Below are 57,671 nucleotides of genomic sequence, written 5' to 3'. Positions count from 1 at the left end.
ACTTGAGAAAAGACGGCTTGAAATTATTGCAGCGATTGAGAAACAAGACAAAATGACGCCAGCACTGCTCGAAGCCATCACCCATGCGCAAGATAAGGCACATCTGGAAGACTTGTACCTGCCGTATCGCAAAAAACGCCGCACCAAAGCGCAAATTGCCCATGAAGCAGGCTTGCAGTCACTGGCGGATTCATTGCTGAATAACCCAGCACTTAATCCTCAAAGCGAGGCCGCCAAATATCTTAAAGCGCCTTTCACCACCGAGGAAGGGGATAATCCCGGTATCGCTGATGCCGGGCAAGCGCTGGAAGGCGCTCAGCATATCTTGATCGAACGCTTTGCCGAACATGCGCCATTGCTGCAATCCTTGCGTGAATACTTGCGCAGCCACGCCATGCTGACGGCCAAAGCCACCAAGGACAAAAAAGACAGCGACACCAAATTCACCGATTATCATGATTATGCCGAGGCGATCAGCAAAATCCCATCGCATCGTGCATTGGCACTTTTGCGCGGTGAACGCGAGGCAGTTTTAAAGCTGAAACTGTACCTGAACTCCGAATTGGAAGAAAAAAAACGCAGCACCGCACTCAATCCCTGCGAATCACTGATTGCGCGGCAATTCAATATTCACAATCAAAAACGCCCGGCGGATGCCTGGCTGATGGATACCGTGCACGCAAGTTGGCGTACGAAAATCTTTTCGCATCTGGAAACTGAATTGATGAACAACCTGCGAGAACGCGCTGAAGCAGAAGCCATTCAGGTTTTCGCGCAAAACCTTAAAGCCCTGCTGCTCGCCGCACCCGCCGGTCCGCGCGTAACCATCGGCCTGGATCCAGGATTAAGAACGGGCGTAAAAGTGGCAGTGGTTGATGCCACCGGGAAGGTATTGACGACTACCACCATCTATCCGCATCCGCCAAAAAATGACTGGGATAGCGCTATCCAGACTTTACAGCAACTGGCTGAACAGCATCAGGTATCATTGATCGCCATCGGCAATGGTACGGCATCCAGAGAAACCGACCATCTGATCAGGGATCTGATCAAAAAACATCCGCAACTCAAACTCACCTCGATCATGGTGTCTGAAGCCGGCGCCTCGGTGTATTCAGCGTCTGAGCTAGCCTCGCAGGAATTACCCGAGATGGATGTATCGCTGCGCGGCGCGGTCTCGATTGCCCGCCGCTTGCAAGACCCCCTGGCTGAGCTGGTCAAGATTGATCCCAAATCAATTGGTGTTGGCCAATATCAGCATGACGTGGATCAAGGTAAATTGGCGCACACGCTCGACGCTGTAGTGGAAGACAGTGTCAACGCCGTTGGGGTCAATGTCAACACGGCTTCTCCGGCTTTGTTGCGGTATGTGGCCGGCCTCAACAGCAAAATCGCGCACAATATCTTCGCCTACCGCAATGCCAAAGGCCTGTTCACCCAGCGCACCGATCTGCTGCAAGTCCCCAGCCTTGGCGAAAAAACCTTTGAGCAGGCCGCCGGATTTCTGCGCATTCCCAACGGCACAAATCCGCTTGATGCCTCCGCTGTGCATCCGGAATCTTACCCGCTGGTCGAACAAATATTACATGATGTCAAATTGAACGTCGCTGAACTGATCGGCAATCAATTAGTGCTGAAATCCATTCGCCCGGAAAAATATGCCAATGCGCAATTCGGCCTGCTGACTGTCAAGGACATCCTGCACGAACTCGAAAAGCCCGGCCGCGACCCTCGCTCCACTTTTAAAACCGCCACCTTCAAGGAAGGCATCGAGTCCATCCAGGATCTGCATGCCGGCATGGTGCTCGAAGGTGTGGTCACCAACGTTGCCGCCTTCGGCGCATTTATCGATATCGGCGTGCATCAGGATGGCTTGGTGCATATCTCCGCGCTGGCTGATAAGTTTGTCAAAGATCCGCATACCATCGTCAAAGTCGGGCAAGTAGTTAAAGTGAAAGTGCTGGAAGTCGATGAGAAGCGCAGAAGGATTATGTTGACGATGCGGATGAGTGATGGCGCAGCTATAAAACACTAAGCTTGTTCAATCAAAAACAATTTTTTACTAATAATGTATTGCTTCGCCAAACAACAGCACCCTGTTTTGATTAAGAGGGATAATTGTGGAAGAAAAGCATTGGTTAGATTACTTGGCTGCGTTTGGAGCAGTTGCAACACCGATATTTGTCTTAATTTTGCTATTTCACGGTAAATTCCACTTCAGCAATCAGTTTAACCCAAAATAAAGGACTCCAACCGGTATCGGCGAATATCCCCGCTGCCAACGTCGCAGCAGCTGTGATCAGGGGAGGCATCAGCAGGAGCCTATGAGTCTCCCAACGGCCCCGAACATGAATACGTTCATGTAGCCACATTTGTGGCTGATTCTCAAACCAAAGCCGATACAAGATTGGCAAAAAATAAGCTGCATTGAGCAGACTCGAAGCAGTCAACACCCAATTCGCCCATGCCATCCCCACCATTTCCGCGCCCTGACTGAGATATAACTTGCTGATATAACCCGCTGTCAACGGTGCGCCAATCATGCCAAATGCTGCCACACTAAAAGCTATTGAGGTCCATGGCATACGCCGACCGGCTCCATTCATCTCGATTATTTTATGTACATCCAGCGTTTCGGCATAATTACCGGCACAGAAAAACAGCGTAATCTTCATAATGCCCTGATGAACTAAGTGTACAACACCGCCAATAGTACCTGTGGGACCAAATAAGGCCACTCCCAGGATAATATATGACACTTGACTGACAGTGGAATAAGCCAAACACCGTTTGAGGTCGTCCTGCCAAAGAGCACGTAACGACCCCCAGATGATGGTAATCGCAGCAACCACGGCCAGTGGCATGAGCAAATTTAGAGTTTGGACGAATTCTATTCCGTAAACTTCGTACACGACTCGTATGATGCCAAAGGCGCCTGCTTTCACGACTGCCACCGCATGGAGTAGAGCGGATACCGGTGCCGGTGCTATCATCGCTTGCGGCAACCAGCCATGCAGAGGTACCAGTGCAGCCTTTACCCCCAATCCGGCAATAAGCAGCAGAAAAATTACCTGCAATTGCGCCGTATGCTCCGATCCCAAGATGGCCGCTACACCGCCATGGGTAAATTCCACTTGTCCCAGCAAACCATACAGCCAGACGATACCTGTCAGTAACACCGCACCACCAGTAAATGTATAAGCCAAATAAACATTCCCGGCACGTATAGCTGCTTCTGTACCGCGATGTACAATCAGGGGGTAAGTGGATAACGTCAACAACTCATAGAAAATGAAAAAAGTAAATAAATTACTCGCCATCGCCACACCTACGGTAGCGGTAACGCAGAAACTGAAAAAGCCAAAGAAGCGGCTACGATGTGGTGAGCCTTCCAGATAACCGACCGCATATAGGGTTGTCAAAAACCACAGTGCCGCAGATAGCGTCACAAATAGCAAAGCCAATGCATCTGCCTTGAATATCAACTCCAGGCCGGGCAACACATCGTAACGAAAAACATAGCTTTGATCGTGTTGAACGCCCCATAACATATAACCAATCAACAGCAGCTTCAGTACTGCTCCTGCCAAATTCAACGTTGTGCGCAGGCGGATGCGTGACTCTGGCAAAAAGAAAATAATCATCCCTGGAACGAGGGAACTGGCCAGCACCAGCAAGGGCAAGCTTCCGTTAAAATTCACCCGCCCCCCAATAAACTCAAAATTTCACCGGACCGGAAACCCAACAACAGACTGATTAGCGCGAGTAGAAAAGCCGGCCATTCCAACACCCGTCTTACCGGTTTAAATTTTACCCCCGCCACTGGCGGCAAAAAAGCTTGACACAACACCTTGAACACATACGCTGCACTCAGTAGCCCGCCCAGGATCATCACCGCTACCCAGCCCCACTGGCCACCGTTCACAGCGCTGCTAATTAGCAACCACTTGGCGATAAAACCTCCCGAAGGAGGAAGCCCCATCAGCGTTACGCCGGCCAGAGCAAAAGCAAATAAAGTTAGCGGCAGATGACTGGACATCCCGCTTAACAAAGCAATGTCGTCCTTGCCTGCAGATAGTACCATCACCCCCGCGGCGGCAAACATGGCCGCCTTGGCTAAAGCATGCGCCACAAGCTGCATCATGCCACCTTGCAAGGCACTTTCGGCCGCTTCCGGAATAGGCAGCATCATCAAGGGAAATAATAAGAAGAGATAGCCAATCTGGGCTACAGTGGAGTAAGCCACTAACATCTTTAATCTCACTTGCATAAACGCCAAGACCGAACCCCACAGTATAGCAGCGGCGCCCAACCCCCCCAGCAATTGGGCTACCGGTATTGTCACTAGCGGTGCAAACAGATCGAACCACAGGCGCAGGATGAGATAGAATGAAGCTTTAATGACTAACGCTGACAGCAGTGCCGATACCGGTGCCGGTGCACTGCCATGAGCTGGTGGCAGCCAGAAGTGAAATGGAAACAGAGCCGTTTTGAGTAATAATCCTGTCAGCATCAGCATTGCTGCTAAAAATACCGCAGCAGAAATTTCAGTGGCTGCCAGTAGCGGCCCCAATACGGTCAGCGACACGCTGCCATAGGTTCCGTAAAGCAGCGCAACGCCCATCAGATAAGCACCCGAGCCCAGTAGGGTAACTAGCAGATAGCGTACGGCAGCTGCAATCGGCCCTGCGCTACCTGCGGCTGCCACCAATCCTACAGCCGCCAGACTTAATAATTCCAGAGTAACGTAGATATTGAAAATATCGGCAGACATGAACAGTGCATTCATAGCCGCCAATAAAAAGAGAGTCAGCGGCCAAAAATAACCGACCCCCTCGGCCTGGCAGGAAAAATAAGCACGCGCGTAAACAACCAACGGTAACGTCACCACATGAATGAGCAATAGCATGACGCCAGTCAGGCCATCTACATAAAGGTCAATACCCAAAGGAGCGCCCCAACCGCCCACCGCATAATGCCTGGCTCCTTCCATGGCAATTTGCCTTGCCAGTACTATTGTCAAAGCCAGCTGAATTATCAGGCCTGCGAATGCTAAACGGCCGCCCCGCCCCACTCCGGCCAGAAAGGCCAGACAACCCCAAGCCAAGGGCAACAGAATCAACCAAGGAATGGGATCAAACACCCGACTCTCCCCCGGTATTTCTTTTTCGTTACTTGCTTTTCCAGCATCTGTCCGAAGCTTACGGTTCTTCCGGGAGCCGTATCTCGCCGGTGAAATGCAATAAACGCCGTACCAAAGCCAGTGCCAAGCCTGTAGCCGCAACAGCCACAACAATGCCGGTAAGAACCATGGCCTGGGGTATCGGGTCTGGCGTACCGCTACGCTGGCCTAAACCCACCAGCACCAGAAAAATACCACTACCCATGATATTGAAGGCCAAGATTTTACGTAGCAAATGGGACAGCAGAATCAATCCGGTTACACCAAAAACAAACAGTGCGGCACCTGTACAGGCATAGATAAGCGCGCTGCTCATTTTTCCGCCTCATCTTCAATCGCATCACCGGACAGAAACAGAAATAAACCCGCCAGAATGAGACCAAGCGATAGAGTAAGCCCCATCTCAATAAGCAATATCAACATTCCTGCCGAAGCGGGCGGATATTGCAGTAGCAGACCCGGCGATGCAACCACCATTACCGCTGCGGCCACTAACAGAAAAACCAGTAAACCGAATACCAGTCCTGTGCGCAGATTCCACGCCGGTTCTGCCCAGGAAGGCAGTACACCGGACAGGTTCAGCAATACTCCGGCTGCCGCCAAAACGGCACCAGCCTGAAATGCGCCTCCCGGCTGATGTCCTCCTACCCATAATAAATATCCTGCCACCAGAACCATCAATGGAACAATCATCCGCACCAACCACAGCAAAACCTGCAAGTAAGGCTGGGAGAGGCGAAACCAGGCAGACAAGTTTCTCTGCTCTCGTTTTCCTATCTGAGCCAGCACACCCAATAAAGCTAGCAACAATACCATCACTTCCAGCAATGTATCGTAACCACGAAAATTAAGTAGCACCGCCGTCACCGGATGCGTCACACCGCTGGCATCAAGCTGTGTTAACACCTGTTTGGACAAATGAACATGAGTTGGAGGCTGCAATTCCAGAATAACCCAGATCAGCGTCAAGCCAAGAACAGCGAATAGAACGATAACCAGGGCATTGAACAGATTTTTCATGAAAGCGATTCCCGCTGTTTCTTGTGCAAATACCCCACTGTATCTAGCAGCAGTGCCCCACTAAGACCAGCACCGATAGCCGCTTCAGCCAAAGCGATATCCGGAGCATGGAGCCGCACCCAAACTATCGCCATGAGCAGACCAAAAACGATAAATAGTACTACTGCATGAAATAAATTCGGAGTCATCAGTGATCGCAAAGCACTCCACAACAAGGCAATCACCAGTAACAGATCCAGAACCAAATTGCTCATATTTTGTGCCCCTTCGTTCTCCAAGGTGCAATTCCCCTACTAAACGCTCGCCTGGCAATCAGGAAACTTACTGCGGAACTCGCCGCCAAGACCAGTAACCAGATCAGAATAATCTTCAAGGCAGCCATCAGTCCGGATGCTTGGAACAACAAACCGACAATGGTAAAACCCAATCCCAGGTTATCCACTTTGGTCAAGGCGTGCAATCGGGTATAGACATCGGGAAAGCGCAACAACCCTATTGTACCCGTCATAAAAAAAGCAGCTCCAGTCGTTAAAAAAACGATGCTGAGCAACTCAGGAATATTCATCTTTTCTTTCTTCTAACTGCCAGGTGCGCTGGGCAAATACTGCACCAGTGATAGCAGCAAGCAGAGCAAATACCAGAGCGACATCTATTAATGCCAATGTATCTTCCGAGAATGCTAGCAACAATAAAATCGCGACGCCAATGGTGCCGAACAGCAAGGCCACCAGTAGCTGGTCAGCATCGGTGGAGCCTCGCGCTACCCGCAGCAGGGCAACCAATAAATTGACAAGCAGAAACATGGCCAATAATAAATTGAAATCGTTCATAATTCCTCCAGTTCCATGCACAGCATGTGCGCAATCTGTTCCTCAATATCCCGCACTTGTGCCTCAACAGGCTGCCGTTCATCCAATACATGTAAATACAAATTGCTTGTAGTCAGATTCACGCTCAATGTACCTGGCAGCAAATTCAGCGTATTGACCAGAATCACTCGCCCTAAACCTTCTGGCAAGCGTAGAGAAATTATAAGTATATTGGGGTGGAGATCGAGATCAAGGCGAATAGCCATCAAGGCCACTTGGATACCGCTTTTCAGCGACTGACCTAGGAAGCGGATCAAAAAAATAAATAGACCTATGAAGGAAAACCGAGAAAAACCTGGTGGCAGCAAAATCAGGCTGACAACCAGCGCTAACGGAATACTGATCAGGCCAACGCCCCAGCTACTCGTGCTACCCTGTGTCAGTATCCACCAGACCGCGATTAATAACACAATTCGCCAAAGGATAGTTTGAAAAATCATATTCTTGTCTCAAAAGTATTGAACAGTTTAGACAAATTAACAAAATAAAGCACAGTCCAATCAACATGAAAATATCACTAGATATTTTAAAAAACGATCACTTCATGACTCCACCTGATCATAAATCCACCTCCATGGATAGTACAGGTAGATTTAAGAACCAACCGCAACCGCAACCGTTTATATATTTAGTAGCGGTTTATACATCAAAAAAACCAGCGATTGACAATGAAAGATCAATTTCCAGATGATTACTGGGCCAAATCCTTATCACAATTCGTTATTCTGGAAATTTGAAACACTAAATAGCTTTATATTCAGGGTTCCATTGATGTCAGCGATATACTTCTTTGAAAATACAGGATTACCAGTATTTATGTATGGCAAGTTACCGACCTCGCACGACCATCGTATCGCACTCGAGAAGATGCAATAGATTCTCGGCCGTACTTCCGATCAGTGTTTTGAGTAATCCACCTCGACCGTGTGTACCTAATACTACTAAATCGACCTCCTCGTGATGCACATAATCACACAACAGCGCTCCTGGCTGACCTTTCTCAATCACTCGATGAAGGCGATGCATCACTGATGGTTCGATCACTGTTCCAGCAAGGAAACTTTCGCACTGACTATGAGCGGTGCGACTCCATGCATTGTTCGCCGATGCGTCTCTCTCTAACCCAGCTCCCTCATAGGCATGAAACAGGGTCAGCCGCGCGTCACTAAACCAACGAACTGCCGTCTCTAGAGCTGGTCGTGATGCTGGTGATAAGTCTGTTGCTATTACTACATGCTGATAAGGTCCTCGTACCCGGCGACGTACAATCATTAATGGAATCGGTAGCTCTCTCAATAGCTCGTCTACAGTGCTGCCAAGCTGAATGCGAACAAGAGGCTCATCGTGCCCTAAGCCAGTAATTACTAAGCCACTATTTTCCTGATGAGCAGCCTTAAGCACGACTTCGCAAGGTACGCCTTCAGCCACATACACCTTAGCTTTAACTTCATCGGCCTCTAGATCCAAGCTTAATCGACGTTCCACAACGGTCTGATAATTCTCCGGACGCCGCCATGAAGGCAGTTCTTGTGTCAGCTTCGTATAGCGGGTCGCATGGACAGGATCTATTGCATGCACTACTAGTAATTCAGCCTTCCAGTCCCGAGTCAATTGCACTGCGCGGTCTAATGCTCGATCGCATCGGCTGCTGAGATCGTAGGCAAGTAGCAGGTGATGATAATCAGAATTGTGGGTCATAGAAGCTGTCTCCTTTAAGAAAAAGTGATCAGTGCGTAATTTAATTTTACCAAATATCTTGCTAAGGAAACGCTGATTAATTGACTGCACGGGCGAATCGCTTCGTTGCGCGGTACTCGCTTCCTCGTCTATCTGATTGATATGTCTCGGTTGCTGCGTTCCGTGCGCCTCGCGCTTCATCACGTTCGCCGAATTAATCAGCGTTTCCCTAAGAATCTGTTTGCAAAACTCAAGTAATTATAGAAGATGGATATTTTATTATTTCACATAGAAACCAGATTGCAACCCTGATGATTCTTATCTTCTCTACAATATCGCTTGACACCGATTTATCCTGAGCGCACCATCTAATCGAAATGGATTATTAAAGTCACTGAAATTTCTATCCTTCAGGAAGTTTCACTTGTTCCATTACATTCTTCTTTCACCAACAGGAGAATTCCAGATGAAAATCGTTACCATCGAAACCCCTTTCGTTTCCGAATGCAGTGCGCCGGAGCGCACCTACAATCTCAACAGCAACTGTCATGCTCAGGCCATCACTATCGGCGACGGGATGCACCCAGCTGCAACACATTTTTGGGCAGCAGGACCATGCCAAAGCTGCCACACGCACAGCAGGGATTGGTGCCTGCAAGATTGAAGTATGCCAATTCAACGATGATTTTGAATGCATGACCGAAAGTATCCATGTTGGACCTAGCAAGAGCGAGATTAGCTACCTCACAGTCGCACCACGCAATCAGGTTACTGTCACAATCTTTTAACGGGCAGGAAGTAAGATGCGTCTGCAATCTCAGTTAAAACATGAAACTCAGCATGGAATAAGCTTTTCGCTTTCTTCACGTCAGCTCTAGGAATCACGCGACATGCAAACGCCACCTCACCCGGACTCCCCAAGCAATGCGGAGCTGCTGCTTGGCATCGTGCGCAGTCTTGCCCACGAGCTGCGGCCGAACGCGCCTGCTACAGAACATCTTGGTTTGGATCATTCGCTGGAGCGTGACTACGGTCTGGATAGCTTGGCGCGTGTGGAGTTACTGATGCGTATTGAACGCGAACTGGGTGTAAAACTCAGTGAAAAAGCATTCGTCGATGCCGAGACACCGCGTGATCTGCTCAAGCAAATAGCAGGCATCATCGTAACTGTTGAGACGCCCGCACCAGCGGAAACAGCAGCGTCTGCAGAAGCACCACTCTATCATCCGCCAGAAGCTGCATCCACGCTAATCGAGATACTGGACTGGCATGTCGCGAAGCATGGCGAGCAGGTGCACCTCACGCTTTATGACGAAGAGGAGCACACTGAGGATATCACATATCGCATGCTGCAGGAGCATGCCAAGGCATTAGTGGCCGGCCTGCACCAGCAGGGATTAAGCTCTGGAGACAGGGTGGCAATCATGCTGCCTACCGGACGCGAATTTTTCGCCGCCTTCTATGGCACACTCTATGCCGGCTGCATCCCGGTACCGTTGTACCCGCCAACGCGTCCTTCGCAAATCGAAGATCACATGCGGCGCATCGCGGGCATCATCGCCAATGCCCAAGCCAGCATTCTTATCACGGTTAACCAGGCCAAACCCTTGGGTCACCTACTGCGTGCCCAGTGCGAATCGCTTCGCGCGGTCACCACTGTCAAGGATCTATCTGTCTTTGGCGCACATTCCCCCTCGCCGAAGCTGGGACCGCAGGATATCGCCTTTCTGCAATACACTTCTGGCAGCACCGGTAATCCCAAAGGAGTCATACTGACCCACGCAAACCTGCTCGCCAATCTGCGGGCAATGGAGCGTGCTTCTGGTATTACCTCAGCAGATACCTTCGTGTCATGGCTGCCGCTCTACCACGATATGGGACTGATCGGCGCCTGCATGGGCAGCCTGTATGTCGGGTTCCGGCTGGTACTGATGTCACCGCTCACCTTTCTCACCCGGCCGGGGTTCTGGTTATGGACGATTGACCGGCATCGCGCTACCGTCTCGGCGGCTCCCAATTTTGCCTATGAGCTGTGCGCCAACAAGCTCGATGATCGCGACCTTGAGGGTCTGGATCTAAGCTGTTGGCGGTTGGCCTATAACGGAGCCGAGCCGGTCAGTTCCGAAACGATAGATCATTTCGTAGCGCGCTTCGCTCGTTATGGTTTCAGGCATACTGCCATGACGCCGGTGTATGGTCTGGCGGAATCTTCCGTGGGGTTGGCCTTCCCCCCGCTGCAGCGCGGACCGCTGGTTGATTGTGTGGATCGCGGCGCACTCACGCGTTCGGGTATTGCTCGTAGCGCCCAAGCAGATGATCGCTATGCACTGCGCATCGTTTCCTGCGGTCTACCCTTACCTGGCCACATGATCCGCATTGTCGACGCTGGTGGGCGGGTACTGCCCGAACGTACTCAGGGACGCGTGCAGTTCTGCGGCCCATCTGCAACCAGCGGTTATTTCCGCAATCCTGAAGCAACGGCGCGTCTGTTCGACGGACAGTGGCTTAACACCGGGGATATCGGTTATATCGCGGCCGGAGAGCTGTATCTCACCGGGCGCGAGAAGGATATCATCATTCACGGCGGACACAACATTTACCCGCAAGAACTGGAGGAGGCAGTAGGCAAAGTGCGCGGCGTGCGCAAAGGCGGGGTAGCGGTATTCCCGGCCAGCAATGCGCACACCGGCACGGAGCGGCTGGTGATACTTGCTGAAACACGCGAAAGCAGTGCCATGGAGCGCGACCGGATAGTCACTGAAATCAACAACCTTGCCGTTGACCTGGCCGGTATGCCAGCCGATGATATCGTGCTGGCGCCAACGCGGACGGTGCTAAAGACCTCCAGCGGCAAGCTCCGCCGTACTGCCTGCCGTGACCTATACGAGCGCGGCGCGATCGGCAGCACCCAGCGTGCGCCGTGGCAGCAGATGCTACGCCTCAGCAGTGCTGCTGTCATGGCGCAGATCACTCATCTGCTGCGGCGCGGTGCCAAGTGGCTATGGAGCGCGTGGGCGTGGACGGTTTTTGTGGCCATTGTACCTTTTGCCTGGCTGCTGATCGTACTGGCGCCTGGCCTCTCGCTGCGCCGTCGCATCGCCCGAGCAAGTGCACGCTTAGCATTTGCGCTAACTGGACTGACACTGCACGTGGAAGGTATGCAGCACCTCGACGACGCCATGCCCATGATTTTAGTGGCCAATCACGCCAGCTACTTGGACGCCCTCCTGCTTACCGCGGTGCTGCCGGCTCGATTCGCCTATGTGGCCAAACAAGAGCTGCTGCGCAATCCGGCCGCCGCCATCCCATTGCGCCGACTTGGCAGCGCATTCGTTGAACGTTTCGACGACGCTCGCAGTGTGGAAGACATGCGCAAGCTGGAGGAGCTGGCGCGCGCCGGCGAATCCATGGTTTTTTTCCCTGAAGGCACATTCCGGCGCGAAGCCGGACTGATGCCGTTCAGATTGGGAGCGTTTCTGACGGCTGCACGATCCGGCACTCCTCTGCTATCAGTCACCCTGATCGGCACTCGCTCCTTGCTATGCGCCGAACGGTGGTGGCCACAGCGCAGTGAACTGAAGGTGCTGATTGGTAAACCCTTGCATGCGGCAGGGGACGACTGGCAAGCGGCATTGCAACTACAAGATGCAGCACGCCGCGAGATACTGGCGCAGCTTAATGAACCTGACGCGGCTGCCTGATCTGACTGGATCAATAGTAAACGAAAACTTTTTCTAATTTTAATTATGCAAGGGTATGTTTAAAATGAATAAAAGTATTATTTTAATTTTCGGAATTCTGATGTCAACCAGCATAATGGCTAAAGGAATTGATTGCGCCACCTTGTCGGAGTGGAGTGAGACGATCGATGGCTACCAGTTGAATCAGCGCCATGTATTTTGCGGTGAAGTAGGTAAAAAAAATAAGGCCAAAGGATTTCACGCCATGCCGGATGGTAATGCACCTTCCAATTACATCAATTCCAGCCCGGCCGATCCCGCTAATGGCGCCGGTGTTTATACCTTGAAACAAATTCAATTGAGGTTTGCGGGCAAGCAATATGAAAAATCTTTTAGTTCGATATTTCCGCAGCACTGCAGTCAGACACAGGTAAGTAAATCCATTGTTTATTCCTTAATCAATAGAACAGGTGCCTGCGCCAGTCCGGGCTGGGCATCCTGCGGTCCGAATGCCCCTAAGGACGGTGGTAACGAATATTGCTTGGCAGCCAATGGAGCCCATTTTGACATTGCCACAGCCGTACTACCTGGTAACAAGACCAGAATTAATACTGGTTTTCCAATCTATAAGCCATAACAGTATGATTCAGGAAGTTTTTACTTGGCGTGGTTATGACGAGAATCTGCCTGCTCACCGTACCTTACAGGGTTTTCTGATAATGGATGTGCAGTACTCATCCCGTCATGCCAACGAACTGCACGCAGGGATTCAAGAATATCTGCAAGGCACGCGTGAACAGTTCGACGGCAGCGGTAACGGCTATGAATTTGAATGCCGCCCCGAAGGATTGTTTATCGATTGTCTATACGAAGGGGATCCTGATACGCCGGTGACTGTTGAATACAACACCGTATTACAAGCACTCACTGAATGGTCAGAGATGTGCAGAGAACTCGAGGCTAAGGCATTGAGATAAGCGATCAGTAGAAGAATTAATGACTTAGGGATTTTCCTGGCAAGCCGAAGCTATGCGCATTCTACAAAAAGCGTAAAAGACTACGAGGATGCCGCCATTTCAAAGAACGGTAAATGCGGCAAATCGGATACAGAATAATCAGCACCAGCAGAGTAATCCAGTAGGTCTGTTCCAGGCTGCCGCGTTCCAGTACCAGACGCAATATTGCCAAAACACAAAAGTGCGTAAGATAAAAGAATAAGGCAGTTTGTCCAAATACGAGGATCGGTCCGTTACGGTTAATCGTACCGATGAATGACTCCCAGCGTATCAACAGTACCAAAATAATCACCATCAAACCCAGCTCCAGCAAAGCGTAGGCTAAACTGGGTGGATATTTGCTGACATGCAGCCATTGCACCAAGGTATTGCCTTCCAAATACATGAACATGTTGCCATAGCCGTCAAGACTGCGGATAACCCAGAACAAAGCCAGTGCTGTCAGACCGCTGACCATCAACAAACGTTCCACTGGCCACAGTCCTGATTGCTTTGACATTAGCCGCTCGCCGAATACCCAGCCCAACATCATGATCGCCAGCCAAGGTAACGCAGGATATAACACGGAATAAGCCTCGCCGAATACCGGCGCAAAGGTGACTGCCAGCCCTAGCGGTACTTCACTGCCCGGTTCCCACATCACCATGAGCAGCAGCTCAGTGCCTGCAAGAATTAGTATCGACAAGAAAAGAACCATACGGCTACCCAGACGCTGCAGCGGAACCATCAGCATCATGCCGACTCCGATGGCATACAGCACTTGCAGTACAACCTTACCCCCAATCAATGAAAATGCACAAAGATCAAGCAACAAAATCAAAGCGCCGCGGAAAAGCAATTCACGATCAATCACAGCGTCGCTGATGCCCTGTTCGCGCCGCTGCCTGTTGCTGACTGCAATGGATGTGCCCGCCAGGAAAATAAAAGTCGGGGCGCAGAGATGGGTGATCCAGCGCGTGAAAAACTGATCGGTGGCAAACAGGTTCCCGGTTTCATGCAGTAATACCGAATCGGCGAAGATCCGGCTGGTATTGAAGAACCATGAAGTATGGTCCAGCGCCATCAGGATCATGACCAATCCGCGCAGCCAGTCGATGGCTGCAATACGTTGCGTACTTTTATCAAATTGAATAGTCATCATCTTGCAGACAAAGCATGAGACTCATGGAACGCCCCGCACTAAAGCAAGACCAAATTATTTCGATGAATCAACTCCGGTTCATCCACATATCCCAGTATTGCTTCGATTTCACTGCTGGCTCGTTTAAGAATTTTTTGTGTTTCAACCGCGCTGTAATTAATCAGGCCACGTGCGATTTCCCTGCCTTCTTGATTCAGACAAGATACGGCTTCTCCGCGTTCGAATTCGCCGTCCACATTCATGACACCAATCGGTAACAGGCTTTTCCCATCTAAAGTAAGCGCTTTCACAGCACCTTCATCGAGCGTGACATATCCACGTACTTGCAGATAATCAGCCAGCCATTGCTTGCGTGCTGCCAATACCGGTATTCTGGCCAAAAAACGGGTGCCGATAGTTTCATCCTGACTCAGACGGATCAGCACATTGTCTTCATGGCCGGAAACAACGATGGTGTCTGCGCCACTGCGTGCTGCACGTTTTGCTGCAATTACTTTAGTTTGCATTCCTCCGCGGCTGATGCTGCTACCAACGCCACCGGCCATTTTCTCAAGCGCCGGATCACCTGCGTTGACTTCACTGAGTAGTTTGGCATCCTGATTTTTGCGTGGATCGCTGGTAAATAAGCCGGGCTGGTCGGTTAAAATTACCAACACATCCGCTTCGATCAAGTTAGTAACAAGTGCCGCCAGCGTGTCGTTATCACCAAAACGGATCTCATCAGTTGCAACCGTATCATTCTCATTGATGATCGGAATGATATTGAGTTTCAGCAAAGTTGTCAGAGTTGAACGTGCGTTGAGGTAGCGCTTTCGATTGGACAAATCTTCATGAGTCAGAAGCACTTGCGCGGTTTTCACGTCATACTGACAAAAACTTGATGCATAGGCTTGCGCCAGACCCATTTGCCCAACCGCAGCCGCAGCTTGCAATTCATACAATGCGGTGGGCCGACTGTCCCAGTTTAGACGCTGCATTCCCTCCGCAATTGCGCCTGAGGAAACCAGGATAATTTCTTTGCCCATTTGTTTGAGGTTTGCAATTTGCGCTGCCCAACAGGCCAGCGCCGCGTGATCAAGGCCCTTACCTTGATTAGTCACCAGGCTGCTGCCTACTTTAATAACGATGCGTCGTGCTTGCTTTAACATGGATTCGCTACTGCGGAGTTTAGCTGTCAGCCTGCGGTGGTAAATTTTGTTCCAGATAATCCATGATTGCGTAGATTAAAAACTGACAGCCTTCACCTGTCAGTGCAGAAATAATAAAGTATTTGTCTTTCCACTCTAATTTGTCGACAAATTGACGACATAACTCGGCCCGCTCTTCCTCTGGCATCATATCGGTCTTATTCAATACCAGCCAGCGCGGCTTTTGATAAAGCAATTCATCATATTTCTGTAGTTCTTTTACCAAGGCGCGCGCTTCATGCACAAGATTGGTATCTTCATTCAGTGGCATCATATCGATGACATGAAGTAACAGCCGAGTGCGTGTTAGGTGCTTCAAAAACCGATGCCCTAACCCAACCCCTTCAGCCGCACCTTCAATCAAGCCAGGAATATCAGCCATCACAAAGCTTTTATTCTGATCAACTCGTACCACGCCCAGATTGGGTTGTAACGTCGTGAATGGATAATCGGCCACTTTAGGGCGTGCGGCAGACACTGCACGAATGAGCGTAGATTTTCCAGCATTTGGCATACCTAATAAACCCACATCTGCCAGAACCTTGAGTTCCAGTTTCAGTTCAAATTCCTGTCCTGGCTCACCATAGGTAAACTGCCGCGGAGCGCGGTTAGTGCTGGATTTAAAATGCAGATTACCAAGTCCCCCCGCACCACCTTTAGCCAAAAGAATCTTTTGCTGATCATGAACCAGATCTGCAATCGTTTCACCAGTATTGTTATCTTTAATCAGCGTACCTACAGGCATGCGTAATATAATATCCTCAGCGCTTTTGCCATACCGGTCAGAGCCTTGCCCATTCTGACCATTTCGAGCCCGATAAAGACGTGCAAAACGATAATCAATCAGGGTATTGATATTGCGATCTGCGATTGCAAATATACTCCCGCCACGCCCGCCATCGCCGCCGTCAGGTCCGCCTTTCGGAATATATTTTTCACGCCGGAAACTTGCAGCACCATCACCACCCTTGCCGGCAAATACTTGAATAACCGCTTCATCAATAAACTTCATAAGCCCTGATGCCACATCCCTGTAAACAAAAAAGCCCCATCACTTTAGACAGGGCTTTTGAATACAATTCAATACTCTTACTTCTCAATACTTTTTCTTTTTATTTATGCCGCTATTACACTGACCACTTTACGTTTTAACGCACCCTTGATACTAAAATTCACTTTTCCGGAAGTTTTGGCAAACAGGGTATGATCCTTACCTATGCCAACATTTTCTCCAGGATGCACTTGTGTGCCGCGCTGTCTGATAATAATCGATCCGGCTGAAATTAACTCACCGCCATATCGTTTTACTCCAAGGCGTTTAGAATTTGAATCACGTCCATTGCGAGAGCTTCCGCCTGCTTTCTTATGTGCCATTTAATACTCCTTAAGCTGAAATATCAGTAATCTGTATTTCAGTATAATTCTGCCGATGCCCTTGATGCTTCTGATAGTGCTTGCGGCGGCGCATCTTAAAAATACGAATCTTATCGTGGCGGCCTTGACCCAGCACGGTTGCGCTCACTTTAGCGCCATTGACGAGCGGTGTTCCCATCGATATTTTATCCCCATCCGCAACCATCAGTACTTGATCAATGATAAATTCACTGCCGTTTTCGACTTTAAGCTGCTCTACCTTCAGTTTCTCACCCACTTGAATCCGATATTGTTTACCACCGGTTTTTATGACCGCATACATATTTGACTCCATGCTTCCCTTTTACAGAACCGCGGATTATACATAAATAAACCCTGATTGTGGTAGAAAATTTGGATGATTTAAATCTATTCATCTTTATTGCTTGACACTTGGGTATTGTCATTCCTAACATAGCGTTTTCTATAAGGTAACATTGTGTCAATCGAATATATTAGAAGTTTTATCGCTCAAGATATGGACATCGTCGATGATGTCATTCGCGAGAAATTGCACTCTCATGTTTTACTGATTCGTCAAGTTAGTGAGTATATTATCAACAGTGGAGGAAAACGCTTACGTCCTGCATTGGTTATTCTGTCTGCTGGTGCTTTTGGTTATTCCGGGAAATTTCATTATAACCTCGCAGCCGTTGTTGAGTTTATACATACCGCAACCTTATTACACGATGATGTGGTGGATGAATCTGAATTACGGCGTAATAAAGAGACAGCTAACGCATTATTTGGTAATGCTGCCAGCGTTCTGGTAGGAGATTTCCTCTACTCTAGAGCTTTTCAAATGATGGTTGAAGTTGACAATATGCGTGTCATGCAAGTATTAGCGGATGCAACTAACACCATTGCTGAAGGGGAGGTTCTACAGTTATTAAATTGCCGGGATCCGCATGTAACAGAAGAAAACTATCTCCAGGTCATTCGTTATAAAACTGCCAAATTATTTGAAGCTGCCAGTCGATTAGGCGCCATCCTCGGCAATGCTACTCCGGAAGAAGAAGAGGCTATGGCGATTTATGGTATGCATCTAGGAACTGCATTTCAGCTTATTGACGATATGCTCGACTATTCTGGAAATAATCGGGACACTGGTAAGAATCTAGGTGACGATCTGGCTGAAGGAAAACCTACTTTACCGCTCATCTATGCCATGCGAGTCGGCACAACTGAACAAGCAAACATTATCCGCAAAGCAATTGAAGATGGCGGGAAAGATGGTTTCCAGCCGGTTCTGAATGTAATCCAGCAAACCACCGCTTTAGATTACGCCAAGCAATGTGCAGAAGCTGAGATCTCAACCGCTATTACGGCGATAGCTTCTCTACCTGACTCAGGAAACAAAGAATGTTTACTGCAACTGGCTCAATTTGCTGTTACCCGCAATCACTAGATAAAGGTTCTATAATTAATAACTTACTATGGAGTTAATCTAAATAAAATTACTCCTATTGCGTATCAAAATTTTTTTAAAACAGAGTCTTTTTTAGTCCAACAATTTTCATGCCTCTAATTCCATTTCTATTTCATAAGTGAAATATGATGCAACTTATGAAAGGGAGTGTTGTGATGGCACATATAGCGAGTAGTAGAGAGCTGCTGGAACAAGCGAAGAATTACTGATTAATTCAAGAAAATAATAGAAGAATTACGACAAGAGCAAACTGTAGTGCTGCCTTTAGCAGTTTGGATTATCAATTCGCGTTTGGTTAATCGGCAATTGATGCCGGAAATCTTCTTTCCGCAAAAATATTTCCAATATGGATTCTCACCCAACATGTACTTCAAGTAGTGCAGCACACCATAAGCCGGATCGATATGCCTCACTAATCTTCTCTGAATACAGCTCACCAAACTGTTCTTCCACTGCCATCCAATCAATCAATCTCTGACCGGACAGTACAGCTCATGGTAATGATCCATCATCCTTCTAGCCGCTGGCGAAGAAATCATCGCAGGAGATGCGCCTTATTTCTTGGGCTTATCAATTCATCAGAAATTGCGTATAACTATCCTTAATGTTGGCAAATTCCATCTTTCAATATTTTATAATGACTTCAGAAGTTCTTTAGGGGCATAATCTAGCGCCAATCATTATCAAGAGAATTTTATTTCAGCGGTACCTACACACATTAGTAATAACCATATTAAAATGCCTTACTTCAGGTTATAATACGCACTCGCCAATATTCCAATGTTGCCGGAATATTGAGTAAGTAGAGGAATTCCATGCCCGGGTGGTGAAATAGGTAGACACAAGGGACTTAAAATCCCTCGGGCTTAAACGCCCATGCCGGTTCGACTCCGGCCCCGGGCACCACTTATAATACGGATCCGAATAAAATTAAAGGCTGAAAAGGAAGTTACCTCGATCACGAATTTTTGTTGCCATTGAGGTACAAATCACTACCAACTACCTACACAACCTCTACCGAAATATATAAAACGATGTCGCGCTAACGCAGCACGAATACAGCATATCAGGCGAAAATAATATCTAGGGAATATAGATAAATACTGTAGCGATTTTAGAGCGCAAGTAATTTGTTTATGCAATTCTCTACTGCAAGGTAGAAACAAAATCTAAAACTTCCTGCACATGACCTGGAACTTTAACACCACGCCACTCTTTCCTTAGTATACCTTCGCTATCAATTACAAAAGTGCTGCGTTCAATACCAAGAACCTGCTTGCCATACATATTCTTCATTTTAATGACATTAAAGAGCTTGCAAACTGTCTCATCAGTATCACTCAGCAGCTCAAAAGGAAATTCCATCTTTTCCTTAAAGCTTTCATGTGACTTAATACTGTCGCGAGAGACACCCACTACTATGCAATTTCTCTCAGTAAAAGCATGCCAGCTATTACGAAAATCCTGACCTTCTGCCGTACATCCAGGTGTATCATCTTTAGGATAAAAATAAATGACCAGATTTTTTCCGGCATTCGCGGCGAGCGAAAATTCCTTTCCACTCGTCGAAGGCAGTATAAAATCGTTTACAGGTTGATTAAGCACTACCATTAATTTAGAGAATATAAATTTAAATAAATCTTCTACTTAACTATTTCATAAACATGAACTTCACATACCAAGCTATATTTTTCTCATCATGTTTTAGCTATGGAATCTGCTTATCAATCACTATAGCAATATCGTTATTTCCAATCTGAACAGGTTGACTAAAACCCTGAAGATCTCCACTTGCAGGAACAGCTTGCCCAGATTTGGAAATTCTTGCTTCAATAATTACCTCTGAAAAGCTGGATATTTTCATGTTAGGCATCATCGCCATATCATCTGTAAGTGTAAAGGTAGCTGGAAGATCACTGGCTTTCAAGCGTAGAATAGCCAAAGGCATTTTAGGCCCTGTTTTGGCACGCGCGTAAATAAACAACACATCATTAGGTGAAGCTTTCGATACTAACTCTTCACTAATAGTTACTCGTCCAGAAACTGAAACTGGTGCTGGCGTAGCTGTATTTATCGAGCCCTTTTCAGACTGAGCATTGTTGTTTTGCTGTAATTGTGATTCTGGAGCCTTGGCTAGCTGCTCAGGCGTTATTCCTTTACCATCTGCAGCGAATGACTTAGCTTCATCAATACTATCTTTAACTGACTTTGCTAGTTGAGAATCAGCAGGAATTACTTCCAGTAATTTCTCCCAATGTGCTGCAGCTTGTTCAAATTTTCCTTGTTCAAACTCTGCGGTTCCAGCCAAGGCTAAGGCTTTTGGATATTGTGGATCAATGCTCAAGGCTTGATAAATTAGTTCAGTAGGTTTACCTGCTAAACTTCCCTGATTCTTCATTGCTAGCACGTCAGCATAATCGCTGAGTATCTGAGGATTATTAGGAACCAGCTCTGTTAATTTTGCATAGGTGTTAGTAGCATCAGTGTAGCGTTCCATAATAGCATAGGTGCGACCTAGCATTACCCACCCTTCTATGTCTTCAGGATTCTTATTTAACCGTGCAATAAGATTTTCCAGGACAGATGAAAAGTTATCATGGCCGGCAGGAGAATCACTACCATCACCACGATTCATTTGCGTCGCATTAGCGAGCTGTGCTTGTGGCAATAATCCTCGCGTATCTCCAATTACGAGATATAGGAAAACCGCTGCAAGTGGTAGGGTTAATGTTATAACAACAGAAGTTGCAATACTATGAATTTTATTATTCTTATTGGCAATCACTTTTTCTCCACCAGGAATATCTTGCAGCATACGCTGCTGCAGTTCTTGTTTACTTTTGTGATATTGTTCCTGGGTCAGAATATCATTCTGCAAATCGTTATCAAGCTCAGCTAATTGATCCCGATAAACAGTAATATTTAAAGCATCATGTTCTGAATTCTCTCGTTGTACATCTCTGTTTCTTAGAAGAGTAGGAACAATAAATAACAAAGCTGTTACAATAAAAACACCTGAAATAACCCAGAATGACGTCATACGTTCTTACCTTTATCTTCGTTCAGTAAAGACTCGACTTTTCTGAGCTGTGCCTCTGAAAGTGGTGTCTCTTCTATTTGTTCGCGCCGGCGTCTGATATAAGTTATTAGTGACCCAAGTCCTATGATAAACAGAGCAACAGGGCCAAACCATAAAAGTATCGTCGTAGGTTTCATCGGCGGATTGTAAAGAACAAAATCACCATATCGAGCAACTAGAAACTGAATGATCTCCTGATCAGTCTTGTTCGCCTTAATTTGCTCACGAATTTCGCGTCTTATATCATTAGAAAAGTCAGCACGGGAATCAGCAATTGATTCATTTTGACAAACTAGGCAGCGTAGATCCATTGTTAACGCAAGCATTCTTTTTTCAACTTCTGGGTCCTCCGCCACTGGAACAGCTTCTTTTGACCATCCTACTGAAGGAATAGTGAGAAATAAGATAAAAAAAACAATTAGCTTTTTTAAATGACTGAAACGCCGGGATATAACAAAATTATATAAGTCATGAACTTTAAGCATATGAAGATAATCAGTTAAGCTTGCTTCTGTAATTCGATAATGAGAGGAATGATTGTTTTTTGTAATGAATCCGCTGTAACGGGTCCAATTTGTTTATGTCTTATAATACCCTTTTTATCAATAACATATGTTTCTGGAACCCCATAAACACCATAATCAATGCCAACCTTTCCATCTGAATCGACGATACTGATCGTATAAGGATCACCATATCGTTTTAACCACTGCATGGCAGTAGTACGCTCATCTTTATAATTTAAACCATATATCGGCACAATTCCTGATTTAGCCAGTTGGACCAATAAGGGATGCTCATCACGACAAGCAACACACCATGATGCCCATACATTCAACAACCAAACTTTGCCAAGGTTATCATTAGATGCCATAACCTTATCGGGTTCATGCAATTGATTAAGCTGAAACACAGGGGCTGGCTTATCAATAAGCGGAGATGGAACTTGTCGCGGGTTTAATGTAAGCCCAACCAGCAAAAAAGCTGCCAGCACCATAAAAGCAAATAATGGAATTAAATACCGCATCATACCTTTCTGGTCTCCGTGGATAACACGGCCTTGCTTACTCTTACTGAAGAAGGGATGGGTGCCGGCATTTCTTCTTTCGGACTTTCTACTTCTTCAGTATTTTTAACCACAATACGGCTTTTTTTGCTAATTTTCAAACGATAACGACGATCAGTTACAGATAAAATACCACCAATTGCCATTAATAGACACCCCAGCCAGATCCAATCAACAAATGGCTTATGATAAGCGCGAACCACCCAAGCATTATTAGCGAGTGGTTCACCCAGAGCTATGTAAAGATCTCGGAATAAACCAGTATCAATAGCTGCTTCTGTCATTGCCATTCCTGACGCATTGTAAGTACGCTTTTCGGGATGCATCGTGCGGATAATTTTGTCATCCTGAATTACATCAATATCACCTCGTACTGCTTTGTAATTAGGACCAATGACATCGCTTGTTCCATTAAACTGAAATGTATAACCTCCGACAGTTACTCTACTGCCAATATCCATACGAACATCTTTCTCAGTTTCATAACTATTTACCAGCGTTACGCCAATAATAAATACAGCCACACCGATATGTGCACAGTGCATTCCGTAATAGCTTCTGGATTGTTTAGCTAGCTTAGTAAATATATTTCCTTGTCCACTGTTACTTAACCGATGCTTCAAGTTAACAAATGCGCATACAATAATCCAGAAAGCTAATAATAAGCCAAAGCTTACCAACGGTTTCCATTCACCCATCAAATATGGCGTGAGCAGAGCAGAGATCACGCTTACAGCAAAAGCCCAGCGCAGACGTACTGCGAGCGCAGGTAAACTCATTTGTTTCCAGCGAGAAATGGGGCCAATACCAATTAAGAAAATTGCCGGAGTCATAATTGGCACAAATACAGCCTCAAAATACGGAGGACCAACGGATAGTTTTCCAAGATTAAGTGCATCAATAATCAGTGGATAAAGTGTTCCCAGCAAAACACTACCCGCGGCAACCAACAGTAATAAATTATTTGCAAGTAGCAATGATTCACGCGATAGCAGATCAAACTTTCCGCCCAAGCCAACTTTTGGTGCCCGCCATGCAAATAATAATAAAGAACAACTAATCACTACGACCAGAAATGCCAGGATAAATACACCACGTGCTGGATCGGTTGCAAATGCATGTACCGAGGTCAGCACACCTGATCTTACTAAAAATGTTCCCAGCAGACTTAGTGCAAATGTGCATATCGCTAGTAATACCGTCCAACTCTTAAAGCTACCACGCTTCTCGGTAACTGCTAATGAGTGAACTAGTGCTGTACCTACTAGCCAAGGCATGAATGATGCATTTTCTACTGGATCCCAAAACCACCAGCCGCCCCAACCCAGCTCATAATATGCCCACCAGCTACCCAGCATGATTCCGATAGTCAGAAAAACCCACGCAACGATAGTCCAGGGACGCGACCAGCGTGCCCAGGCTGCATCGAGCTTTCCACTCAGCAAAGCTGCAATGGCAAAAGCAAAGGCAACCGAAAAACCCACATAACCCATGTAAAGCATGGGTGGATGCACCACCATACCAGGGTCTTGCAGCAGTGGATTTAAGTCGCTACCTTCCATCGCTGCAGGTAACAAACGGTCAAACGGGTTTGAAGTAAATAGCATAAATAGTAAGAAACCCACACTGACAAGCCCTAACACGCCCAGAACCCGAGCCACTATATCATCAGGCAATTGCTTGCTGAAAACACTGACGGCAACTGACCAGCTTGCTAACATCAATACCCATAATAATAAAGACCCTTCATGAGAACCCCATGTCGCAGCCAATCGAAAATGAAAAGGTAATTCAGTATTTGAATTTCTTGCAACGTTCATTACCGAGAAATCGCTACTAACAAAAGAATAGCCTAGGCATAGAAAGGCAATTAGAACAAACACAAATTGTCCCTGAACCACTGGTCTTGCTAACGCCATCCATGACGGAATATTGCGTGCCGCACCAATAAGGGGAAGGGTTCCTTGTGCTACAGCCAAAAGAAGAGCAAGAATTAGAGAAAAGTTACCAATTTCTGGAATCATGATTTTATATTGTAAAGTTAATGATTATTCGTTAAATCAGGTACTAAAATAGTGCCCAATAAAAACTTCTACTTTTATTCTACCAAGGAGGCTTTCTGTGATTTGGCTGCTTTTTCTAAAGCTTCTGCAGCTTCAGGCGGCATATAATTTTCATCGTGTTTGGCAAGTACTTCATCAGCTTCAAAAATACCAGCGGCTGACATTTTCCCCTGCGCAACAACTCCTTTGCCTTCTCTAAACAAATCTGGAAGAATGCCCGTATATACAACGGGAATAGTTTGAGCTGTATCCGTTACTGCAAAACGAACTGTTGTACTACTATCTTCACGCTGAACACTTCCTTCTGCAACCAATCCGCCAATTCGAAAACTCTTCCCTATTGGTACTTCTTTTGCTGCAACTTGTGATGGACTAAAGAAAAAAACTAGATTACTTTGAAAGGCATTCAGTACCAAAATAGAAGCTACACCCAATGCAGTAACTGCTGAAGCAATAATTGCAAGTCTCTTATGACGTGTTTTCATTTGCTATCTCTTTTTCTATTTACGCCGTGAATCAGACCGTATTGTTTTTCTAAAGTTCGGCGACGATTTGAAATTAGTAAAATTTCACCGGCAATACAAATAAATGTTACGATGTACGAACCCCAGACGTAGAGCCCATATCCCCCCATTGAAAAAAACTCTGATACGCTTGACCAACTCATTGTTCAGCCCCTTTTTTCCGTAACTCTGCCACCCATGCTGTATGGCTTTCTCGCTCGAGAATGATGACACGGGCACGCTTTAGTATCACTGCTATGGAATACATCCAACTTGCAAGTACCATAATTAACATACCCATTAACATTGTCGTTGCCATAGAAGGTGCCTGATTAATGCTAACTGATGCACCTTGATGTAAGGTATTCCACCATTGCACTGAAAAGTAAATGATCGGAATATTCACCACACCAACCAAAGCAATAATGGCACCTGCTTTATCAGCACGTCGAGGATCATCAATAGCTGCTTGTAAAGACATAAAACCTATATAAAGAAACAGCAGGATCAACTCAGAAGTTAGTCGCGCATCCCATACCCACCATGTACCCCACATCGGCTTTCCCCATAGTGCACCAGTCCATAATGCAATAAAAGTAAACATTGCACCGGTTGGAGCAATGGCAGTAGCAAACATGGAAGATAGGCGTGTATTAAAAGCCAGACCAATGCCCGCCCAAAAAGCCATCACAACATACAGAAACATCGACATCCATGCTGCGGGCACATGAATAAAAATAATTCGATAAGCTTCACCCTGTTGAAAATCGGTAGGTGCTACAAAGAAACCAACATAAAGCCCCGCTATCAGTAATATCACCGCGGCAAAGACAAATATTGGAATCATTTTTCCTGCCAGGAAATAAAAGCTAGCCGGAGAAGAATATTTGAACCAATTAATCGCCATATTAAATTTTACAATTTTTCATATTTATTAAATATGAGTTCTAAATTAAACTGACCCTAAATTTTATAACCGTCAATTTTATACTAAAAAAACAAAATCAAGAATCAAATCACTTCCAGTAAGTGAATTCAGAACATCAAAAATTTTAGAAAATATAGTATCTTCTCAAACTTGTTTTATTCCAAAGAAACCCGCAAAGAAGATGCCGTCGCCCAGGGGGCGAAAACCAGTGATACGAGAAGAAATGCGCCGATTAATGATAAGTGAGCATTAAATCCAACTCCTGCCATATTAGCCTCGACCGCACCTGCACCAAAAATCAATACAGGGATGTATAAAGGCAATACCAATAACGAAACTAATACACCTCCGCCTCGTAATCCTAAAGTTAGCGCTGCGCCAATTGATCCAATCAGACTTAACACTGGAGTTCCCAGCAATAAGGTGGTCGTTAGAACATATAATGCCTCTGCTGGTAAATCATATTGAATGCCTAATATAGGTGCCATCAATACCAGCGGCACCCCTGTCACCAGCCAATGCGCCAAGGCTTTTCCAAGAACTAAAAGCGATAGCGATTGGGGGGATAACAACATTTGTTCCAGTGTGCCGTCTAAGTAATCATTAGAAAACATCCGACCTAAGGACAACATCGAAGCCAATAAAGCTGCAACCCAAACTACGCCAGGAGCCATTGTTCGTAACATATTCATTTCCGGTCCCACACTTAAGGGGAACAAGCTCACTACGATGATAAAGAAAAACAGAGTCGTCAATACATCAGACTGACGCCGCATGGCCAGCAGAAGATCGCGCTTAATTATCCACCCAAACATATCAAGCCAGTTGCAATTGCATGACGGGTGCAGTGGTAATCTCAATTTCCTGGTGCGTAGTCATCACTACCAGGCCACCCTGCTGCAAATGCTGTTCCAACAATCCTTGAATCAACTTAACAGCCATTACATCCAGTGCGACCAAAGGTTCGTCCAAAATCCATAGAGGCGTTTTACAAATAAGTAGGCGAGCCAGTGCCACGCGACGTCGCTGACCTTGCGACAGAACCTTAACAGGTAATGATTCTCTTTCACTCAAGCCCATATATTTAAGAGCCTCGCTTGCTTGATCAACACTGATTTCAAAACCTGCAAGTGCGCTTGAGATGCACAAATTTTCAATAACCGTTAAATCATCTTTAGTGCCACTTAAATGACCAATGTATGTCACAGCGGCAAAATAATCCCCATCCAAAGAACGAATCGCAGTCCCGCACCAGTGTATTTCACCAGCAGCAGGATTAGACAATCCACATAACATGCGTAATAAGCTGGTTTTACCACTGCCATTAGGGCCATGTACCTGCATTAAACCGCCCGCTTCGAGTGAAAAATTGATATTTTTAAAAAGCTCACGGTCGCCGCGAATACATGCGAGATTAATCCCTTGCAACATTATCTTGGTTAGTCAATAGAATAAAGCGCACGATTATAACGCATGATGGAGCTTAATGTGGAAGTATTCAAGCGGCCTCTGCATAACTAACTTTTGAATAGTTCAGTATTTAAGTAGTTGATTTTATGATTAAAAATACAAAAACCTCTGAAACACAGTTATGCATAGGTTTCTTCAATAGCATTTCTTCTTGAACTTTTCGAAGTCACTACTTCAACTTATTGAAGCGCTGGAGAATACGGTTTTTTTTCGATCTAAGACAGATTAAACTTCGCTAAAGATACTAGCTGGGTTTCTTTTTTTTCAAGAGAAAATTCGATCTGATTAAAAATTATCGTGAAAGATGTGCCTGCGCCAGGTTCGCTGGTAACTTTGATTTTTAGTTTATTATTTTCCGCTGCGATTCTAACAATAGATAAGCCAATACCACTGGATGCTTTATTATGCATGGCTGCTCTGGGCGAATAGAAATACTCATTAAATATATTTGGTAAATCTTTATTTTCTATACCAATGCCATGATCAGTAATGATAATGCTGGCGCTCCGGTTCAGCTGATTAACTTCGGATGTAATTTCTATAGAGGCATTGTCATGCGAATAGATAATAGCGTTAGTAATAATATTTTCCAGCAGTATTTCCAATTGATCAGGAATAACCTTGCAGACAAAATTATCAATAGACACATTCAATACGACATGTTTGGAATTAGCCACAGGTGTCAATTTGTCGATACATTTCTGCAGAATAGTTTGAATATCCACAGACTTAAATACAGCCGTATTAAGACAAGTATCTTTTAAGCGCTCCAGTCTGAGCAAGTCCAGAATTAAACTAGACATACTTTGTGCACGATTATCAATTTTATCAAGTGCTTCGTTAACCCCTGCTGAAGCTTCTCCGCAATAACCTCCTTTAATTAGATTGATCTTGCTTCGAATGGCATCCAAAGGGGATTTGAGCTGATGTGTCATTAGCACGGCATACTGATCTTTTTCTACTTGCGCTTGATTGATTTGTTTGTAAGCATCCAAGAGATGGCGCTCATGCGCGCGAACAGTCAGGGAGAGCCTTGAGACAACATACCAAACTACGAAAAACAGGATATCAAGAAAAAACATCCATAACACAGCATTATCTCTAGATATGCTCTCGAGTGAGAAATGGCTGCTCATTAGAATCGAGAGAGATGTTTGGGTAATCAGAAAATTTTCAATAACAATTACGAGTGTGTCCATTACACACACCAGTATGGTCACATACAAACTTTCTCGAGTAGAAAAAAAGATACAGGCCAATGCGATGTGCAGTACGTAGAAAAAAGAAATAGGCGTCGAAGTGCTACCAATATAATGCACTACAACTGATAAGCAGATCAGATCAACAATGATCTGCATCCACAGATTGATCGAGGGTGAATGGTATTTGCTTGATTGAAAATGATCTAGAGCGTAGGTATAAGCAATATTCGCAAAACCTAATACTACAATGATGACAATTGGCCATTTCTGATGTTCACTGATACCCATCTGTGCGAGGGAATCCGAAGCTAAAAGCATCAAGACCTCGAAAAAGATCAGTGCAGCGATCAATACCCAACGAAAGGCGATGAACCAGCGAATATTATTGATTAAAACATCATCACTGAGCTTGAGCCTATCTCCTTTAATCTCAAGCACTATGCTTTGATTATCAGAATTGTCCCAGGAAAACTCAGTAGTTGCCATTGCTGTTTAACTCAATTCCGTTATTTTTCTCGTCTTTTTAAACGATCATTAATCGTTGCCAATAGACTCACTGGTTCAACAGGCTTTTCCATAATACAAACCCATTCATGAGATCCATCTTCAAAATAAGGTCTGATCATATCACCCAAAGATGTCAGGAAAATAGTTTGTATTTGTGGATAGCGTTTATGGATTTGGGCATAAGCGGTTAAACCCGCATCCATTGACTCAACCATAACATCGAGAATGGCTAAATCAGGTCGATTGGCATCATTTTGCAATGAATCGATAAAATCCTGCATACTTACATAACTTTGAACCTCATAACCATTCTTTCGCAGTATTTGTTCAACAGCTTCCCGGATATCTGAGTCATCATCGACATGCGCTATTCGTGCGGTCATTATTATCTCCTTCTCTCATAATCAGAGCCCTGAAAATTAAGCGCTTAGATAAACCGCTTACTTAACATGGTCATTGTTATCCGATCATATCGCAGAATATGTGAAAAATATGTGAAGTATAGTCAAGCATAGGAAAAGTCTTGACTTTCTGGTTGTAAGAAACTTTCGGTAGAGCTAAAAGATGAAATAATTAATCATATGGATCAGTAATGCTGTGCTGCCAGTAACGCCGATGCAATTTTCTCCAACTATCCACAAACCATTCATTATCTGCAAAACGGAGCAAAATAGCGCCGTCCACATCGCTGCGTAACAGTCGGCTTCCCAAATTGCGGTAGCGTGCCACTACGGCTTCGTGCGGATGGCCATAACGATTATGATAACCTACCGTAAATATCGTTAATACAGGATTTACTTTTTGCAGAAAAGCAGAAGTCGATGAAGTATTGCTGCCATGATGAGGTGCGATCAATATCGTTGCAGGAAGCTTATCGCCAATACGAGCAAGCAATGCAGACTCTTCTTTGCTGCCAATATCGGAAGGTAACAGCACGCTTCCATGAGTTGAGGTAATTTTTAATACGCAACTATTTGCATTGGTTTTATTTTGCGGATTCTCATAATCCTGCGCCAATGGGTGCAGCAATTCAAAATATACGCCATCCCATTGCCAGGATTGGCCGGCACGGCATTGATCTTGATACGTCTCAGCTCGTTGTATCGGATGAGGGCTATTTAATGATGAGCTCAACATCTTTACAGGGACTGCTGCCAATACAGATAATGCTCCGCCGCTATGATCGGTGTCTGCATGGGATACGATCATGGTATCGAGCTGCCGAATCCCTTCTCCACGCAAAAAAGGTACGATAATGCGGTTACCACTGTCTGTCTCACCGAAATTTGGACCGGTATCAAACAACAGCGCATGATGCTCAGTGCGCGCTACAATCGCAAGACCCTGACCAACATCCAATACTGTCAACCATAATTCACCTGCTCTCGGTTTAGGTGGTTGTATTAGAAACATCGGTAATAATGCAATCGAACCTACCCAGCGCGCAGAAAAGCCCGCAAAAAAACCTAACCCCAGGCTCCCTGGTAACAACATCCAGATAATTCCGACAATAGCCACAGGTAGCGTCCATACAGGCGGTGCATGCTGCTCCCAGACAGCATAAGGCAATTGACTTAGCCAATGCAATAATGCCATGCCTATGCTGAGCGCTTCATGAGCCAGTGGCAGCGTAAAGTCGAGTAATGGAATAGTTGCCAGTAATGTTAACGGCACCACTACAAAACTTACTAAAGGAATTGCGACGGCATTAGCCAATGGCGATACCAATGACACTTGCTGAAATAAGGCCAGTAGTAAAGGAACTAACCCCAGTGTAATTGCCCACTGAATTCTTAACCAATCCCTGAGCCAGTGTATTTTTCCTATTCGTCCCACCGATACCAGCATAATGATGGCGATAGCACCAAATGATAACCAGAACCCGGAAGAAATAGTTGCCCACGGATCCAATAACACTACCCATAGTAAAGCCCATGCCAGTATGGTTACTGGAGAAGTAAACCGTCCTTTCCATACCGCAATCGCAACCACAGCCAACATATAAAGCGCTCGTTGCGCTGGAATTGCGAAGCCCGACAGCACTGCATAGCCAGTGGCCACTATTAATCCGGCAATAACAGCAGCTCGACGTGCGGGTAAACGTAACACTAGGTAAGGATTGCAACGCCATAATCCGAATACCAATGCAAATACCAGACTTGAAACCAGGGTAATATGTAAACCGGAAATTGACATTAAATGGATTGTTCCCGTACGCATGAACAACTGCCACTGATCCCGTGGAATAGCGTACTGATCACCCGTCGCTAAAGTTTTTAGAACACCGGCATAAGTTCGGTCCGCTAAGCGATTGGTAAATCGCTGCTGAATCTCTTCACGTAGCTGCTCAATCCAATAGACAGGATAATTAGCCATCTGATCCAGAAGCTGATTATCCACTGAAGCCCGTATGTAGCCAGTAGCCCGAATGTTATGCTCCAAGGCCCATGCTTCATAATCGAAACCATGCGGGTTTGCATTACCATGAGGTTGCTTAAGACGCACCGTTACTTGCCAACGCTGACCGACTTTTACCGCTGAGAATGCCATTTCATTCGCATCGGATTGACGGCCTTTATACCAGGACAGCGCAATATGCTTAGGTACAGTGGCACCTTCAGTAACCACATGTTCAACATGAAACTGAAAACGCATACTGCGATCACTTTCTTGCGGCATACTTGCTATTACCCCGACGATCTGGATATCTCGGCGTTCCCATTCTGGAGATAAAAAATCAGCTAAACGCCAATGTGCAAAGGCAGCTGCCCAGAAAAATCCAGCTCCCAGAAAAAAGACCCACCATAGAATTCTGGTTGTTGCGGCTAAAACAGTTGACTGATAACGCCGCAGCCATCCAATGACAAAGATTATTGCCATCAAACCCCAGGCCCACATCACATCGGGTAATTTAGCCTGTTGCTGCAATAGACCAGTACCCAAAACAAAAGCAAGAATATTTAATCGCAATAGCAAATCCTTCAATTCTTCTGTCAAGCAGGTAAGGATTAATATTAAAAATGGTATTACTTACACGTCACATTTTTCCAAACAGAATTTTTAATGCGGTCTTTTAAGGAAAAATTGACACAATCATTAAAGAGCATGAAAATTGCAATACAAAGCAAATGAAATTAATAATGATTTAACATTTCTAAAAGAATACATATAATATATATCTATTCAATGGCTTACTTCTAAGCTACTACTGAATTTTAGCGATGCCGACACTAATCGGCTTATCAGTAATAAATTCGACCTCAATCAATGCTTCTGACTTGAAAAAACGACATAGTAGATAATAACGGCTGTGGCAGAATCTTTTGAAGTAAAGGATGACAATGGCATTGGTACTCATTGCGGTCACCCCATAAAGATTACGATAGTGAAGCATGTATTAATCGAAATGTATAGATATAGCCTATGCCGCGTGACGATCCCCGACATCGATAAACCAAAAAACGATTAATTGTAATCGTGCTTTACTTAGCTGCGAGCTACATGGATTAAGGCCTAAAATGAAACCAATCACTATCTTATTGATTGATGATCACCCTGTAGTACGTACCGGTTATCGCCGTTTGCTTGAAAGCACACCGAACATGTGCATAGTGGCAGAAGCCGACAATGGTGAAACCGGCTATCAACTGTACCAAGAGCATCAGCCCGATGTTACAATTCTTGACCTCAACATGCCAGGTATTGGTGGACTTGAAACGATTCGTCGTATCAGAGCTAAAAATCCTGCTGCTCGCATTCTAGTCTTTAGTATGCTAAAGAATGCAACCGTCGCTCAAAGCTCACTAAAAGCGGGGGCAACCGGGTTCATTAGTAAACAAAGCGGAATGGGAGAAATGATTCAGGCAGTTCGTCAAGTAAACTCAGGAAAAATATATATCGAATCTGAGTTAGCCTCAGCACTGGCAATAAATGCGACACGCAAAGAAACTTCTGAGAACCCTTTAGATACACTGACCAAACGAGAATTCCAAATATTCAAACTGCTAGCGGAAGGACATTCCTGTGCACAAATTGCAGAAATCCTGACTATCAGTTCAAAAACTGTTGGCGTTCATCAACTCAATTTGATGCGTAAATTGGATTTACAGAATACAGCGCAACTCATCCGTCTAGCAATGAATCATAATGTTATTCAAGCATGATTCACTAAAACTGCATCACTGTTTATATAACTCCTACGTTCACTCATCAATTTATAAGCAAATTCCTTAGATAAAACTAAAGAATTTGCTTATTTCATTTTTCTTTTATTTGAACATAATCCATATAACCTTACCGAAAAGTTTGATTGGTCTGGTTGAGACATAAATAAACAGGTAGTTGTTAGTTAGTTAAGCTATTAATCTTAAAGGAGTAATAAAATGAATTCATTCAATAAAAGAATTATGGTTGCAACTATCACTCTCGCTTTCGGTATCTCAGCAGGTACTGCTTTAGCAAATCCAAGAATCGATGAACGCGATGTCAACCCTACAGCCTCATCAAATCATCGGGGCACTACTCATGTCGATACTGATGTCGATAAAAGAGCTATCGCTGAAAACAGACAGAGTGGTTCAGGTGTAAATGCAAATGAGTTTTCAACGGCAACGGATAGATCGGACAATTCTGTCGATAATACGGACAATTCTGATAATTCTGCCCGTACTTCTGTCGACAATACGGACAATTCTGATAATTCTGCCCGTACTTCTGTCGACAATACGGACAATTCTGATAATTCTGCCCGTACTTCTGTCGACAATACGAACAATTCGGACAATTCTTTCCGTTCTTCTGACGACTTTTCTTCTAGAACAAGTACAGCGGGTTCTTTCAATACCGACAATACGAACAATTCTGATAATTCAGATAATCGGAGAACTGATAATTCAGACAATTCTACTCGTAACAGCAACAACGACAATTCTGACAATTCTACTCGTAACAGCAACAACGACAATTCGGATCGTTCTATCAGAACTGCCAACAGCCACAATGACAATTCTGACAATTCTGACAGATCCAACAACTCTACCAATACTGCCAACAGCTTCAATGATAACAGCAGTGCGAATGCTTTCGGTGTAGGTTCAGCAGCTGCCAATGGCGGTGATGCAACCAGCAACTACGCAGTAAACACTTCCGAGCTGAGCGGTGCAGTTACAGGCGCTGGTGTAGAAACAGCAATGTGGGGCGGTGAGCGTAATAGCGATACTGCTAGCTCAGCGGCCAACAATCTTCAAAATGCCTTCAACGGTGCTGCCGGTATTAATCAAAATGTTATGAATCACGGCGCCAATGCTTTGGCACAGCAAAGCGTGACTTTCCAAGGCAATGTTAACGTCCGCTAATAGTGAGTTATCACTTATTTTAAGTTGATACCGTACTTGCCGGTGGGAAGCATCATCGTTCTCACCGGCAAACTCTGAGAGATAAACGTAAGCACGCATTGAGGAGAATAATATGGGTGCGATCCTAAAGGGCTTTATATTGTTTCTCTTTGTTTTTGCCTTGACGAGCCAAGCAGGCTTAGCTAGCGCTACTCAATCTGACGATTTACTTTTTCTTTCAAGTGAAAAGGCATCGATAGATGAGTTAGAGAAAGCGCGTGGACGCGAAGGATTTGATATCACTACCATCAATAATATGAATGTGCAGGCAACCTTAACCGGCAATACTGCAAATAACAATGCTACAGGGATGAATCTTATCGACAATGGAGCATTTACCAATGCAAGCGGAATGTTCTCAGTCATTCAGAACACCGGCAATAACGTCATAATCCAGGATTCGACGATCGTAAATGTGACGATCGTACCTTGATAATTTATCTATCGATTGATTGAGAGCAAGCAGCATGAAACATTTTTTTGCAACATGTTGTGTTTTACTGATGATGCCTGTAATCAACAGTTATGCTGATTCTCTCAATCTTAACGGTATAGCGGGAGCAGGAAACTATAAGATTTCTGTAACAAGCTATGCTGAGCGCAAATTCAAAACAGTCTATAAACAACAATATGATTTTAGCTGCGGTTCAGCAGCTTTGGCCAGTCTCCTCACCTTTCATTATGAAGATACTATAGATGAACAAAGCATATTTATCGATATGTTTCAGAGTGGTGACCAAGAGAAGATTAAGAAACAGGGTTTTTCATTGCTGGATATGAAAAATTATCTGGAACGCCGAGGGTACCGATCTGATGGGTTCAAAGTAGGATTAGATCAGCTACTGGCAGTCAATGCCCCTGCTATTACTATTATTAATGATAATGGCTATCTCCACTTCATTATTATTAAAGGGCTTAATAAGAGGCAAGTCCTCGTGGGTGATCCAGCAAAAGGCGTCAGCATAATACCACGTGATTTATTTGAAAAAATGTGGGAAGGTCGTATCCTGTTCTTAATCCATGGTAAACAAGAAATTGCAGCAAAATACTTTCAAAATGAAACCGAATGGGCCGCTCGCCTGGCGCCATTAGGTGCTGCCGTTGACAGATCCAGTTTAGGCGCATTTAACATGTTGCAACCAGGTCCCTGGGATTTTAGATAAGAGGGTAACGTGAGATCATGCAAACTAAAAATTTATCAAAAATTCACTAAAAGTGCATTCTTATGGATAATATTGGGAAATTTCGGTTTTACCTCTCTGGGATCAGCAACTGATCTATCGGATTTAAACTCACACAAGTATTTCAATGATCCATTTGATAGCTGGCCCAGAGCAACTGATAGGGAGTTGGAAGAGCAAAGAGGCGGCTTTCTATTACCTAATGGAGTAATGATTGATATCAGTATAGAAAAAGTAGTTTCTTTAAATGGTGTGCAAACTTTCGCCTCATACTTTCAATTTCCTGATAATAACTTCTTCTTGTTACAGAATGGCGATGGAAATATCACACCGGACTTGAGTGGTTCTGCGTTAGCCTCGGTGATCCAGAATAATTTGGATAATCAGATTATCAGCACTATCAATACGATTAATTTAGAAATAAGTAACTTGCAGAATATTAATTTAAATGATGGCAGTAGAATTTTTGCTGATCATATCATTATGCCCAATATACATTATTAAAATCAGGAATCCAACATCAGAACAGTTTAACAAGAAGGAGTCATTGTTTTGAGTATCTCAGCATGTAAATGATAAAGCTTATACATAAACATAAGTAAATTTCTCTAAAGCCATCTAATTTTCGACCTTTCTTAATCTATCGAGCTTCAGCTATCCATAACGGGTTTAATCATACAGAATTAGGCATTGATAAATTAAAAAATGACATTGAATCAGGCCAATACATTTTCAAAAAATACAGCAAATTCCCTTTCAGGCAATCTTTTTTTCCTGAAAGGAAGAGGTTTGAAACTTCATAATGCATTACATCAAATAAAATAAAAAATCTAATACTCCCAATGTGCGGCATATCTTCTGTAACTTATCTACAACAGCTCTCTATGCTTACAACAGAATTAATCAGATAGAGATAGATTTTGGGCGATAACTCTCATATAAAGTATGAAGTCTATTCAGCATGTAATATTGAACGCTCATTAATACACTCAACGGAAGATAATAATCAAATGAAGGTATGTTCAAGCGACACCAATTCACCATTGCTTCGGGTTGTTATTCGAGTCTTCAAATGCCTGACTTTGGTTGGCTGTATGTTTGTGGGCAGTGGAAGTTACGCAGAAACAAATGATCCGAATGAATTGCTGGAAAAGTATAAGCAATTAGTTATTGAACAACAAAAAGAATTCGAAAGACAGCGACAGATAATTGCCGAGCAAGGTAAAGAACTGGAGCGCCTAAAATCGCGACTTGATTCTTTGACAGATCAGACTTCAGATTTGTCAAATAAATTAAATCAGCCTCAAAATTCTGGTGTCGCAATAAATAATAAAGCAGCGCCAACAGCGGCACCACCAGCACCTAATCAGCCTACTTCCAGGCCGATCGCCCAATCTTCAGACTCGCCAAAAAAAACCGATCACTCCCAAGATCAAAACATTGCGGCAAATACTAAAGAAAAGGAAAAATCAGAAAAATCGCCTAGTCAACTTCCTTCTGAGCCAGTTGGCCAGGCACCCCCTCAATCAAAAGAACCACAAAGACCACCAGAAATGCCCAGATTGAGTGATGCGGTAGGCGGTGTGTTAACACCGAAAAGAAAATTCGTTATTGAACCTTCTGTTGAATATAATTATATTAATAATAACCGCGTATTTCTGGATGCATTTACATTCCTGCCTGCGATTGCTGTTGGTCTGATTGATCTCCGAAATGTCGACCGTCACACAGTGATGGGAGTCATGGGGGGTCGTTTTGGTGTCACTGATCGATTGGAACTTGAACTCAGAGTTCCTTATGTTTATCGTTCTGACGAGCAACGTTCTCGACCAATCAGTGTTGGTGCCGGTATTGATGAAACTTTCAATGCTTCTGGACATAATATTGGTGACATTGAGTTTACTGGCCGTTATCAACTGACTACTGGATCTGGTGGAATGCCTATCCTTGTTGGCAATCTCACTGCAACGGCACCTACAGGAAAGAGTCCCTTCGATATTCAATACGCAAATGTACAAGGCGTTCCTGGCGCATTATTTCCAACTGAGGTACCTACCGGGGTTGGCTATTTCAGTGTACAACCAAGCCTTACAGCCCTTTATCCAACTGATCCAGCAATCTTTTTCGCTAACCTTCTGTATGGATTCAATGCCAGTACTCATGAAAAGGTACAGGGTAATCCAATTCACGTAAATCCTGGAGACTCGGTCGGGTCAACTTTTGGCATGGCATTTGCCATTAATGAGCGAGCGTCATTTAATATAGGATATTCTCATAGGCACGTTTTTAATTCGGTAATCAATGGCAACACAATTGGAGGGAGCAGCTTGGATATCGGCCAACTTCTAGTAGGTTATTCATTCAGATACAACCCAATAACCACTTTTAATTTATCCTTGGGGGTTGGCACGACAGAAGATGCACAAGATGCAAGGATAAATTTCAGAATGCCCATGCTCTTTTAATTCTCAAGCATAAGATAGTAATCAAGATTTATTCCATTACATGAAGTGATTGATCCTGGAAGATTTTTTTATCGTTAAACTGCATCTTGCGAGCCAACCGTTAGATAAAACTGATTCCAAGGGACGACAACAATTAACCAACCAGCGTCTTAGGTAAATAATGACCTGCACAGCAGGCGCATCCATGATTCCAACCATCACAACTTCATAATTTTCGAGCACACCAATAATAAACTTCCAGTGTGCCTCTAATACCATTACCACTTTTCCCGAAAAAACCATATTTTCCCATCTATACAAAGTCTTAACATAACCTCAATCGCAAGGTTAGCAATGATGATACTGACAGCACTTACGAGCCTATCGGCAAACCGGGGGTTTACGTGTTCCTAATTCCTTGATACCGTAATATACAGTTTCAATTAAAAGCATTCTTTGAGTTCTCAAATTGAAAAATAAATATAAATTCTTCCAATCAAAGACTCATCAAGGCAAAGCGGATATCAATCTGCCAAAGGCAAACATATTTTTAATTGCAAGCATCCATACTTCTGCAACTGAATTAAGTATATTTATCCGACTTAAAGCGCCACCGTAATAGCCAATATAATTTTCCTGATTCAGCACTTTGAACCGAAACATATAAATTTATTCAGGTACGGTATCAGTTAACGCATTAATAAATATAATAAAAATAGGTCGTCCTACGCTACCTCGAATAGGAGATGATATGAATCAGTTTAGTGACCAGCGTAGCAACAAATACAGAAGATTTGATGACAATGAAGTTCGCAGCAGAATGGAATTACTCTCCGATCAGCTTCAGACTCAACAATTAGAATTAGAAGAATCCCGCAATCGCTATGCAGATCTCTATGATCATGCACCAGTTGGTTACTTGACCGTAGATAAAGCTGGAAATATTCTATCCATTAACCTAACTGGTGCGGCTTTATTGAGAAAAGCGCGTCCTTTTCTCATCGGCAAGCCATTTATAGCTTGTTTCATGGATATTGATCATGAAGCTTTTCTCAACTATCTAAAAGAAGTTTTCAACTCTTCCGGAAAAACTACGATTGACTTGAAAATCGGCGACAATCACGACCCGCTAAGTTTTATCCGCCTGGAAAGCACAGTGACGAGTGATAAGAACATGTGTCGCATGATGATGTCCGATATCAGTCAGCTCAAAAGAATGATCAATCTGAATCGTAATCTGTTGAATGAGAACAGGAAACTTATGAAAGAATTATTTCATATCCAGGAAAAGGAGCGGCGTATACTTGCCCGTGAGCTGCACGATGAATTAGGACAATGGCTTACTGCTATTCGCGCAGAAAATGAAGTTATTCTCAATTACACTGAAAAAGACTTACCCATTCTCACCAGTGTTGAAGCTATTAAAGAATGTATTGAAAAAATGCATCTAGTAATTCGTAACATGCTGCATCGATTACGTCCTTTACTGTTGGATACGCTGGGGTTACCCGATGCATTATTGGAGCTCAAGAAACAATGGTGTTCAAATTATCCACATATTGCCTTCGAATTGAAGCTGGAAGGCGAGCTTTCAATGCTTAATGAGCAACTCAACATCACGATATTCCGCCTTATTCAGGAAGGTCTTAATAATATTTGCAAACATTCAGAAGCTACTCAGGCTCAGGTCAGCCTGGGCCGCGAAACAATTAGGAATTCAGCAATTGAATTCCTGCTTCTCAAAATAGAAGATAATGGCAAGGGCTACGATATCAATCAACAATTCATGGGATTAGGATTGGTAGGTATACGGGAGCGAGTGATTGCGATGGATGGCAGTATGGCAGTGCGAAGCGCACCCAACGAAGGAGTAGAAATCAATATTCGATTACCGATAAAACCTAAACGATGACAGAACCCATTACTATTTTATTAATTGATGATCACCCGGTAGTACGCACGGGTTATCGCCGCTTGCTGGAAAGCACACCTGATATGAATGTAGTGGCGGAAGCTGAGGACGGTGAAGCAGGTTACCAATTATGGCAAGTGCACCAGCCTGATATCACCATTCTTGATCTCAATATGCCAGGCATTTGTGGATTTGAAACCATCCACCGTCTCATGAGCCATGATCCTACCGCACGTATTCTGATTTTTAGCATGCTGAATACTATAACGATGGTTCACCACGCATTAAAAGCAGGCGCAAGGGGATTTATCAGTAAGCAAAGCGGAATCGGAGAAATGATTCATGCAGTACGTCAAGTAAGTTCAGGAAAAATTTATATTGAATCGGAATTGGCTACTATACTGGCCATGCATGCAACTCGGAAAGATAATTATGAGAATCCTTTCGATTTACTGACCAAACGAGAATTTCAAATAGTCAAATTGATAGTCGAGGGGAACTCAAATAACGAAGTTGCAGACAAAATTTCTATCAGTCCCAAAACTGTCAGCGTTCATTATCTTAATTTAATGCGAAAATTGAACATACAGAACACCACTCAACTCATCCGTTTAGCTATTAATCATAATATTATCTAAGGAAACGCTGATTTATCCGGCGAACGTGATGAAGCGCGAGGCGCACGGAACGCAGCAACCGAGACATATCAATCAAATCAGATAGACGAGGAAGCGAGTACCGCGCAACGAAGCGATTCGCCCGTGCAGTCAATTAATCAGCGTTTCCCTAAGAATAAAGAATATCAATTACTTAAAGCATACTCTTAAAAGAAAGAGTGCAGTTTAAATAAAAGCCTGCACTCTTTCCCGCCATCGAATTACACAATCAAATCTGTCACAGCATCGAATGCGGGTGCGCCTGTCAGATTAATCTGGAAGTCGGCCGCATTACCATTGGCCCCACCCACATTCGCTTGCAATACCCCTGTCGCGCTCACATAGCGTACTTGTCCGGCAGCACTAAAGACAGCTTCTCCAATAAAGGTAAAAGCTTGATCACCTGCTACACCTGTATCAGCATCAATTGCACTGAGATCGATGTGATCAATTCCACTCGTAAAGTCTGTGATGGTATCCCGGCCAGTTGCGCCGGGGGTGGAATGATTAGTCAAGGTATAAATAAAATCATCCGCTCCGGCGCCACCCGTTAAAGTATCAGCACCGGATTTACCTAACAAATCATCATCGCCACCACCGCCCGATAGTACATTGTTTTTACCATTACCAGTCAGAACGTTATTTTCATCATTGCCAGTGCCATCGATTAGAGCCGTACCTGTGAGCTTAAGATTTTCAAGATTGGAAGTAGCATCAAGCATGAATGATATTGAACTTTCGACTGTGTCAGTACCTCCGCCAGGCAACTCGGTAATCGTGTCAGTGGCGCTGTCAATCACATAGCTGTCATTGTCCGCTCCGCCATCCATACTATCATCTCCAGTACCACCTACCAGCCTATCATTGCCGTTACCGCCTGTCAGTGTATCGTTGCCAGCGCCACCAGACAGCTTATCGTTACCGTCACCCCCCATCAGTGTGTCGTTGCCAGCATTACTGGTCAGTACATTATTGTTACTATTACCAATCAGGATGTTATCTGCAGCATTACCCGTACCATTAATAGCAGCCGTACCCGTGAGCGTCAGATTCTCAAGATTGGAAGTGCTGCCCAACTTGAATGTCACGGAGCTTTCGACAGTATCAATCCCTTCGCCGGCAAGTTCGGTAAGGATATCTGTAGTGGTGTCAACCACATAAGTGTCGTTATCTGGACCACCAATCAGCGTATCCACACCACCCAAGCCATCCAGCTTGTCATTGCCTGCAAAACCGCTCAGTTCGTCATCGCCGTCTGTACCGACTAAATTATCGTCACCAGGTGTACCTACCGTATTACCGCCACCAACAATAAGGGTTCTATCAGCAAACTGTAACCGTTCTACATTGCGAACTGTGTCGGAACCATCGTCAATGCCTCCTCCTCCATTGCCTGGATTGACATGATCAACAAAGATTGTGCCATCGGAACCGAAAGTCACGACATAATTGGCATAAACATCCCGGAACACAGCCGTATCGATATCGTTGCCAGCAGGGGCAGTCACAATCTCACGAACAATTCTCAGTTGATCTGGTCGATAAGTTCCTGACTGCATTGCAGTTCTTAATGAGCCAGTCATGTTCTCAAAGGATGCAATTTCAATACTGCTATCATTGGCATCCCGAACACTAATTCGTACGTTAAGCCAGGCATCACCGTCGATAATGTCATCGCCACCACGGCCCTCAATGAGATCGCTGCCGGCACCGCCTAGCAAAATGTTACCCGCACTGAATGTGGTTGCTCCGCCCAGTAAGGTACTCAGCCCGTCGATCAGCGCAATCCTGTCGGCAGCGCTATGACCACCACTGGCCGGATTATTAACGTTATCCAGCGCATTGTTCTGCCCCGTAAGCGGATCGACAAATTCCAGTTCGAGGTTGGTACGGCTGTCGCCCCGCACGACATCATCAAGATTCCATCCCGATGCAGCCTCAACAAAGTCATAACGGTCGAGAAGATCGGGAGGAACTCTGTCATCTTGAGGAATAGGCTTTGCTAAATCAACATTGGCAGCAACAATGCTACCCTTGTTGAAGACCCAGTCAAAACCGCTACTTCCATCATTTTTGTCAAAGCCAGCCTTACCGTTCATGAGGTCATCACCACCCTCACCAAGAAATTCATCGATCCCGCCATTGCCGAGGAAAACGTCATTACCACGAATTGGATCGCGATTAAAAGGATCAAAGTTGTCGCCCGGCGCACCATCAGCGGTTCCGGTTTCAATCCAGTCATCACCTTCATTGCCCATCATGACTTCGTTCGGCGTGTTGCCAAAGATAAAATCATTCCCCGGACCGCCGAAAACCTCAGAGATATCAGAACCAGTCACAATGAAATCGCTTCCCCCACCGCCCAGAAGCAGATTAACACCTGGGCCACCGTTGATGACATCGTGACCCTCACCTCCTTTAACGTTGTCATCACCAAAGGAATCAGTAATGATGTCGTTGCCGTCACCACCATTGATCGAATCATTGCCGGCGCCGCCTTCCAGACGGTCATTGCCGCCATCACCCCAAATGGTATCGTCCCCCTCGCTGGCACGTATCCTGTTCACATCGTTAGTGCCGCCCATCACCACATGCTGGTCCCCCGTATAGCGAATGGTATTCGGGCCCAACGTCGTATCGCGAACCAGAGCGAGTTTTCCCAAGTGATTTCTCAGCGTCGCTTCATTAACGTCCAGCGTATCCGGGTCGTCCTTAATCGGACCACTATCACCCAGGTTTCCCACTTCAAAAATATAAGCCGGTGTTGAGAAAATGTCGAAAGGCAGATGCTTCACACCTGGAAGATTCAGCATCACCATTTCGGCAAACGAATTCTCTTCCAATTGTGTGAGGAAATCCAGGCCAGCTGTACGCGCCAGATAATAGAAGCGGTCACCATCTTGCAGTTTTTCCATCTGGGTTTCGAAAACAAAATTAAAAGTAGAACCCAATAATCCGCCAAATGGCGCTTGCTTCTCAGCCAGACCACCAATCCAGAAATCAACAGCATTCAATCCTGATGATCCAGCTGTAACACCGCCGGTACTGTTAATGAAATCAACTGCACCATTACTATTATTGTCATTTTCTGCCTGATCTACGAGAGCCTGCGCTGCAGCACGCTTGCCAGCAAACGTAGTTTCACTAGTAATGCTGGGGTGTGTGCCGTAGGCGGCGATAAAATTGGTTAACGACTCGGGATGCCTAAGATTCTGTCCGAAATCAGCCCAACTCTCATACGGCTGCAAAGAAGCGTGCTGCCCGGTATCTTCATAAAACATGCGGCGTGCTTCGTTAAGCGGCGGAATACCGGTATCGCGGCCACGGGTCAAGTTGATCGTGGGCAGATCGAGCGGCAATCCAAGAAGATTATTACGCAAAGCATCGGTCACAAACTCGTCGAGTTCATTGCCGACTTGTTTGGTGGTGCCCCGTACCACAGCCGCAGCGGCCTCAAGGTTATTAGCGTAACCAGCACCAAATTCAACTGGATTCAGAAATGCCTGAATCAAGCTAACGTCATTGGGAGTAAGTTTACCCGTCGCTGGGTTCATATCCGTTCTTGCTACCGTTTCGGTTAACAGCGAGTGGCCAAAACGATAAACCACATGGGCAAATTCGGCCATGATGGCCGGATTAATCGTGCTGTTATAGCCAACAAAAACGTCCACATTGGGTTGTACCTTGCGCGCGAATTCTTCAAATACCAGATGCTGGTATTGCATTTCAGTAGCAAAGCGCGCTGCCTGAAACAGGCGTTCACCATCCCACGCACCACCCGATAAATGCCATTGCGCTTTGAATGCATTGTCACTACTGCTGTCAACCAAGTCTTTGATAAAATCGACAGTACGATTGTGCTCGGCGTGGAAAACGGTATGCACTGTGGTCAAGCCGATGTTTTCGTTGCCACGACCATCCCCAGTGGCAAAGTGTCTGTCGAGTAATTCATCGTCATAAGCGATTGATTCTGAAAGCCCAACTCCGCTATCGGAATCAGGCTGTTTCATAGTTCCGTTCAGATTGCGTGGTACTGCCGCATGCGCGATGTCATCCAGAAAAGCGTGACCCGTGCGAACCACATTGCCAGGAATATTAACCGGAGCCGCAGGATTACCTTCGAGAGTGCCACCTCCATTCAGCACAAGCTGCGGAAAGCCATTAGGCCCCGGGGTAAATTTGCCATAGCTATCCGTCTTGATCTGCGGCAGATTGGTTACATCGGCATCAGTCAAATTGATACCCAGCAAATTTTTTGCCTGCAGCTTGATGTCAGACCAGGTGGCAAGCCCGCCACGACCACCAGAACCATCAAGCAGCCTGCCCGTCGAAACCGGGTCACCGGCTCCATTGAGTGCATATTCGCGCAGAAAAACCTGATGCGAAGGATGCGATGTATAAGTCTGGTTTTGATCGACAAAAGGGGTCGTCTGGTTGACATGCTCATGAATGTCATCGGAATCACCCAAGATACCGTTTGGACCAGGCAGATTAGTTGCTCGGGTCAGGGGCATAAAGGCATTCTGTGATTGCACTTCATCACCATCACCGGCAATACCATTGGGACCATGGGTAACCAGTGGATCATCGGGTTTCAATGGTACAAATATCGTTCCACTGCCGCCCTTGTTTACCAGATCCAGACCGTGGTCAAAGAACTGACCAAAAAATGTAAACCACGCGTTATACGGCGCAGACAAACCTGCATCAGGAGTAACATTTGGAATAAAGAAAGTACCTTTTCCGTCAACATCTGCAACCGATCCGTCAGTTTGTGCCGCTGCGGCAATGGCAGCAGGATTGTTGTCAGTCTGATCAACAATTAAGTTGCTGATGGTGCGGGGCTGCGAATCAAATACAGCACCACTTGTCTGCGCATAAGATGTAGGGTCACCTACTGATTGACCGCTCGGTCCATCCACGTCGAACACGACCCGATCTGCATCACGAAATACCGGCTTTAAAAGGCGCGGAAAAACTTGATCTGCAGCGCCAAAAAATCGGTGACCTGGTAACAGGTTGTTGTATGAACCGTCAACGTTACGCAAACCATCCGGCAACAGTGCACTGCCCACCAGTCCCGGTAGTGCAGTAAAATTTCCATTCTTTTGAGCTACAGAGTCTTGTTCAGCAATAACAACTTGCTGAATTAAAAAATCAAGATCGCTCCTACTGAGATTTGCCATTTTATTTTCCCCTCGCAATTTTTAATTTTAAAATGCTTTTTATCGATCAACCGCAGCAGTAATGATTTAATTATATTCCTGAATCGATAATTATTATTTATTTTCAGTAACTTATTAATAAAATTCATACAGAGCCACAGAGCCATACACGCCTCGGCAGGCATGCTATGGTTACTCATACTCATCTAATAAGGAAATAAGCAAAATGCTTGTTTTTATCTAAGTATTTACTTAGATGTTTAGTCCCACTGTGTGCTGCCCCAAAGAGGGTGCCAATAAATATGAACTTTAGGGATACACTGCCTTTATTGAAAATCGCCATAGAAAATTAGAAGTACAAAAAACCAAGGCAACATTCCTCTTTTTATTGAGCGAACTGGCATACTTCTAATGCGCGATTTAGTGCATTTTTCTCTCACCAGCAAAAATAACTTATTGAATATAAATTAACTTAAACAAACTCATCATTGATGAGAATCAGAATCAATACACTACTAAGTAAATACTTAGATAAAAATAAGACTCTTGCTTATTCTTTTAATAATCTGACAGTCCTAGCATGCTCATATACATGGGTGATTGCATCTACCAGAGCAATGAAGAACCCCCTTAAATCAAACGAGCGGATCGAGTAACGTCGCCTAGACCGGCGACCAACTTTTAAAAGTGTAAGGAGAGTTTCATGAACCACACGGAAGATAATTTTACGCAAAGCAGCACTCTTGACGCTCTACAGGATAATACGCCTGATTCTCCACCCAGCGAATCAAGACGCGCTTTTTTTAAAACGACTGGTGCCGCGATTCTGGCCGCACCAGCCATTCTTACTTCGCGCAAAAGCAACGCTCAAGTTACTGATGATCCAATATTGCCACCAAGCCCACCAACTACACCTTGGCTGGAAGAATTGCCTGAGGCGATTGAACCTCTGAAACAGACAGATCTCTTGGCAGACTCCTTGCTTATACCTCAAGGTGAAGCAAATACCGCTCAAGGCGAATGCGGACGCGCCAAACACCAGCGTTGGGATGAATTCTTTGGTAATCCAGTTCTACAGCCGGATCAGGCAGATACCTATGAATTGAAGGCTAAAGCAATTACCGATCACGTATTCCATCCGGATTATCCGCCTCAGCTTACCTGGAACTACATAGGTCATACTGAAAACGACGATCATCACCCCAATCCTACGATCTTCGCACGCTATGGGCGGCCAGTTATCTTACGTTTGCATAATGAATTGCCACAAAATCATACCGGCTTCGGCTCGCCCGAAATCAGCGTGCACTTGCATAACCTGCATACGCCTTCTGAGAGTGACGGTTTTCCGGGTGATTATTTCAGCCCGGTCAAATCCGGGCCGACACTCGCCTCACCCGGCATGTTCAAGGATCAATTCTATCCCAATGTCTACGCCGGATATGACGAGTTTCCAAAAGGTCCAGGTAACCCTGTTGGTGGAGATAAGCGTGAAGCGCTCGGTACGCTGTGGTATCACGATCATACTCTGGATTTCACCTCAGCGAATGCAAGCCGCGGCATGGCAGCTTTTTACCTGCTGTTCGACAACATCGATTCTGGTGATGAGCATGATCCCAACCCGGCCGCCCTGAGGTTGCCTAGCCATCCATATGATTATCCGCTGCTATTTCAAGATAAACGCTTCGATGCAGGCGGCATTCATATATTCGATCAGCTTGATTCAGAGGGCACCCTGGGTGACAAGATCGTTGTCAATGGAAAAATTGAACCGGTGCTGCGGGTTGCTCGCCGCAAGTATCGATTGCGCTTGCTAAATGCAGGACCTTCCCGGTTTTATCAGTTTCACCTAATGAACGCCGCAAATAGCTCACAGCCATTCACATATATCGCCAATGATGGCAATCTCCTGCGCAGACCGCTGCTCAATCAGACGAGAATTAGATTGGCCGTGGCTGAGCGCGCTGATATCGTCGTTGATTTCTCTCAATATCCGTTGGGAACAGAGCTTTATCTCGTCAACCGGTTACATCAAATCGAAACACGTGGACCAGAAGGTGTTCGGTCACCGGGTACACGCGTGCTTAAATTCATTGTTGATCGCGATCCTCTTGAGCCGGATGTCAGCCAAGTGCCGAGCACTTTACGCTCGCTGCGCAGACCCACTACGGCTGAAATCGCGGCAGCACCGGTAAGAAAGTGGACATTTGCACGCAAGAATGGCATGTGGTCCATTAATGATCGGTTTATGAATGTCAACTCCGTACGCGCTCACATCGCGATAGGCAGCTCAGAAATATGGGAACTGCACAATCCATCTGGCGGCTGGAGCCATCCTGTGCACATTCACTTTGAAGAGGGCATTATCCTCAAAAGATTCAAGAGTGGAGTTGAAGTGCCCGTTCGCGCGCACGAGAAAGGCCGCAAGGATATATTCGTACTGGGGCCCAATGAAAGCATACGATTATTTATTCGCTTTCGCGATTTTCATGGGAAATATGTCATGCATTGCCACAATTTAATTCACGAAGACCACGCCATGATGGTGCGTTGGGACATTGTGTAAAAGGAGCTGATCATGAACGAAAAAAAAGCAATTACGCGTAGAGAAATATTGGCCGGTATGGGTTTAACCGCCTTAGGTATGATCGGATTAAACAGTGCCTGGCAGAAACTTGGCAATAACATACCTCATACCAATCAAAACAGAACCGCAGCAGAAGGTAACACCCCCTTTCCTAACGTTGCGCTATATACGCATGAAGGAAAAGCTGTTCGATTTTATGACGACTTGATTCGCGATAAAGTGGTTGCTATCAATATGATATATGCACAATGTGCTGGCATTTGTCCGATAGCGACAGCCAACCTGGTACAGGTGCAAAATATGTTGGGTGAACGTGTAGGACGCGATGTTTTTATGTATTCGATTACCTTGCAGCCCGAACTGGATACGCCAGAAGTACTCCGGCAATATGCAGAACGTCACGGCATACAGTCGAGTTGGAAATTTCTGACAGGCGCACCGGAGGATATCAAGTTAGTGCGCTACCGGCTTGGTTTCTTTGATCGTGACGAGAACATTGATAATGTGAAAGAAAATCACACTGGCATGGTACGCATCGGTAACGACGCACTGAATCGCTGGAGCATGGCACCAGCATTGTCCGAACCGCAGCAGATCATGGCTACCATTAATCATCTCGATCCAAGGGCTGTGCATACCAGACATATTTAGATCGCCTGCAGTAAGATTCTTACGATGCTAACCAGTGCCAATCACTAATTGGCACTGGTTGATGATTCACGTAACGTAAAACCTGAGCAGGGAAATAGTCGCTTGCTCAGAATTTTCTGAACCATATAGTCAGCATGCAAACTGAGGAGGAATGATGAAAAATTCGGAACATGATTCTACACAGGACAGCTCCTCTGATTCTCCATCCAACCAATCGAGGCGATCCTTCCTTAAAACAACGGGCGCTACGGTTTTGGCTGCGCCAGCAATCCTGACCTCACGCAAAAGTGGCGCACAAGTACTTGTTCCAAGCCTACCGCCCAGCCCGCCAACCACGCCGTGGCAAGAAGAGCTACCGGCAGTGATTGAACCCCTGTCACAGACGGATCTGTTTGCCGGCCCCCTACCCCCTCCCCAAGGAGATGCGAATACCGACGCTGGCGAATGTGGACGTGAGAGGCATCAACGCTGGGATGAATTCTTCGGGGCGCCGGTTCTTCAACCCGGCGAGGCAGATCTTTATGAGTTGAAAGTTGAAGCGATTACCGATCATGTATTCCATCCGGATTATCCGCCTCAGCTGGTCTGGAACTACGTCGGTCGTACTGAAAGTGGCGCCCCCCACCTTAATCCTACGATCTTCGCCCGCTACGGGCGTCCAATCATCGTCCGTTTGCATAACGAGTTGCCAGAGGATCATGGTAGCAACAACACAGCATTGACCGGCTTCGGCTCGCCTGAAATCAGCATGCATCTGCACAATTTGCACATGGCTTCTGAAAGCGACGGTTTTCCGGGTGACTTTTTCAGCAGGACAAAAAAAGGTCCAACGCTTGATGCGCCCGGACGATTCAAAGATCACCTTTATCTCAACGTCTATGCCGGACTCGACGAATTTGGCGGTATCGGGGATAGTCGCGAGGCCCTCGGCACGCTGTGGTATCACGACCATACACAAGATTTCACTGCGCCTAATGCGGCTCGCGGAATATCAGCTTTTTACCTGTTGTTCGATGAGCTCGACTCGGGCGACGAACAGGATGGCAACCCGAATGCCTTGCGGCTGCCAAGTCATCCCTATGACTATCCGCTGGTATTCAAGGACCTGCGTTTTAACGCGAAAGGCATCCATATATTCGACCAACTTGATTCCGAAGGCACATTGGGTGACAAAATCGTAGTCAATGGCAAGATCGAACCAGTGCTGCGGGTAGCGCGGCGCAAGTACCGGCTGCGCCTGCTCGATGCGGGACCAAGCCGGTTTTACCAGTTTCATCTGGTTAACGCCGCGAATGTGGTGCAGCGATTCACTTACATCGCCAATGACGGCAATTTCTTGCGCAGACCATTACTCAATCAAACCAGGATCAGGCTAGCCGTGGCTGAGCGAGCTGACATTGTAGTGGACTTCTCCCAATATGCATTGGGAACGGAACTTTATCTCGTCAACCGGCTAGAGCAGGATGATACACGTGGACCCGATGATGTTAAAGCACCAGGCAAGCGCGTGCTCAAGTTCATTGTCGATCGCGAGCCTTCTGAACCAGATGTCAGCCGGGTACCGAGTTTCTTGCGCCCGCTGCGCAGACCAACTGCAGCTGAAATCGCAGCAGCACGCGTTAGACGCTGGTCATTCACACGCAAAAACGGTATGTGGGCAATCAATGATCGCTTCATGAATCCCAATACTGCACGCGTCACCATCACTAAAGGCAGCGCGGAAATCTGGGATTTGATCAATTCATCCGGTGGTTGGAGTCATCCTATCCATATTCATTTGGAAGAGGGAATTATCCTCAACAAGTTTGTGAGTGGAAACGAAGTACCCGTACCAGCGCACGAGAGAGGACGCAAGGATGTCTTCGTACTGGGGCCTAACTCACGCATGAGAGTATTTATACGATTCCGGGATTTTGTTGGAAAATATGTGATGCACTGCCACAATACGATCCACGAAGACCACGCTATGATGGTGCGTTTTGACGTTGGGGAAGATTGAAAATGGAAGCTATTGCCCTTGGCAATAGCTTCTTATTTATGCTGACTCTAAATTCAAATCCGGCAGTGTTGTCTTGTATTGCTGCAAATTGCGTTCAGTGATACGCAATTTATTGAGTAGAGTAGTCAATTGAGAGTAAAACTGATCACTTGCGATCAATTGCTGCCATTCATCACCATCCGGATCCTCTTCATCGAGATTGCGCCAGAAAAGCTTACAAAAAGTATTAAAAGCAACCGGTTGCTTAGTGAGTAACGCCTTTCTGATTTTATGATTGATCCAGCGATGCCGTCTCTTGATTAAATCCTCGGCACCTTCATAGACAACAACTGATAGATAAGCATATAAATCTGCTATGCAGCGAATGTTTTCCAATTCGGACAATAATCGTTGATTGATGGCATTTGCAATCAGTTTTTGTAAAGCAGCCGTTGAAATTTTAAGGCTAACCCCTGTTTGCAGCGTATAAATTTTATCGAGGTACATGACATGGTAAACCCGGAATAAATGAATTATTCGATTTGAAATCTTGACTAAGGTTCATTTTTACTGAAACCACTCTCTGCAAACAAGAGCGATGATAAGCACGATCTTATCCTGCAATGTCTTATTAGCAGCATTATCTTCACCAATATCTCGCTGGAAATACAATAACATTATTTAAAGAAGTATTTCTCAGCAAATATTTTATGTCGCAACTGACTAAGAATTAGCCGGAAACAGATTAAAATTTTAGGTATCAGGAAAATAATTTGGAGTTGACTATGAAAGCAGTATATTTTAAAAAAGGCGGACCAGCCAGTGTCTTGCAATACGGCGATATCGAAGTTCTCAGTCAATGTGATGATCATCAGGTTCTGGTGCGTATCAAAGCTATCGGTATTAATCCGATTGATATCAAGCTTCGAACTGCACCCGAGCGTTTTCCGGTGACTTCTCCTGTAATACCTGGATGTGATGGTGCCGGCATTGTAGAAGCTGTTGGCCATCATGTGCAGAATTTCAAGCCTGGAGATGAAGTATATTTTTCCCAGCCAGGCTTTAATAGCCGTCAAGGTACTTACGCTGAATTTGTGCTGGTAGACGCAAACTTGCTGGCATTGAAACCCCAATCTTTATCTTTTGAGCAGGCTGCTGCAGCTCCTCTGGTTCTTATTACAGCATGGGAAGCCTTGCACGATCGAGCACGTATTGCCAGCGGTCAAACGATATTAATCCACGCAGGCGCAGGCGGTGTAGGTCATGCAGCTATTCAATTGGCAAAACTGGCCGGTGCCAGAGTGATCACAACCGTAAGTAATGAAGAAAAGGCATATTTTGTGAAACGCTTGGGTGCAGATAAAGTCATCAATTACCAGACTCAAGATGTCGCCACAGAAGTGTCTCAGTGGACTGGCAGAGGTGTGGATATCGCGTTCGATACGGTCGGTGCGGATGTATTACAAAGCTGTTTCAGTTGTGTTAAGCCTTATGGTGATGTAGTAACAATACTGCAACCTGTACCTGATACTCACTGGAGTGAGGCACGCATGCGGAATGTGCGATTTAGCCTTGAAATGATGTTGACGCCTGTTCTGATGGAACTGGAAGATGCAAAATTACACCAAACTGAAATATTACGGCGATGTGCCGCATTATTCGATGAAAACGAATTAGTCATCGAAATTGCACGCACTTTTGAGTTGGCAGAAGCTGCAGAGGCACAAAGTTTTCTTGAACAAAATCACCCGATAGGAAAAGTCGTCCTCACGCCACACTGATAATTTGCGCAGTAATGCGCATACTTAAACAATAAATAGTTGTTCATAAGCAGGTAGAAAATGAGCTCAGATTATATTCTTTGGCTTGACCAATTACGCGCGACGGATGTTGATCGCGTTGGTGGCAAAAATGCATCATTGGGTGAAATGATCAGTCAATTATCTGCAGTCGGCGTCAGTGTGCCCAACGGATTTGCCACGACAGCCCGTGCGTTTCGCGATTTTCTCGCACTGAATGGTTTAGATCAACGCATCGCACATGCCCTCTCGATACTGGATATCCAAAATGTTGCGGCGCTTGCCCAAACCAGTCGTGAGATCCGTAACTGGATGATGGAAGCACCACTACCTGCTCGTCTGCAGGATGAAATCATCCACGCCTACGAAAAAATGCAGCTAGATGCCGGTAATGGTGAAGTTTCCGTCGCGGTACGATCATCGGCCACGGCAGAAGATCTCGCCGATGCATCGTTTGCCGGACAGCAGGAAACACTGCTGAATATTTGTGGGTCAAAAAATTTATTAACAGCCGTCAAACACGTCTTTACTTCGCTGTATAGCGATCGTGCCATCGCTTACCGGGTGCATAAAGGTTTTGTGCATGCCGATGTGGCTTTATCTGTCGGGATTCAGCATATGGTCCGCAGTGATGTCGGTGCTTCAGGGGTCATTTTCACGCTGGATACGGAATCCGGTTTTGATCAGGTAGTGCTGATCACAGCTTCTTATGGATTGGGCGAAGCAATCGTACAAGGCATCGTCAACCCGGATGAATTCTATGTTTATAAGCCTTCACTGATCCAGGGAAAATCCGCCATCATCAAACGCAATCTGGGTTCCAAGCGCGTGCAAATCCAGTATGCGCAAAATCCCGATGTGCATCACACAGTAGAAACCCGTGCTGTACCGCTGTCTCAGCAGCATCGTTTTGCCATTAGCGATGAGGAGGTCGAAGAACTGGCGCGCCAGGCACTCATCATTGAACGGCATTATCAGAAACCGATGGATATTGAGTGGGGAAAAGATGGTATCAGCGGCAGGTTGTATATCCTGCAAGCCCGTCCGGAAACCGTGCAATCGCACATTGATACCAAACTGCTGAGAAGTTATCACCTCAAAAACAAATCGAAAATTCTGGTGTCTGGCCGCGCAATTGGGCAAAAAATCGGCAGTGGCCCAGCTCGGCTGATTCTCAATGTTCAGGAAATGTCCAAAATACAAGAGGGCGACATTCTGGTAACTGATATGACAGATCCCGATTGGGAGCCGATCATGAAACGGGCAGCCGCAATTGTTACCAATCGCGGTGGACGCACTTGCCACGCTGCCATCGTTGCCCGTGAACTGGGTATTCCTGCCGTAGTTGGCTGCAATGACGCCACTGAGGTACTAATGGAAGGACAGATAGTCACCGCATCCTGCGCGGAAGGTGACGAGGGTTACGTTTTTGATGGTGCGCTGGATATTGAAATCACTGAGCTTGCGCTCGAGTCGATGCCGTCTTCGCCGGTCAAAATTGCGATGAACATTGGTAATCCAGACTTGGCATTTGATTTGCAGAAACTGCCCAATCACGGCGTGGGCTTGGCGCGGCTGGAATTTATCATTGCCCGCATGATTGGCGTGCATCCCAAAGCGATTCTCGATTATTCCAATCTTTCAGATGATCTAAAACAAACTATTGAGCAAAAATGCGCTGGATATCATGATCCGGTGCAGTTTTATGTCGCTAAGCTCAGCGAAGGTATCGCCACCATCGCCGCCGCATTTGCACCCAAACCAGTCATCGTGCGTTTGTCAGATTTTAAATCCAATGAATACGCCAATCTGATCGGTGGCTCACTTTATGAGCCAAAAGAGGAAAATCCGATGCTTGGTTTTCGTGGCGCATCCCGTTATATCTCCCAAAATTTTCAGGATTGTTTTGAACTGGAATGTCAGGCACTTAAAAAAATACGAAATGAAATGGGTCTGACTAACGTGGAAATCATGATTCCTTTCGTCAGAACCTTGACAGAAGCCCGGCAGATTGTCAATTTGCTGGCTGCAAATGGCCTCAAACGCGGTGAGAATGGCTTGCGCCTGATCATGATGTGCGAAATTCCAGCCAACGCGCTGCTGGCAGAGCAATTTCTACAGTATTTCGATGGTTTTTCCATCGGCTCCAATGATCTCACCCAGCTTACTTTGGGCATAGATCGTGACTCCGGCTTAGTGGCTGAGGCATTTGACGAACGCAACCTTGCTGTCAAAGCCTTATTACGCCAAGCCATTGATGCTTGCTTACAGGCTAACAAATATATTGGTATTTGCGGACAAGGCCCCTCCGACCACCCTGATCTTGCTAACTGGCTGGTAAATGCAGGTATTCAGACGCTTTCACTCAACCCGGATAGTGTTGTGAGAACGTGGTTGTATCTGGCAGAGCAGTCAAAAGAAAATAAAATTGAAGGCCACATTACTTGATCCGATCCATATAGCTTGTCGGCACGAGTGCACATTAGTCCAAGCGCCGATCTCGGAATTAGGCCATTTAAATCAATTTATTCATACTATGCTCAGATTTAAGGAGGAAGTTATTATGGAGAGATCCAATAGCTTAGCTAAGCTTCCACAACCTCATTATCAAGCATGATTTGCCGCAAATTAATATCCGGTTCATTAACTTATTCAATAACCTGTATCATTCAAGCAGGGAAATTTGCAGAAGAAAAATCATATTTAATGAAGAATTTGATGATTCAGATGAAACTTTATCTTAACTTCACGACTTCCACGTGTAAAATCACTGAAATGAAAATTTCTTAAAAGTTACCTCCTGCTTAATCTAATTACATCTTATAAACATAATGATTCAATATATTAGAACTAGACTGGCAATTATTACTACCCTTCTCATCATAATAATTATAGGCTTAATTAAAAGCTTTACTGTTTTAGGGGGGGACCAATCCTTATTCGTAGTGATTGCTCAAATGCTAGATTCGGGCAAGATATTATATAAAGATCTATTTGACTATAAGCAACCGGGTATTTATTTATTTTATTTAATAGCAGGCAAAACTTTTGGTTGGGGTGATATTAATATCCATCTGTTCGAATTGGGATATTGGATACTTTTTTCCATTATATTGTTTTCTCTGATAAAAAAATATTCACTGTTTCATGCTGAATATTTTAATGCGCTTCTGCCCCTGTTCATCGTTGCAGTGTATTACTGCAACGCACAACCCCTGCATTTAACTCAATTAGAAGCACTGATTAATTTTCCTCTATTTCTTATTGTCTGGCTATTAGATAGAGCCTATAAAACGGAAGATAGACTGTTTGTTACTTATCTGGCAATTGGTGTCCTCATAGGCATCGTTCTATTATGCAAATTAGTTTTCAGTCCGATAATTTTTTTCTTTCTTCTGATCCATTTTATATTCATCCTAAAAAGCAAGAGCCTGAAATATATTATTAAACCCATACTCCCATTAATCCTGGGATTTATCATACCGGTATCAATCTTTTTATCTTACGTTTTTATTCATCAGATCGAAGATCTGGTTCTCAATATTTATTTCAAAATACCCGCGAGCGTTATCGGCCTGGAAGATCAAGTCGTTGTGGATAGATTATATTCATCTGTCCGATGGTTTATCAAAAGAATGATGGTGTTTCTATTACTCGCCGCTATTGGTGTTTTTCTTATTCCCAAAAGAGAATCTCACTTTTTCAGTTTAATCATATCGTGGGGTGCCATCGGGCTTTTCGTGATACTCATGCAAAAAACTTCATGGTGGTCCTACCACTTTCAATTATTGTATGTCCCAATCGGCATTTTCGCTGCACTAGGTCTGGATTTTATTCTGTATCATTGGTTGCCAAAAATGCAACTAAAAACACAACTGGCAAAAAATTTCTTAATCGTTATCATCCTGCCTATCGTTTTTTACAGTCAACTGAATACACTTAGGCAAGGAGTTGTTTCAAAAAACCTTTCTAAATTTAATGGTTATGATTATGCTAAGAATGATTCAGCAAATATAGCCAAAGTGATTAAAGCAGAAGATACGATTTTTATATGCGGAAACCCGAGAATGTACTTGTTTACAGCCCATTTGCCTGAATTAAGTACTAACGGTTGGATATTGGAATATTACTTAGATTATCAATGGGAAGAATTTTATTCTGAATTTAAAAACAAGCCCCCTACTTATCTCTTTGTAAAAAATGATTACGACACGCTCATTGAAGCAAAGAATAGAAAACTTTGGGAATTAATAATCGGTGAATATGCTGAATATGAGGTTGTGGAAAACGGAAGATGGTATAAAAGAATGTGATTCTGGTATTTTGAAACTTCGCTCAAAAAGCTTTGCAGATAATATCCTGTTTATCATATCGCCACCGCCACCCGTAAGGCATCAGTCAAGCAGCAAGCGATGGGTTTGTATTTGATGCGCAGCCAATGATGCTGACAAATCTCCATTCACGACGCTGGCA

Annotated in this window: 50 protein-coding genes and 1 tRNA gene (1 of these 51 running past the window's edge); 21 read left to right on the top strand and 30 right to left on the bottom strand. The window is 45.1% G+C overall.

Translation table 11 applies throughout. The features are described from left to right. On the top strand, positions 1 to 2,035 hold the 3' portion of the coding sequence (locus BM021_RS03955; protein WP_090719097.1) for a Tex family protein. 191 nt of this gene lie to the left of the window's left edge; only the last 2,035 of its 2,226 coding nucleotides appear in the window; its start codon lies off the left edge, out of view; the stop codon is at positions 2,033 to 2,035. A gap of 160 nt (positions 2,036 to 2,195) precedes the next feature. Here the strand turns inward: BM021_RS03955 and BM021_RS03950 are convergent, their stop codons facing one another. The 9 genes from BM021_RS03950 to BM021_RS03910 all read right to left on the bottom strand — a co-directional run bounded on the left by BM021_RS03950 (position 2,196) and on the right by BM021_RS03910 (position 8,949). Beyond that, positions 2,196 to 3,701 carry a complex I subunit 5 family protein gene (locus BM021_RS03950; RefSeq protein WP_090719096.1) on the bottom strand — a complete coding sequence of 502 codons (1,506 nt, stop codon included), beginning with the start codon at positions 3,699 to 3,701 and terminating at the stop codon, positions 2,196 to 2,198. Further along, positions 3,698 to 5,143 (bottom strand): complex I subunit 5 family protein, encoded by a 1,446-nt coding sequence (locus tag BM021_RS03945; RefSeq protein ID WP_218147808.1) that lies wholly within the window; start codon positions 5,141 to 5,143, stop codon positions 3,698 to 3,700. The genes BM021_RS03950 and BM021_RS03945 overlap by 4 nt, the downstream gene beginning before the upstream one ends. Positions 5,144 to 5,201: 58 nt before the next feature. Next, positions 5,202 to 5,498, bottom strand: coding sequence for an NADH-quinone oxidoreductase subunit K (locus BM021_RS03940; RefSeq protein WP_090719094.1), 297 nt, complete (start codon positions 5,496 to 5,498; stop codon positions 5,202 to 5,204). Beyond that, the gene (locus BM021_RS03935; protein WP_090719092.1) at positions 5,495 to 6,202 is read right to left on the bottom strand and encodes an MnhB domain-containing protein; all 708 of its coding nucleotides are present in this window, start codon (positions 6,200 to 6,202) and stop codon (positions 5,495 to 5,497) included. The genes BM021_RS03940 and BM021_RS03935 overlap by 4 nt, the downstream gene beginning before the upstream one ends. Continuing rightward, entirely contained in the window at positions 6,199 to 6,456 is a 258-nt protein-coding gene (locus BM021_RS03930; RefSeq protein ID WP_090719090.1) for a Na(+)/H(+) antiporter subunit B, read from the bottom strand. Before BM021_RS03930 ends, BM021_RS03935 begins: the two co-directional genes overlap by 4 nt. Continuing rightward, positions 6,453 to 6,767: a monovalent cation/H(+) antiporter subunit G gene (mnhG, locus tag BM021_RS03925; protein WP_090719088.1), complete on the bottom strand. Its 315-nt coding sequence runs from the start codon at positions 6,765 to 6,767 to the stop codon at positions 6,453 to 6,455. Before mnhG ends, BM021_RS03930 begins: the two co-directional genes overlap by 4 nt. Next, positions 6,754 to 7,032 carry an MrpF/PhaF family protein gene (locus BM021_RS03920; RefSeq protein WP_090719084.1) on the bottom strand — a complete coding sequence of 93 codons (279 nt, stop codon included), beginning with the start codon at positions 7,030 to 7,032 and terminating at the stop codon, positions 6,754 to 6,756. The genes mnhG and BM021_RS03920 overlap by 14 nt, the downstream gene beginning before the upstream one ends. Continuing rightward, positions 7,029 to 7,511 (bottom strand): Na+/H+ antiporter subunit E, encoded by a 483-nt coding sequence (locus tag BM021_RS03915; protein WP_090719082.1) that lies wholly within the window; start codon positions 7,509 to 7,511, stop codon positions 7,029 to 7,031. The genes BM021_RS03920 and BM021_RS03915 overlap by 4 nt, the downstream gene beginning before the upstream one ends. A 388-nt stretch (positions 7,512 to 7,899) precedes the next feature. Next, on the bottom strand, positions 7,900 to 8,949 hold the full coding sequence (locus BM021_RS03910; RefSeq protein WP_090719080.1) for a universal stress protein: 1,050 nt from the start codon (positions 8,947 to 8,949) through the stop codon (positions 7,900 to 7,902). Between the two features lie 347 nt (positions 8,950 to 9,296). Between BM021_RS03910 and BM021_RS03905 the strand changes: the two genes are divergently transcribed. The 4 genes from BM021_RS03905 to BM021_RS03890 all read left to right on the top strand — a co-directional run bounded on the left by BM021_RS03905 (position 9,297) and on the right by BM021_RS03890 (position 13,405). Next, a complete protein-coding gene (locus BM021_RS03905) occupies positions 9,297 to 9,536 on the top strand; it encodes a hypothetical protein (protein WP_090719078.1) in 240 nt (79 codons plus the stop codon). Between the two features lie 102 nt (positions 9,537 to 9,638). After that, complete coding sequence (locus BM021_RS03900; protein ID WP_090719076.1) at positions 9,639 to 12,449, top strand: AMP-binding protein; 2,811 nt, start codon at positions 9,639 to 9,641, stop codon at positions 12,447 to 12,449. A gap of 100 nt (positions 12,450 to 12,549) precedes the next feature. Next, the gene (locus BM021_RS03895) at positions 12,550 to 13,065 is read left to right on the top strand and encodes an EndoU domain-containing protein (RefSeq protein WP_177186293.1); all 516 of its coding nucleotides are present in this window, start codon (positions 12,550 to 12,552) and stop codon (positions 13,063 to 13,065) included. 4 nt (positions 13,066 to 13,069) lie between these two features. Then, complete coding sequence (locus tag BM021_RS03890; protein WP_090719072.1) at positions 13,070 to 13,405, top strand: hypothetical protein; 336 nt, start codon at positions 13,070 to 13,072, stop codon at positions 13,403 to 13,405. A gap of 61 nt (positions 13,406 to 13,466) precedes the next feature. Here BM021_RS03890 and BM021_RS03885 read toward each other — a convergent pair whose 3' ends face one another. The 5 genes from BM021_RS03885 to rplU form a co-directional block, all read right to left on the bottom strand. Beyond that, positions 13,467 to 14,585, bottom strand: coding sequence for an acetyltransferase domain-containing protein (locus BM021_RS03885; protein ID WP_256207755.1), 1,119 nt, complete (start codon positions 14,583 to 14,585; stop codon positions 13,467 to 13,469). A 38-nt stretch (positions 14,586 to 14,623) separates the two neighbouring features. After that, positions 14,624 to 15,733 (bottom strand): glutamate 5-kinase, encoded by a 1,110-nt coding sequence (proB, locus tag BM021_RS03880; RefSeq protein ID WP_090719070.1) that lies wholly within the window; start codon positions 15,731 to 15,733, stop codon positions 14,624 to 14,626. A 19-nt stretch (positions 15,734 to 15,752) separates the two neighbouring features. Beyond that, positions 15,753 to 16,784 carry an Obg family GTPase CgtA gene (cgtA, locus tag BM021_RS03875; RefSeq protein WP_090719068.1) on the bottom strand — a complete coding sequence of 344 codons (1,032 nt, stop codon included), beginning with the start codon at positions 16,782 to 16,784 and terminating at the stop codon, positions 15,753 to 15,755. A gap of 104 nt (positions 16,785 to 16,888) precedes the next feature. Then, positions 16,889 to 17,146 carry a 50S ribosomal protein L27 gene (rpmA, locus tag BM021_RS03870; protein WP_090719066.1) on the bottom strand — a complete coding sequence of 86 codons (258 nt, stop codon included), beginning with the start codon at positions 17,144 to 17,146 and terminating at the stop codon, positions 16,889 to 16,891. Positions 17,147 to 17,156: 10 nt separating this feature from the next. Then, complete coding sequence (gene rplU / locus BM021_RS03865) at positions 17,157 to 17,468, bottom strand: 50S ribosomal protein L21 (protein WP_090719064.1); 312 nt, start codon at positions 17,466 to 17,468, stop codon at positions 17,157 to 17,159. 156 nt (positions 17,469 to 17,624) lie between these two features. Here rplU and ispB point away from each other — a divergent pair, with 156 nt between their 5' ends. Both ispB and BM021_RS03855 read left to right on the top strand, forming a co-directional pair. Continuing rightward, positions 17,625 to 18,593, top strand: a complete 969-nt coding sequence (ispB, locus tag BM021_RS03860) for an octaprenyl diphosphate synthase (RefSeq protein WP_090719062.1) — start codon at positions 17,625 to 17,627, stop codon at positions 18,591 to 18,593. Between the two features lie 838 nt (positions 18,594 to 19,431). Then, positions 19,432 to 19,520, top strand: a tRNA-Leu gene (locus BM021_RS03855). Between the two features lie 240 nt (positions 19,521 to 19,760). On the opposite strand, the gene BM021_RS03850 is transcribed toward BM021_RS03855, so the two are convergent. The 14 genes from BM021_RS03850 to BM021_RS15430 all read right to left on the bottom strand — a co-directional run bounded on the left by BM021_RS03850 (position 19,761) and on the right by BM021_RS15430 (position 32,826). Beyond that, on the bottom strand, positions 19,761 to 20,219 hold the full coding sequence (locus BM021_RS03850; RefSeq protein WP_090719144.1) for a peroxiredoxin: 459 nt from the start codon (positions 20,217 to 20,219) through the stop codon (positions 19,761 to 19,763). Positions 20,220 to 20,322: 103 nt separating this feature from the next. After that, positions 20,323 to 21,654, bottom strand: a complete 1,332-nt coding sequence (gene ccmI / locus BM021_RS03845; RefSeq protein ID WP_090719060.1) for a c-type cytochrome biogenesis protein CcmI — start codon at positions 21,652 to 21,654, stop codon at positions 20,323 to 20,325. Then, positions 21,651 to 22,178, bottom strand: a complete 528-nt coding sequence (locus BM021_RS03840; protein WP_090719058.1) for a cytochrome c-type biogenesis protein — start codon at positions 22,176 to 22,178, stop codon at positions 21,651 to 21,653. The genes ccmI and BM021_RS03840 overlap by 4 nt, the downstream gene beginning before the upstream one ends. 14 nt (positions 22,179 to 22,192) lie before the next feature. After that, positions 22,193 to 22,723, bottom strand: a complete 531-nt coding sequence (locus BM021_RS03835) for a DsbE family thiol:disulfide interchange protein (RefSeq protein WP_090719056.1) — start codon at positions 22,721 to 22,723, stop codon at positions 22,193 to 22,195. After that, complete coding sequence (locus BM021_RS03830; protein ID WP_090719054.1) at positions 22,720 to 24,783, bottom strand: heme lyase CcmF/NrfE family subunit; 2,064 nt, start codon at positions 24,781 to 24,783, stop codon at positions 22,720 to 22,722. The genes BM021_RS03835 and BM021_RS03830 overlap by 4 nt, the downstream gene beginning before the upstream one ends. 74 nt (positions 24,784 to 24,857) lie before the next feature. After that, complete coding sequence (gene ccmE, locus BM021_RS03825; RefSeq protein WP_090719052.1) at positions 24,858 to 25,307, bottom strand: cytochrome c maturation protein CcmE; 450 nt, start codon at positions 25,305 to 25,307, stop codon at positions 24,858 to 24,860. Continuing rightward, positions 25,304 to 25,456, bottom strand: coding sequence for a heme exporter protein CcmD (ccmD, locus tag BM021_RS03820; RefSeq protein WP_256207759.1), 153 nt, complete (start codon positions 25,454 to 25,456; stop codon positions 25,304 to 25,306). Before ccmD ends, ccmE begins: the two co-directional genes overlap by 4 nt. A gap of 29 nt (positions 25,457 to 25,485) precedes the next feature. Continuing rightward, a complete protein-coding gene (gene ccmC, locus BM021_RS03815) occupies positions 25,486 to 26,232 on the bottom strand; it encodes a heme ABC transporter permease CcmC (protein ID WP_090719048.1) in 747 nt (248 codons plus the stop codon). A gap of 176 nt (positions 26,233 to 26,408) precedes the next feature. Beyond that, complete coding sequence (gene ccmB / locus BM021_RS03810) at positions 26,409 to 27,068, bottom strand: heme exporter protein CcmB (protein WP_090719046.1); 660 nt, start codon at positions 27,066 to 27,068, stop codon at positions 26,409 to 26,411. A 1-nt stretch (position 27,069) separates the two neighbouring features. Further along, positions 27,070 to 27,684 (bottom strand): cytochrome c biogenesis heme-transporting ATPase CcmA, encoded by a 615-nt coding sequence (gene ccmA, locus BM021_RS03805; protein ID WP_090719045.1) that lies wholly within the window; start codon positions 27,682 to 27,684, stop codon positions 27,070 to 27,072. 254 nt (positions 27,685 to 27,938) lie between these two features. After that, the gene (locus BM021_RS03800) at positions 27,939 to 28,922 is read right to left on the bottom strand and encodes a sensor histidine kinase (protein ID WP_256207754.1); all 984 of its coding nucleotides are present in this window, start codon (positions 28,920 to 28,922) and stop codon (positions 27,939 to 27,941) included. A 509-nt stretch (positions 28,923 to 29,431) separates the two neighbouring features. Then, the gene (locus tag BM021_RS03795; RefSeq protein WP_090719041.1) at positions 29,432 to 29,815 is read right to left on the bottom strand and encodes a response regulator transcription factor; all 384 of its coding nucleotides are present in this window, start codon (positions 29,813 to 29,815) and stop codon (positions 29,432 to 29,434) included. Positions 29,816 to 30,005: 190 nt separating this feature from the next. Beyond that, positions 30,006 to 32,402, bottom strand: coding sequence for a DNA internalization-related competence protein ComEC/Rec2 (locus BM021_RS03790; RefSeq protein ID WP_256207753.1), 2,397 nt, complete (start codon positions 32,400 to 32,402; stop codon positions 30,006 to 30,008). 235 nt (positions 32,403 to 32,637) lie between these two features. Next, positions 32,638 to 32,826, bottom strand: a complete 189-nt coding sequence (locus BM021_RS15430; RefSeq protein WP_177186291.1) for a hypothetical protein — start codon at positions 32,824 to 32,826, stop codon at positions 32,638 to 32,640. Between the two features lie 124 nt (positions 32,827 to 32,950). Between BM021_RS15430 and BM021_RS03785 the strand changes: the two genes are divergently transcribed. The 8 genes from BM021_RS03785 (at position 32,951) to BM021_RS03745 (ending at position 41,000) form a co-directional block, all read left to right on the top strand. After that, positions 32,951 to 33,595: a response regulator gene (locus BM021_RS03785; protein ID WP_090719039.1), complete on the top strand. Its 645-nt coding sequence runs from the start codon at positions 32,951 to 32,953 to the stop codon at positions 33,593 to 33,595. A gap of 219 nt (positions 33,596 to 33,814) precedes the next feature. Further along, positions 33,815 to 34,786, top strand: coding sequence for a hypothetical protein (locus BM021_RS03780; protein WP_090719037.1), 972 nt, complete (start codon positions 33,815 to 33,817; stop codon positions 34,784 to 34,786). A 112-nt stretch (positions 34,787 to 34,898) separates the two neighbouring features. Next, positions 34,899 to 35,258, top strand: a complete 360-nt coding sequence (locus BM021_RS03775; RefSeq protein ID WP_090719035.1) for a hypothetical protein — start codon at positions 34,899 to 34,901, stop codon at positions 35,256 to 35,258. A 34-nt stretch (positions 35,259 to 35,292) separates the two neighbouring features. Continuing rightward, positions 35,293 to 35,988 carry a C39 family peptidase gene (locus BM021_RS03770; RefSeq protein WP_177186290.1) on the top strand — a complete coding sequence of 232 codons (696 nt, stop codon included), beginning with the start codon at positions 35,293 to 35,295 and terminating at the stop codon, positions 35,986 to 35,988. 72 nt (positions 35,989 to 36,060) lie between these two features. Beyond that, a complete protein-coding gene (locus BM021_RS03765; RefSeq protein ID WP_090719033.1) occupies positions 36,061 to 36,510 on the top strand; it encodes a hypothetical protein in 450 nt (149 codons plus the stop codon). A gap of 416 nt (positions 36,511 to 36,926) precedes the next feature. After that, positions 36,927 to 38,471, top strand: coding sequence for a transporter (locus tag BM021_RS03760; RefSeq protein ID WP_218147807.1), 1,545 nt, complete (start codon positions 36,927 to 36,929; stop codon positions 38,469 to 38,471). A 730-nt stretch (positions 38,472 to 39,201) separates the two neighbouring features. Further along, entirely contained in the window at positions 39,202 to 40,362 is a 1,161-nt protein-coding gene (locus tag BM021_RS03750) for a histidine kinase (protein ID WP_090719027.1), read from the top strand. After that, the gene (locus BM021_RS03745; RefSeq protein ID WP_090719025.1) at positions 40,359 to 41,000 is read left to right on the top strand and encodes a response regulator; all 642 of its coding nucleotides are present in this window, start codon (positions 40,359 to 40,361) and stop codon (positions 40,998 to 41,000) included. The genes BM021_RS03750 and BM021_RS03745 overlap by 4 nt, the downstream gene beginning before the upstream one ends. Before the next feature lie 239 nt (positions 41,001 to 41,239). On the opposite strand, the gene BM021_RS03740 is transcribed toward BM021_RS03745, so the two are convergent. Continuing rightward, a complete protein-coding gene (locus tag BM021_RS03740; RefSeq protein WP_090719024.1) occupies positions 41,240 to 46,204 on the bottom strand; it encodes a peroxidase family protein in 4,965 nt (1,654 codons plus the stop codon). A 682-nt stretch (positions 46,205 to 46,886) separates the two neighbouring features. Here BM021_RS03740 and BM021_RS03730 point away from each other — a divergent pair. From BM021_RS03730 to BM021_RS03720, 3 genes are all read left to right on the top strand, one after another. After that, a complete protein-coding gene (locus BM021_RS03730; RefSeq protein WP_090719020.1) occupies positions 46,887 to 48,749 on the top strand; it encodes a multicopper oxidase family protein in 1,863 nt (620 codons plus the stop codon). A 12-nt stretch (positions 48,750 to 48,761) separates the two neighbouring features. After that, on the top strand, positions 48,762 to 49,421 hold the full coding sequence (locus tag BM021_RS03725) for an SCO family protein (protein WP_090719018.1): 660 nt from the start codon (positions 48,762 to 48,764) through the stop codon (positions 49,419 to 49,421). Positions 49,422 to 49,572: 151 nt separating this feature from the next. Continuing rightward, positions 49,573 to 51,420, top strand: a complete 1,848-nt coding sequence (locus tag BM021_RS03720) for a multicopper oxidase family protein (protein WP_256207752.1) — start codon at positions 49,573 to 49,575, stop codon at positions 51,418 to 51,420. A 36-nt stretch (positions 51,421 to 51,456) separates the two neighbouring features. Here BM021_RS03720 and BM021_RS03715 read toward each other — a convergent pair whose 3' ends face one another. Next, complete coding sequence (locus BM021_RS03715) at positions 51,457 to 51,906, bottom strand: hypothetical protein (protein ID WP_090719014.1); 450 nt, start codon at positions 51,904 to 51,906, stop codon at positions 51,457 to 51,459. A 278-nt stretch (positions 51,907 to 52,184) separates the two neighbouring features. Between BM021_RS03715 and BM021_RS03710 the strand changes: the two genes are divergently transcribed. The 3 genes from BM021_RS03710 (at position 52,185) to BM021_RS03700 (ending at position 57,511) form a co-directional block, all read left to right on the top strand. Beyond that, positions 52,185 to 53,180 (top strand): zinc-binding dehydrogenase, encoded by a 996-nt coding sequence (locus tag BM021_RS03710; protein WP_090719012.1) that lies wholly within the window; start codon positions 52,185 to 52,187, stop codon positions 53,178 to 53,180. 60 nt (positions 53,181 to 53,240) lie between these two features. Further along, a complete protein-coding gene (ppsA, locus tag BM021_RS03705) occupies positions 53,241 to 55,646 on the top strand; it encodes a phosphoenolpyruvate synthase (RefSeq protein ID WP_090719010.1) in 2,406 nt (801 codons plus the stop codon). 383 nt (positions 55,647 to 56,029) lie between these two features. Beyond that, entirely contained in the window at positions 56,030 to 57,511 is a 1,482-nt protein-coding gene (locus BM021_RS03700) for a hypothetical protein (RefSeq protein WP_090719007.1), read from the top strand. The last annotated feature ends 160 nt before the right edge of the window (positions 57,512 to 57,671 follow it).

Source organism: Nitrosomonas sp. Nm166, assembly GCF_900112825.1.
Classification (GTDB): domain Bacteria; phylum Pseudomonadota; class Gammaproteobacteria; order Burkholderiales; family Nitrosomonadaceae; genus Nitrosomonas.
Note: the sequence above shows the minus strand (reverse complement) of the source record. Positions and strands in the feature narration are given on the sequence as shown.

Excerpts from the sequence above, each read along its gene's own strand:
- BM021_RS15430 (WP_177186291.1), bottom strand. The coding sequence starts at position 32,826 with ATGCTTCACTATCGTAATCTTTATGGGGTGACCGCAATGAGTACCAAT.
- BM021_RS03900 (WP_090719076.1), top strand. The coding sequence starts at position 9,639 with ATGCAAACGCCACCTCACCCGGACTCCCCAAGCAATGCGGAGCTGCTG.
- ppsA (WP_090719010.1), top strand. The coding sequence starts at position 53,241 with ATGAGCTCAGATTATATTCTTTGGCTTGACCAATTACGCGCGACGGAT.
- BM021_RS03740 (WP_090719024.1), bottom strand. The coding sequence starts at position 46,204 with ATGGCAAATCTCAGTAGGAGCGATCTTGATTTTTTAATTCAGCAAGTT.
- BM021_RS03910 (WP_090719080.1), bottom strand. The coding sequence starts at position 8,949 with ATGAAGCGCGAGGCGCACGGAACGCAGCAACCGAGACATATCAATCAG.
- rplU (WP_090719064.1), bottom strand. The coding sequence starts at position 17,468 with ATGTATGCGGTCATAAAAACCGGTGGTAAACAATATCGGATTCAAGTG.
- rpmA (WP_090719066.1), bottom strand. The coding sequence starts at position 17,146 with ATGGCACATAAGAAAGCAGGCGGAAGCTCTCGCAATGGACGTGATTCA.
- BM021_RS03915 (WP_090719082.1), bottom strand. The coding sequence starts at position 7,511 with ATGATTTTTCAAACTATCCTTTGGCGAATTGTGTTATTAATCGCGGTC.
- BM021_RS03770 (WP_177186290.1), top strand. The coding sequence starts at position 35,293 with ATGAAACATTTTTTTGCAACATGTTGTGTTTTACTGATGATGCCTGTA.
- cgtA (WP_090719068.1), bottom strand. The coding sequence starts at position 16,784 with ATGAAGTTTATTGATGAAGCGGTTATTCAAGTATTTGCCGGCAAGGGT.
- BM021_RS03750 (WP_090719027.1), top strand. The coding sequence starts at position 39,202 with ATGAATCAGTTTAGTGACCAGCGTAGCAACAAATACAGAAGATTTGAT.
- mnhG (WP_090719088.1), bottom strand. The coding sequence starts at position 6,767 with ATGAATATTCCTGAGTTGCTCAGCATCGTTTTTTTAACGACTGGAGCT.
- BM021_RS03890 (WP_090719072.1), top strand. The coding sequence starts at position 13,070 with ATGATTCAGGAAGTTTTTACTTGGCGTGGTTATGACGAGAATCTGCCT.
- BM021_RS03835 (WP_090719056.1), bottom strand. The coding sequence starts at position 22,723 with ATGATGCGGTATTTAATTCCATTATTTGCTTTTATGGTGCTGGCAGCT.
- BM021_RS03715 (WP_090719014.1), bottom strand. The coding sequence starts at position 51,906 with ATGTACCTCGATAAAATTTATACGCTGCAAACAGGGGTTAGCCTTAAA.
- ccmB (WP_090719046.1), bottom strand. The coding sequence starts at position 27,068 with ATGTTTGGGTGGATAATTAAGCGCGATCTTCTGCTGGCCATGCGGCGT.
- BM021_RS03840 (WP_090719058.1), bottom strand. The coding sequence starts at position 22,178 with ATGCTTAAAGTTCATGACTTATATAATTTTGTTATATCCCGGCGTTTC.
- proB (WP_090719070.1), bottom strand. The coding sequence starts at position 15,733 with ATGTTAAAGCAAGCACGACGCATCGTTATTAAAGTAGGCAGCAGCCTG.
- ccmE (WP_090719052.1), bottom strand. The coding sequence starts at position 25,307 with ATGAAAACACGTCATAAGAGACTTGCAATTATTGCTTCAGCAGTTACT.
- BM021_RS03935 (WP_090719092.1), bottom strand. The coding sequence starts at position 6,202 with ATGAAAAATCTGTTCAATGCCCTGGTTATCGTTCTATTCGCTGTTCTT.
- BM021_RS03780 (WP_090719037.1), top strand. The coding sequence starts at position 33,815 with ATGAATTCATTCAATAAAAGAATTATGGTTGCAACTATCACTCTCGCT.
- BM021_RS03940 (WP_090719094.1), bottom strand. The coding sequence starts at position 5,498 with ATGAGCAGCGCGCTTATCTATGCCTGTACAGGTGCCGCACTGTTTGTT.
- ccmA (WP_090719045.1), bottom strand. The coding sequence starts at position 27,684 with ATGTTGCAAGGGATTAATCTCGCATGTATTCGCGGCGACCGTGAGCTT.
- BM021_RS03700 (WP_090719007.1), top strand. The coding sequence starts at position 56,030 with ATGATTCAATATATTAGAACTAGACTGGCAATTATTACTACCCTTCTC.
- ccmI (WP_090719060.1), bottom strand. The coding sequence starts at position 21,654 with ATGACGTCATTCTGGGTTATTTCAGGTGTTTTTATTGTAACAGCTTTG.
- BM021_RS03895 (WP_177186293.1), top strand. The coding sequence starts at position 12,550 with ATGTCAACCAGCATAATGGCTAAAGGAATTGATTGCGCCACCTTGTCG.
- BM021_RS03920 (WP_090719084.1), bottom strand. The coding sequence starts at position 7,032 with ATGAACGATTTCAATTTATTATTGGCCATGTTTCTGCTTGTCAATTTA.
- BM021_RS03785 (WP_090719039.1), top strand. The coding sequence starts at position 32,951 with ATGAAACCAATCACTATCTTATTGATTGATGATCACCCTGTAGTACGT.
- BM021_RS03730 (WP_090719020.1), top strand. The coding sequence starts at position 46,887 with ATGAACCACACGGAAGATAATTTTACGCAAAGCAGCACTCTTGACGCT.
- BM021_RS03720 (WP_256207752.1), top strand. The coding sequence starts at position 49,573 with ATGATGAAAAATTCGGAACATGATTCTACACAGGACAGCTCCTCTGAT.
- BM021_RS03930 (WP_090719090.1), bottom strand. The coding sequence starts at position 6,456 with ATGAGCAATTTGGTTCTGGATCTGTTACTGGTGATTGCCTTGTTGTGG.
- BM021_RS03775 (WP_090719035.1), top strand. The coding sequence starts at position 34,899 with ATGGGTGCGATCCTAAAGGGCTTTATATTGTTTCTCTTTGTTTTTGCC.
- BM021_RS03725 (WP_090719018.1), top strand. The coding sequence starts at position 48,762 with ATGAACGAAAAAAAAGCAATTACGCGTAGAGAAATATTGGCCGGTATG.
- BM021_RS03905 (WP_090719078.1), top strand. The coding sequence starts at position 9,297 with ATGCTCAGGCCATCACTATCGGCGACGGGATGCACCCAGCTGCAACAC.
- BM021_RS03800 (WP_256207754.1), bottom strand. The coding sequence starts at position 28,922 with ATGGACACACTCGTAATTGTTATTGAAAATTTTCTGATTACCCAAACA.
- BM021_RS03885 (WP_256207755.1), bottom strand. The coding sequence starts at position 14,585 with ATGATGACTATTCAATTTGATAAAAGTACGCAACGTATTGCAGCCATC.
- ccmC (WP_090719048.1), bottom strand. The coding sequence starts at position 26,232 with ATGGCGATTAATTGGTTCAAATATTCTTCTCCGGCTAGCTTTTATTTC.
- BM021_RS03745 (WP_090719025.1), top strand. The coding sequence starts at position 40,359 with ATGACAGAACCCATTACTATTTTATTAATTGATGATCACCCGGTAGTA.
- BM021_RS03830 (WP_090719054.1), bottom strand. The coding sequence starts at position 24,783 with ATGATTCCAGAAATTGGTAACTTTTCTCTAATTCTTGCTCTTCTTTTG.
- ccmD (WP_256207759.1), bottom strand. The coding sequence starts at position 25,456 with ATGGGGGGATATGGGCTCTACGTCTGGGGTTCGTACATCGTAACATTT.
- BM021_RS03795 (WP_090719041.1), bottom strand. The coding sequence starts at position 29,815 with ATGACCGCACGAATAGCGCATGTCGATGATGACTCAGATATCCGGGAA.
- BM021_RS03710 (WP_090719012.1), top strand. The coding sequence starts at position 52,185 with ATGAAAGCAGTATATTTTAAAAAAGGCGGACCAGCCAGTGTCTTGCAA.